This window comes from Enterococcus sp. AZ156, assembly GCF_051714165.1.
In the GTDB taxonomy this organism is placed as follows: domain Bacteria; phylum Bacillota; class Bacilli; order Lactobacillales; family Enterococcaceae; genus Enterococcus_B; species Enterococcus_B pernyi.
Genome location: NZ_JBIORI010000001.1, coordinates 400969 through 458639, shown reverse-complemented (window position 1 = coordinate 458639; position 57671 = coordinate 400969). Strand labels below are relative to the sequence as shown.

Annotated in this window: 48 protein-coding genes and 1 pseudogene (1 of these 49 running past the window's edge); 15 read left to right on the top strand and 34 right to left on the bottom strand. The window is 39.7% G+C overall.

All coding sequences use genetic code 11. The features are described 5' to 3' along the window. The first annotated feature begins 26 nt into the window (after positions 1-26). A complete protein-coding gene (locus IGJ95_RS02285) occupies positions 27-347 on the top strand; it encodes a heavy metal-binding domain-containing protein (RefSeq protein ID WP_010736398.1) in 321 nt (106 codons plus the stop codon). A gap of 76 nt (positions 348-423) precedes the next feature. Here the strand turns inward: IGJ95_RS02285 and nagE are convergent, their stop codons facing one another. From nagE to IGJ95_RS02265, 4 genes are all read right to left on the bottom strand, one after another. Continuing rightward, entirely contained in the window at positions 424-2418 is a 1995-nt protein-coding gene (gene nagE, locus IGJ95_RS02280) for an N-acetylglucosamine-specific PTS transporter subunit IIBC (RefSeq protein WP_438761396.1), read from the bottom strand. 271 nt (positions 2419-2689) lie between these two features. Beyond that, positions 2690-3472 carry a hypothetical protein gene (locus IGJ95_RS02275; protein ID WP_153829911.1) on the bottom strand — a complete coding sequence of 261 codons (783 nt, stop codon included), beginning with the start codon at positions 3470-3472 and terminating at the stop codon, positions 2690-2692. Positions 3473-3710: 238 nt separating this feature from the next. Continuing rightward, a complete protein-coding gene (locus tag IGJ95_RS02270) occupies positions 3711-5366 on the bottom strand; it encodes an FAD-dependent oxidoreductase (protein ID WP_194179676.1) in 1656 nt (551 codons plus the stop codon). Positions 5367-5369: 3 nt separating this feature from the next. Further along, complete coding sequence (locus IGJ95_RS02265; protein ID WP_010736402.1) at positions 5370-5681, bottom strand: rhodanese-like domain-containing protein; 312 nt, start codon at positions 5679-5681, stop codon at positions 5370-5372. 171 nt (positions 5682-5852) lie between these two features. On the opposite strand from IGJ95_RS02265, the gene IGJ95_RS02260 reads away from it, so the two are divergent. Beyond that, the gene (locus IGJ95_RS02260) at positions 5853-6113 is read left to right on the top strand and encodes a metal-sensitive transcriptional regulator (RefSeq protein WP_010736403.1); all 261 of its coding nucleotides are present in this window, start codon (positions 5853-5855) and stop codon (positions 6111-6113) included. 166 nt (positions 6114-6279) lie between these two features. Here the strand turns inward: IGJ95_RS02260 and IGJ95_RS02255 are convergent, their stop codons facing one another. Further along, positions 6280-7095: a Cof-type HAD-IIB family hydrolase gene (locus tag IGJ95_RS02255; protein WP_023519054.1), complete on the bottom strand. Its 816-nt coding sequence runs from the start codon at positions 7093-7095 to the stop codon at positions 6280-6282. A gap of 73 nt (positions 7096-7168) precedes the next feature. On the opposite strand from IGJ95_RS02255, the gene IGJ95_RS02250 reads away from it, so the two are divergent. After that, complete coding sequence (locus IGJ95_RS02250; RefSeq protein WP_438762189.1) at positions 7169-8116, top strand: LacI family DNA-binding transcriptional regulator; 948 nt, start codon at positions 7169-7171, stop codon at positions 8114-8116. Between the two features lie 266 nt (positions 8117-8382). Here the strand turns inward: IGJ95_RS02250 and IGJ95_RS02245 are convergent, their stop codons facing one another. From IGJ95_RS02245 to IGJ95_RS02235, 3 genes are all read right to left on the bottom strand, one after another. Continuing rightward, entirely contained in the window at positions 8383-8754 is a 372-nt protein-coding gene (locus IGJ95_RS02245) for a DUF7006 family protein (protein WP_019723867.1), read from the bottom strand. 373 nt (positions 8755-9127) lie between these two features. Continuing rightward, positions 9128-9679, bottom strand: coding sequence for a CDP-alcohol phosphatidyltransferase family protein (locus IGJ95_RS02240; protein WP_010736407.1), 552 nt, complete (start codon positions 9677-9679; stop codon positions 9128-9130). 123 nt (positions 9680-9802) lie between these two features. Next, a complete protein-coding gene (locus tag IGJ95_RS02235; protein WP_438762187.1) occupies positions 9803-11770 on the bottom strand; it encodes an endonuclease MutS2 in 1968 nt (655 codons plus the stop codon). A 371-nt stretch (positions 11771-12141) separates the two neighbouring features. Between IGJ95_RS02235 and IGJ95_RS02230 the strand changes: the two genes are divergently transcribed. Further along, positions 12142-12519: a DUF1093 domain-containing protein gene (locus tag IGJ95_RS02230; protein WP_153829914.1), complete on the top strand. Its 378-nt coding sequence runs from the start codon at positions 12142-12144 to the stop codon at positions 12517-12519. A 213-nt stretch (positions 12520-12732) separates the two neighbouring features. On the opposite strand, the gene IGJ95_RS02225 is transcribed toward IGJ95_RS02230, so the two are convergent. Further along, positions 12733-13713: an AraC family transcriptional regulator gene (locus IGJ95_RS02225; protein ID WP_194179674.1), complete on the bottom strand. Its 981-nt coding sequence runs from the start codon at positions 13711-13713 to the stop codon at positions 12733-12735. 122 nt (positions 13714-13835) lie between these two features. On the opposite strand from IGJ95_RS02225, the gene IGJ95_RS02220 reads away from it, so the two are divergent. The 6 genes from IGJ95_RS02220 (at position 13836) to fucO (ending at position 20908) form a co-directional block, all read left to right on the top strand. Further along, positions 13836-15014, top strand: a complete 1179-nt coding sequence (locus IGJ95_RS02220; protein WP_023519049.1) for an MFS transporter — start codon at positions 13836-13838, stop codon at positions 15012-15014. Positions 15015-15054: 40 nt separating this feature from the next. Next, on the top strand, positions 15055-16503 hold the full coding sequence (gene rhaB, locus IGJ95_RS02215; protein ID WP_438761393.1) for a rhamnulokinase: 1449 nt from the start codon (positions 15055-15057) through the stop codon (positions 16501-16503). Positions 16504-16518: 15 nt separating this feature from the next. Then, positions 16519-17775 (top strand): L-rhamnose isomerase, encoded by a 1257-nt coding sequence (gene rhaA, locus IGJ95_RS02210; protein ID WP_438761391.1) that lies wholly within the window; start codon positions 16519-16521, stop codon positions 17773-17775. Positions 17776-18267: 492 nt separating this feature from the next. After that, the gene (gene rhaD / locus IGJ95_RS02205; RefSeq protein WP_244062883.1) at positions 18268-19092 is read left to right on the top strand and encodes a rhamnulose-1-phosphate aldolase; all 825 of its coding nucleotides are present in this window, start codon (positions 18268-18270) and stop codon (positions 19090-19092) included. A gap of 17 nt (positions 19093-19109) precedes the next feature. Further along, positions 19110-19751, top strand: coding sequence for a sugar O-acetyltransferase (locus IGJ95_RS02200; protein ID WP_010736416.1), 642 nt, complete (start codon positions 19110-19112; stop codon positions 19749-19751). A 5-nt stretch (positions 19752-19756) separates the two neighbouring features. Then, positions 19757-20908 (top strand): lactaldehyde reductase, encoded by a 1152-nt coding sequence (gene fucO / locus IGJ95_RS02195; RefSeq protein ID WP_096081349.1) that lies wholly within the window; start codon positions 19757-19759, stop codon positions 20906-20908. Positions 20909-21020: 112 nt separating this feature from the next. Here the strand turns inward: fucO and IGJ95_RS02190 are convergent, their stop codons facing one another. The 7 genes from IGJ95_RS02190 to IGJ95_RS02160 form a co-directional block, all read right to left on the bottom strand. Further along, positions 21021-21737, bottom strand: coding sequence for an MIP/aquaporin family protein (locus IGJ95_RS02190; protein WP_010736418.1), 717 nt, complete (start codon positions 21735-21737; stop codon positions 21021-21023). Between the two features lies 1 nt (position 21738). Then, positions 21739-23562, bottom strand: coding sequence for a type 1 glycerol-3-phosphate oxidase (gene glpO, locus IGJ95_RS02185; RefSeq protein WP_010736419.1), 1824 nt, complete (start codon positions 23560-23562; stop codon positions 21739-21741). Positions 23563-23578: 16 nt separating this feature from the next. Beyond that, on the bottom strand, positions 23579-25075 hold the full coding sequence (gene glpK / locus IGJ95_RS02180; RefSeq protein ID WP_023519042.1) for a glycerol kinase GlpK: 1497 nt from the start codon (positions 25073-25075) through the stop codon (positions 23579-23581). A 112-nt stretch (positions 25076-25187) separates the two neighbouring features. Continuing rightward, positions 25188-26648 (bottom strand): helix-turn-helix domain-containing protein, encoded by a 1461-nt coding sequence (locus IGJ95_RS02175; protein WP_438761388.1) that lies wholly within the window; start codon positions 26646-26648, stop codon positions 25188-25190. Next, entirely contained in the window at positions 26638-27936 is a 1299-nt protein-coding gene (locus IGJ95_RS02170; RefSeq protein ID WP_153829917.1) for an NAD(P)/FAD-dependent oxidoreductase, read from the bottom strand. The genes IGJ95_RS02175 and IGJ95_RS02170 overlap by 11 nt, the downstream gene beginning before the upstream one ends. 275 nt (positions 27937-28211) lie before the next feature. Then, complete coding sequence (locus tag IGJ95_RS02165; protein WP_010736423.1) at positions 28212-28889, bottom strand: response regulator transcription factor; 678 nt, start codon at positions 28887-28889, stop codon at positions 28212-28214. Positions 28890-28912: 23 nt separating this feature from the next. Beyond that, a complete protein-coding gene (locus IGJ95_RS02160; protein ID WP_153829918.1) occupies positions 28913-30052 on the bottom strand; it encodes a sensor histidine kinase in 1140 nt (379 codons plus the stop codon). 176 nt (positions 30053-30228) lie between these two features. On the opposite strand from IGJ95_RS02160, the gene IGJ95_RS02155 reads away from it, so the two are divergent. From IGJ95_RS02155 to IGJ95_RS02140, 4 genes are read left to right on the top strand one after another with little or no spacing between them, the layout of a single operon-like run. Beyond that, positions 30229-31479, top strand: coding sequence for an efflux RND transporter periplasmic adaptor subunit (locus IGJ95_RS02155; protein ID WP_232508831.1), 1251 nt, complete (start codon positions 30229-30231; stop codon positions 31477-31479). After that, entirely contained in the window at positions 31463-32137 is a 675-nt protein-coding gene (locus IGJ95_RS02150) for an ABC transporter ATP-binding protein (protein ID WP_153829919.1), read from the top strand. Before IGJ95_RS02155 ends, IGJ95_RS02150 begins: the two co-directional genes overlap by 17 nt. Beyond that, the gene (locus IGJ95_RS02145; RefSeq protein ID WP_153829920.1) at positions 32134-33339 is read left to right on the top strand and encodes an ABC transporter permease; all 1206 of its coding nucleotides are present in this window, start codon (positions 32134-32136) and stop codon (positions 33337-33339) included. Before IGJ95_RS02150 ends, IGJ95_RS02145 begins: the two co-directional genes overlap by 4 nt. A gap of 16 nt (positions 33340-33355) precedes the next feature. Then, a complete protein-coding gene (locus tag IGJ95_RS02140; protein WP_010736428.1) occupies positions 33356-33880 on the top strand; it encodes a hypothetical protein in 525 nt (174 codons plus the stop codon). A 267-nt stretch (positions 33881-34147) separates the two neighbouring features. Here IGJ95_RS02140 and IGJ95_RS02135 read toward each other — a convergent pair whose 3' ends face one another. The 5 genes from IGJ95_RS02135 to IGJ95_RS02115 all read right to left on the bottom strand — a co-directional run bounded on the left by IGJ95_RS02135 (position 34148) and on the right by IGJ95_RS02115 (position 40035). After that, positions 34148-35008: an aldo/keto reductase gene (locus IGJ95_RS02135; protein WP_034691665.1), complete on the bottom strand. Its 861-nt coding sequence runs from the start codon at positions 35006-35008 to the stop codon at positions 34148-34150. Between the two features lie 26 nt (positions 35009-35034). Then, positions 35035-35712: a type 1 glutamine amidotransferase domain-containing protein gene (locus tag IGJ95_RS02130; RefSeq protein ID WP_010736430.1), complete on the bottom strand. Its 678-nt coding sequence runs from the start codon at positions 35710-35712 to the stop codon at positions 35035-35037. Positions 35713-35728: 16 nt separating this feature from the next. Further along, entirely contained in the window at positions 35729-36835 is a 1107-nt protein-coding gene (locus IGJ95_RS02125) for an NADH-dependent flavin oxidoreductase (protein WP_153829921.1), read from the bottom strand. Positions 36836-36931: 96 nt separating this feature from the next. Further along, the gene (locus IGJ95_RS02120) at positions 36932-37366 is read right to left on the bottom strand and encodes a MarR family winged helix-turn-helix transcriptional regulator (RefSeq protein WP_010736432.1); all 435 of its coding nucleotides are present in this window, start codon (positions 37364-37366) and stop codon (positions 36932-36934) included. A 1049-nt stretch (positions 37367-38415) separates the two neighbouring features. Next, positions 38416-40035: a glycoside hydrolase family 13 protein gene (locus IGJ95_RS02115; protein ID WP_010736433.1), complete on the bottom strand. Its 1620-nt coding sequence runs from the start codon at positions 40033-40035 to the stop codon at positions 38416-38418. 310 nt (positions 40036-40345) lie between these two features. Between IGJ95_RS02115 and IGJ95_RS02110 the strand changes: the two genes are divergently transcribed. Beyond that, positions 40346-40981: a recombinase family protein gene (locus tag IGJ95_RS02110; protein ID WP_375148073.1), complete on the top strand. Its 636-nt coding sequence runs from the start codon at positions 40346-40348 to the stop codon at positions 40979-40981. Positions 40982-41089: 108 nt separating this feature from the next. On the opposite strand, the gene IGJ95_RS02105 is transcribed toward IGJ95_RS02110, so the two are convergent. The 13 genes and pseudogenes from IGJ95_RS02105 to IGJ95_RS02045 form a co-directional block, all read right to left on the bottom strand. Continuing rightward, the gene (locus tag IGJ95_RS02105) at positions 41090-41305 is read right to left on the bottom strand and encodes a DUF2187 family protein (protein ID WP_137071959.1); all 216 of its coding nucleotides are present in this window, start codon (positions 41303-41305) and stop codon (positions 41090-41092) included. A 66-nt stretch (positions 41306-41371) separates the two neighbouring features. After that, positions 41372-41572: a cold-shock protein gene (locus tag IGJ95_RS02100; RefSeq protein WP_071868074.1), complete on the bottom strand. Its 201-nt coding sequence runs from the start codon at positions 41570-41572 to the stop codon at positions 41372-41374. Between the two features lie 252 nt (positions 41573-41824). Further along, positions 41825-42562 (bottom strand): trypsin-like serine peptidase, encoded by a 738-nt coding sequence (locus IGJ95_RS02095; RefSeq protein WP_137071957.1) that lies wholly within the window; start codon positions 42560-42562, stop codon positions 41825-41827. Positions 42563-42961: 399 nt separating this feature from the next. Further along, the gene (locus IGJ95_RS02090) at positions 42962-43312 is read right to left on the bottom strand and encodes a DUF7006 family protein (protein WP_438761383.1); all 351 of its coding nucleotides are present in this window, start codon (positions 43310-43312) and stop codon (positions 42962-42964) included. 19 nt (positions 43313-43331) lie between these two features. Next, on the bottom strand, positions 43332-44810 hold the full coding sequence (locus IGJ95_RS02085; RefSeq protein WP_438761381.1) for a helix-turn-helix domain-containing protein: 1479 nt from the start codon (positions 44808-44810) through the stop codon (positions 43332-43334). A gap of 49 nt (positions 44811-44859) precedes the next feature. Continuing rightward, positions 44860-45156, bottom strand: coding sequence for a hypothetical protein (locus IGJ95_RS02080; protein WP_438761379.1), 297 nt, complete (start codon positions 45154-45156; stop codon positions 44860-44862). Between the two features lie 122 nt (positions 45157-45278). After that, positions 45279-46130 (bottom strand): helix-turn-helix domain-containing protein, encoded by an 852-nt coding sequence (locus IGJ95_RS02075; RefSeq protein WP_232092477.1) that lies wholly within the window; start codon positions 46128-46130, stop codon positions 45279-45281. Positions 46131-46191: 61 nt separating this feature from the next. Next, positions 46192-51027 (bottom strand): WxL domain-containing protein, encoded by a 4836-nt coding sequence (locus IGJ95_RS02070; protein ID WP_438761377.1) that lies wholly within the window; start codon positions 51025-51027, stop codon positions 46192-46194. Between the two features lie 13 nt (positions 51028-51040). Continuing rightward, positions 51041-52081, bottom strand: a complete 1041-nt coding sequence (locus tag IGJ95_RS02065) for a DUF916 and DUF3324 domain-containing protein (RefSeq protein WP_244062890.1) — start codon at positions 52079-52081, stop codon at positions 51041-51043. 91 nt (positions 52082-52172) lie between these two features. Beyond that, positions 52173-52979 carry a WxL domain-containing protein gene (locus IGJ95_RS02060; protein WP_438761375.1) on the bottom strand — a complete coding sequence of 269 codons (807 nt, stop codon included), beginning with the start codon at positions 52977-52979 and terminating at the stop codon, positions 52173-52175. Positions 52980-53003: 24 nt separating this feature from the next. After that, complete coding sequence (locus IGJ95_RS02055; protein WP_224434468.1) at positions 53004-53312, bottom strand: LPXTG cell wall anchor domain-containing protein; 309 nt, start codon at positions 53310-53312, stop codon at positions 53004-53006. Positions 53313-54150: 838 nt separating this feature from the next. Further along, a complete protein-coding gene (locus IGJ95_RS02050) occupies positions 54151-54498 on the bottom strand; it encodes a DUF7006 family protein (RefSeq protein WP_126133772.1) in 348 nt (115 codons plus the stop codon). A gap of 73 nt (positions 54499-54571) precedes the next feature. After that, positions 54572-57671 (bottom strand): annotated as a pseudogene (locus IGJ95_RS02045) (WxL domain-containing protein); it runs 1184 nt beyond the window's last position.

Sequence of the window (57671 nt, the reverse complement as noted above, 5' to 3'; positions counted from 1 at the left end):
TTTCCTTAAAGAAAGGAGTGATCAAAATGATCATTACAACAACAAATAGCGTAGAACATCAAGTCATTGAGTCTTATGAGGGAATTGTTTTTGGTGAAGTCATTACGGGAATCAACGTCTTAAAAGATTTAGGTGCAGGGATTCGTAACGTTTTTGGCGGACGCTCAAAAAGTTATGAAGGGGAATTATTGACAGCAAGAGAAGAAGCATTAGCTGAAATGGCGCAACGCGCAGAAGCACTTGGCGCAAATGCGATCATCGGGATGAAGATGGATTATGAAGTCTTAGGTTCAGATAATGGGATGTTGATGGTCACTTGTAGCGGGACGGCTGTTCGATTGGTTTAATAAAATCAAAACAAATAAACGAGTGAAGACCCGCCAAATTTCTAGGGCCTCCACTCGTTTTTTACTCACACACGCTTCACAATGACTGGACTTGTCCAATCACCTCATTCGCCTCAACCAGCGGTCTTTTTTCAATGGTTAGACTTTCAACTTTCTCACTATTTGTAAATACAACGATCATATCTGTTTGTTTGCCTGCTTTTTCTAGCATCGCTAAGTCAACAACTGCCAATAATTGACCTCGTTCCACTCGTTGTGCTTGTTTGACATAAAGAGTGAAGGGTTCTCCTTGTAAATCAACCGTGTTGATTCCCATATGCACCAACACTTCAAGCCCATTATCTGTTTCGATCCCCAGTGCATGTTTCGTTGGAAATATACTAGTGATCGTTCCACTGATTGGTGCAAATATTTCTTTTGCTTCCGGCAGGACTGCATAGCCATCACCCATCATTTTTTCTGCAAAAACAGGATCGCCGACTTCAGTGATCGGAATGATTTTACCGAGCGCCGGTGCATAGAGTTCAAATGTTTCCTTACTTGTCTTTGAAGCAGAAACCGGCACATCTTGGTGAGAAATTGATTGAGCGGTCTCTTGCGCTACCTTACTACCTTGTTGGAGTTTCGTCATTTCGTCTGCTACAAATTGGACCTGTGTGCCTACAATGACTTGAATATTTGTTTGATCAATTACTTTTACCCCTGGGACACCAGTTTGTTTAATCGCTTTTTGATTTACTTTTGCTGTGTCTTTTACCTGTAGACGCAAGCGTGTCGTACAATTATCGATTGCTTTTACATTTTCTTTTCCACCTAGTGCATCATAGATCACCGCAGCTAGTTGGCTAAATTCATTAGTTCCCGTAGCAATATCAGGTGTCTCTTCGCCAATTTCTGTTTCTCTTCCTGGTGTCATCAAATTGAACTTGTTGATGGCAAAGCGGAAGCCAAAATAATAGATAGCTGCAAAAAATACTCCTTGAACGAGCAACATCAATGGTTGATTGGCGACTGGATTCTGCAACGACAAAAAGTAATCCACAAAACCAGCGCTAAAAGCAAAACCAGCTGTCCAATGGAAAAAGGCACTGATTGCTAATGAAATTCCTGTAAAAATGGCATGGATAACATACAACGGCCACGCCACAAACATAAATGAAAATTCTAATGGTTCAGTCACACCTGTAAAGAACGCAGCAAAACCGGCTGCTAGCATCAAAGAAGCGACTTGTTTTTTCTTTTCTGGACGTGCACTTTGATAAATAGCAAAGGCCCCAGCAGGTAAACCGAACATCATGACTGGGAAAAACCCAGCTTGATACATACCGGTTTGCCCAATTATTGCTTTTCCACTATCTAACGCTTGTTGTCCAGCTAAAAAGTTTCCAATATCATTGATACCTGCCACATCGAACCAAAAAACAGAATTCAGTGCATGATGTAAGCCTGTTGGAATCAATAAACGATTGAAGAAACCGTATAGTCCTGCACCGACAAACCCTAATTGAGAAATCCCCTTCCCAAAGGAAACCAGTACATCATAAACAGTTGGCCAAATAAATAATAATATCGCAGAAATAACCAACATGCTCAAGGCAGACATGATCGGAACTAAGCGTTTCCCACTAAAAAATGATAAGGCCTTAGGTAATTTCACTTGGCTAAACCGATTATACATCGCAGCAGCGACTAATCCTGCCACGATTCCAACAAATACATTGTTATCCATTGTATTGAAAGCCGGATTGACTTCAGTGAGATCTCCCAGATGCAATAATCCTTGTACTGAATCCGCAGATAAAACGGTTTGAGGGATCAAGTAAGCGACCAATCCTGCCAAAGCAGCTGATCCATCTTTGTTTTTTGACATTCCCAATGCCAAACCCACCGCAAACAATAAGGCAAGATGGTTAAGAATCGCTAGCCCCGCATTCATTAAGAAGGTCGTTCCCGCATTACTGATGCCTACTCCTACGAACCAATTCGCAAGACCAACCAGTAAAGAAGCCGCTGGTAAGACTGCTACTGGCAACATCAATGAGCGACCCATTCGTTGCATATATGCTTTCATTCTTTCCACTCCTATTTTCTCTCCGCTCGTGAAAGAGCGTTTATCGTTATTTTTGTAAATTTTCTAGAAAATATCTAAAAACAATAAAACGAGTATACCATTTATCCAAAAAAATAGGAAGCATTGATTGAATACATTTAAAAAACCAGCAAAATCAACGAAAACGAACGGAAAAATCTATTATCCGACCATTTATTTTTTGAAATAAATATAGACCAATAATCAATCCGTTATTTTCAAACAACAAAAAAAAGAGTTTGAGATGTCACTCTCAAACTCTTTTTTGATACACAGCACCGACAAAAACAACCAGCAAGCACAAGCTACCGATCACTGACAAATAAATTGACCGGCGATCGTCCGTTTTTGGTAATGTCTTCGCGGGTTGTTCTTCCACTACTTTTGTTTCTGTTTTAGTAACTGTCCCCGCTTCTACCGACCGTTTTCCGGCGGAATTTAAGGTCGCCTTGATTCTTTCGATACTGGCAGACAAATCCGCTTTTCTTGCTTCGAAATCGGCCATTGCCGCTTGAGCTTCTGCTGCTTTTTCATGGATTTCCGTACGAGCTGCTTGAATATCCGCTTGTGTCTGATCCACTGACGCAACCGTAGACGTTGCTAAATCTTGCAATTCCGTTTGTACTTCGGTTGTCCGTTGGGTCGCAGATGCTATTTTTTGTTTTGCTAATTCGGCTTTTTCTCGCTCTTCAGCTATTTTCTCAGCTAACTCATCGCGATCACTCACTGCTTGATTTGCTAAATCGTTCACTGTTTGATCGATTTCCTTTTGTTTTTCGATAAGTTGTTGTTTCGCTTGTTCCAACGTATCTTCCAATTCTTTACGTTGTTGCTCCAACTTCTCCCAGCGAGTCGAATCTGATGGATCAGCTTCGTTAGGAGGTGTATGTGACGAGTCTAGTGGCTCCTGACTCTCCTGGATCTGTGACTCACTGGTTTCTGATGGTGGCTGACTTGAATCTGCCCTGACTGTCTGACAAAGAAAGAAACTGCTGGCGATCAGTGCAGCAAAAAGTACTTTTTTCATTTTGTGCATCTCTGCCATCCCCTTTCATTTTCACTAGTTGTTCATTATAGAAAAAAACTGAGGAATCGCCTATAAACAATTGACGTATTCTGTCTAGTTGTATCGATGAAAGGTTGGAGTTTTGTCATTCGTCAGCTCCTATCCTTCAAAAAAATAGCCTAAAAAAGCGCCAAGTTCTAAAAATAGAAAAACGATCATCCAAGCTTACTACTTCCCTTACAAAGCTCGTCGGTCACACCCTCAAGTTCTACCCTTGAGGATAGCATAATTCATCTGGTCTGACGGCTTGGTACAGAGAAAAAGCGCCATCTAAATTTTTCACAGTGAATCCCGCTTGTTTCAAGATTCTTTCTGCTAAGTAGCTACGTAATCCACTATGACAACTGACGATATATTCTTGCTCTTTATCCAATTCGTCCAATCGTTGACGTAATTCAGATAAAGGAATATGAATGGCCTCTGGGAAATAACCATTCTGCCACTCTTCTTTATTCCGAACATCAAGCAATTGTTTCCCATGTGCTAATTCTTCTGGCAATTCATGCCACTGTATCATCTCACTCAATCCTTCGATGACATTCATCGCAATATAGCCTAGCATATTTACTGGATCTTTCGCTGAACCAAAAGGCGGTGCATAAGTCAGTTCTAACTCTGGCAGGTCGAAGACTGTCAAATGCCCTTTAATGGCTGTCGCAAGAATATCGATTCGTTTATCTATCCCTTTTTGACCGATTCCTTGAGCTCCATAGATTTCCCCAGTTTCCGGATGGAAGATCAATTTCAACAACAAGTCCGTTGCACCAGGGTAATAGCCAGCATGATCTTTACCTGAAGCATGGAGGACTTGAAAAGATAAACCTGCTTTTTTTGCTTGTCGTTCAGTGATACCTGTGGAGGCAGCTGTCTGACCAAATGCTCGAACAATAGCCGTTCCAAGGCTGCCTTGATTCAGGCGTGGCCGCCCAGCCATGTTATCAGCAGCTTGTCGTCCTTGTCGATTCGCAGGCGAAGCTAAAGAAATCAATGCAGGTTCCTTCGTGATTTGATGTTTCACGACAATCGCATCTCCTACTGCAAAGATTGCCGAATCACTCGTTTGATAATGCTCATCCACAACGATACCGCCACGTAATCCCAACGTTAAACCTGCCATCTCAGCTAAGCGACTATCTGGTTGGACTCCCACCGAAAGAATCGTCAAATCTGACTCTAACATTTCGCCATTTTCTAGACGAAGCATGTTTCCTTGTTCTTCAAAACTAGTAACAGCACAATTTGTTAAAACTTGAACATCATTATTTTCTAATTCTTTTTGTACAAAAGAAGCCATCTCTTCATCCAACGTCGGTACGACTTGCGGAGTCCGTTCGACGATCGTTACATCCAATCCACGCTTTTTTAGATTTTCTGCTACTTCGATCCCAATAAAACCGGCGCCAATAACTACCGCTTTACGAGGTTGTTCCTCTAATTTTTCCATGATAGCATCAACATCTGGAACATTTCTCACAGTAAATACATTTTTTGCCTCAGACAAGCCTGTGATTTCAGGTATAAAGGGTTTAGCTCCTGGAGAAAGCAAAAGGGCATCATACGTTTCTTTGCGGGATTCCTCTCCATGAGAAACTTCCACTTCTTTTGTTTCTGGAAAAATCGCTGTGACTTCATGCTTCACTCGAACGTCCAGACGAAAGCGTGCAGCTAAACTTTCAGGTGTTTGGATCAAGAGCTTTTCTCTTTCATCGATTTCACCAGAAAGATAGTAAGGAAGGCCACAATTAGCAAAAGAAACATTGGGCCCTTTTTCAAAAACAACGATTTCTGCATCTTCTTGCAGTCGTCTTAAACGAGTGGCCGCAGACATCCCTCCAGCAACACCGCCAATTATCACAAATTTCATTTTTTATCTTCCTCCAATCTTTTCCCCAAACCATTGATTCATCCCGCCACGAATATTGATTGCCTGATAACCAAGATTTTTTAATTCTTTCGTCGCTTGCTTACTACGCATTCCTGACTGACAAATAACGTATACTGGTGCTTGTTTATCCCCATTATACGTACTAATACGGTGTAAAGGAATATTTTCCGCTTGCTTAATATGCCCACCTCGGTATTCAGACGGTGTTCTAACATCGATCAATTGGATGTTTTCTTTTAATTTATCTTGCAAATCCTTTACTGTTATTGATTGACTAAGTTGAAATAATCCCATTTTCATTCTCTCCTCTTTTTTTAGAAAAATATACCTACTGGGGTATATTCAACACGATAAATGTTATTATGTCAACCATTAAAACTTTTAATTTCAAAAAGTTGCAGTTTTCATTTGCAAATAATACCTATATAGGGTATTATTTGCAAAAAAAGAGTGGGAGGTTCTATGATGACTATTGACAACAAAACAATTCTAAATCGCTTGAGACGTACAGAAGGACAAATTCGTGGTATCCAAAAAATGATTGACGAGGAAAAAGAGTGCATGGATATCATTACACAATTAAGCGCTGTTCGTTCGAGTATTGATCGTGTCATGGGGATGATCGTTGCCGAAAATTTAAAAAACTGCTTGGAGCATCCAGAAAACAGTGTGGAGGAACAAGCAAAAAAAATGGAACAAGCCATCAATATGATCATCAAAAAATAAACGCAGCAAGTTTCTATCTCACACTACTTAAAACCGAATAAACGGCGGAAACAAATGGAACCTCTTTGAAAAATAAGGCATCATCCACAAAAATTTGAAAAACAATTTTCGTGGATGATGCCTTATTTCTTATAGCTCAATGTTTCGGTAATTTGCCACCACTAAGTTACGTATATTTCCCTTCTACAATTGCTTGGATCGTATCGAGTACAGCCTCTGTATTATTTGATCCGATAATCGTCGTAGCTGCTTCTTTGATCTTGGGCTGTCCATTTTCCATAGCAAAACTGTGCTTGATCTGTTGGATCATTTCAAAGTCATTCCCGCTATCGCCAAACGTAGCAATCTCATCCTCGTTGATTCCCCATTTTTTGCCTAACAAGCGTAACCCGTTTAGTTTGTGGACACCAGGGATGATCAAATCGATATCTCCATGACCACTAGAGACCGGTATCAATCCCTCTCCTAAAGAATGCTTTAAGGCAGTTAGTTTTTCTGCCACTTCTTGCTCATTGAAGGATAAAGCAAACTTGAAAATCGTTTCTTCTCCCTTAGCTAACGTATACAGGTCTTCTACCTTTTCAAGCTTCGGGTAGTAAAAACTTGCACGTTCAAACAATTCCTTAGAAACCGTATTAGAGAGATAGGCACTCTGTTTCCCACATAAGATCAAGTTCATGGGCGCTAACTCTTCCAATACATCTAATGTCTGAACGATTTTTTCAGGACGTAATTCTGCATTGTACACATGGTCTTCACCAATTAAAATATTTGCCCCATTTTCTGCTACGAATGCTATACTTTTATAAAGATCAGGGAAGAATGAACGCAACTGGAAATATTGATTTCCACTTGCTACAACAAACTTTATTTCTTTTTCCTGTAGTAAGTCAAAAAGTTTCTTAAAGCGTTCTTCATTGTATTTCTTTTGATCATTCAAAAATGTACCATCCATATCTACAGCGATCATTTTGATTGTCATTCCATTACCACCTTTCAGAAAAAGTATACCTACTGGGACGCGTCCCAAGTCAAGAGAAAAGGAGGAAAATCCCATCGTTACGATTCGAGAGATCGCAAAAATGTCAGGAGTATCCAAATCTACCGTTTCCAGAGTGATAAATAATGACCGTTACGTATCCGATGATTTACGAAAAAAAGTCCAATCCGTTATTGAAGAGACGAACTATGTGGTGAACGGCAATGCTGTAAAATTGAGTAAAGGAGAAACCTATACTTTAGGTGTTACCTTGCCTAACAACAGTTCTTGTTATAATCAGTTGGTGGACAGTATCTTGTATCAGGCAAAAAGTAAAGGGTATCAAGTATTATTACTTCCTACTTATTATGAAAAGGAGACGGAGAGTCACTATTACACATTACTAGAGCAAAAAATGATCGACGGTCTTATTCTGACGTCACGAACAAAAACTGATGAACTACTTGAACCTCTTCGCTTCAAAGGAAAAATCGTCTCAACTGAAAAGATGGACAATGACGACCTTGCCATGATTTATCCAGATCGAAAAAAAGTGTATGATCAATTGTTTCTTACCCTGCATACCCGTGGTATTTCCAGGGTCATCTTTACTACTAAACGCAGTGCCTCACAAAGCCAGACCACAAAAAACAAATTGACTGCTTATGAAATGTATTTTGGAAAAGCGATTGAAGGAAAAAACTATTTCACTGGTATCGAAACCTATGCAGATGGCTATGCGTTCGCAATAGAGATCACAACTCACGCCTCTATTCCAGAGGTAATCTATGTCAATGGCGATGATACAGCAGCCGGTGTAATTTCAGGAATGAAACAGGCAGGATTCATTCATAAAAAAGATTTCACTGTCATAGGTGAAGGAAATCTACCATATAGTGAGATATTAGCCTTTTCAACTATTGATTTCTCCCCTAAAAAAATCGGCGCCTCCGCAGTAGATTTTCTCTTATCCCAGAGTGACAGGATCGTGGAAGCAGAAGATCCAGTAATTATTTGGCGATAATGTGAAGTAGCTCCTTCAGAAATAAGCGTGAGACCTCAAAAATTCCAAGAGGAATTTTCTGGGTTTCACGCTTATTTCTCAGGGCTGAACACTTAGGTCACAGCTTTTCTGTATATTAAAATCCAATCCATACTAGAATACATGATAATTATCACAAGAATAGGACAAAAGAGATGTTCTACTAAACAAACAGTCGCTGATTATGTGTATTAAAAACTATGTCGAATCTTTTCCCTTGATAGAGAAATAGCTGTAAGATTGACTGGCTATTTTTCACTCAGATAGATCAATCCGCGCGGAATAGGATCTTTCTTCGTTAACCCTATCCGTTCTCTATAAAAAGAAAAGCTATCTCTCTTGATCATTTCAATGATTTTCTCTTCATTCATTTCTAATTTCAACGATTCGATACATTCCGCCATTTCGTAAAGTATCTGTAGCTGTGCATCGATCCCCAACAGCTCTTGTAATTGTTCAAACACAGGTCCGTCCTTTTGAGAGACGACCTCTAAAAAACGATGATGAAGTTCTTTGTAAAAAGAAGCTAAAAGTGGATAGTTGATGGAAAAACAGTTTTCCATAAATTCTCTATAATGTTTTAAGTATTCTTCACTAGATTGAATATTCGATAAATTCATAAATTACCTCTCCTTCTGATGATTGATAGTAAAACCTAAAATATGTACATATGACTGATTGAATCGATCTTATTTTTTGTGAACTACCTGTTTCTCGAATAGATTATAATAAAATCATATAGTCTTCTCTGTGTAATTTCAACTTCACATATTGCCTAACTCCTTGAAATATTTACTCTTGAATCATTGCTACGTCTATGCTTCGGCATATTACCAGCTATTTTTTTGCATTCAGTTGATTTTTTTTATCTTAAACTAAAAAAAATCAATCTCAGCCAGTTTTGACTTCGATTGATTTTCGATAAATTCTTCACTTAAATTGCAACGGTACTCTTCTCATTCGCTGTTACAACAATAAGATACACCAAACTACCTAGCGCTTCAGTAGTTTACGATACTCCAAAGCATATAAAACAAAGGACTGAGCCAAACTGTAGGTAATGATTGCAAATATCACCATGACCCATCCTTCAGGAATCGTTGGGAAAAGCAATAACAGGATCATCCCTACATAAATCACAGCTGTCGCCCATTTACCATACCACTTTGCTCCATCTAATTTGACCTGTTTACGCAAAGCAACGATCCCAGCAATCAGCATAAATGCTTCTTTCACAATAAATAAAGCTAAAACGAGCCAGATATACGGACGTTCCCATGCCATGGAGATGATTAAGACCAATTGGGTCAACTTATCACCGATTGGATCAAGAACTTTTCCAAGTTCTGTGATCTGATTGAATCTTCGGGCGATATATCCATCTAAAAAGTCTGTGACTCCTGAAAAGAGGATGATCGATCCAGCCAGATAGAAAGCTTGCTTACTCATAAAATACAAATAAAAAGGCAATAAAAGAATTCTTATAATCGATAGTAGATTCGGAATCGTGCGAATTTCTTTTCGCCAATCAGATGCTCCATTCATTACTTAACAACTCCCAAAATGTCATTTCATCTATTTTACCGTACTTTCCACGTGGAACCAATTAATTGTCGGTTTTTTATTGCGAGCTCTTCCAATCCTTCGTATGCCATTGTGAATCTGTTATTATGTTTTTTCGGAGTTTCCATTTCGTGCAGCCTGACGCTGACGGGTTTCTTTTAATAATTTTTTGTGGGCTTTTTTTGAACCTCGTTCGATATCTCGTTCCCATTTTCTCGTTTTAAAATCTGTAAATAGCTGATCGATCTCATAGCCTACAGGATAAAGTTCTTCTGCTCTCATTTTTAAAAGGACACGCTGTCGAAGGACCGTTTCTTTTTGGTTATCGACAAAAATCACGATCGTCTCTTCGCCAGTGTCTTCAAAGACTAATGCTTCTTTTTTGTATTGGGTGGCATATACCCGATCCCCTTTTGAAAATAAAACCTTTTCTTCGTTCTTGACTTCTTGCGTCTTCACTTGTTGTTTGAATAAGCGTTTTTCACTTGAATAGTCTTTCGTAGAAAGATACTGCTGAGCTTGTTGGATCAAGTCCTCTGACATTTGCATTTTTTTAGCGATCCACAATGCTTGGCTTTCCCCTGTTTTTCCTACCTGTAATTGATACTTTGGTTGTAAGGCTTCTCGGTCAAAAGCCATTGCTGCCGGCACAAAATCTTCATGTCGTTCCGCAAACTCTTTGATTTCGCCGTAATGGGTCGTTGCAACCATCAGCGCACCTTTCTCATACATTGCAGACATGATGGCGATTGCTAAAGCTGCCCCTTCCGTTGGTTCTGTTCCACTACCGATCTCATCAAGTAAAACTAGGGTATTTCTACCCACTTTATTCAAAATCTGTGCGATATTTTGCATATGCCCAGAAAAAGTACTCAATGCATTCGCTAAATCTTGTTGATCGCCGACATCGACAAAAACTTCGTCGAATACGGCAAGCTCTGTCCCATCTTTTGCTGGTACTTGCAGACCAAACATTGCCATCAACGTCAGCAATCCGACTGTTTTCAAAACAACTGTTTTCCCACCAGCATTTGCACCTGTGATCACTAATCCACGATATTCTGCACCCAAATCAAAATCTAAGGGCACAGCTTTTTCTGATAACAGTGGATGTCTCGCTTGTTTCAGATGGATGCGTTCTGATTTATTGATGATAGGTGTGATGCCATTGATCTCTCTACTGTATTTCCCACGTGCGAAAATAATATCGAAAACGGTGACCGTTTCGATGATTTGATCGATTGCCTGTTCATTTTCAGCTAATGCCCCAGTCAAACTTGCTAGAATCTGATATTCTTCAGCAATTTCCTCTGCTTTCAATAATTGATGTTGTGCGCTTGCTTTAGCGACTGCTGTTGGTTCGATGAATACCGTCGTACCTTTATTCGACTGTTCAATGATCGTTCCGGCTACTTTATTTTTATAACTCGCTTTGATAGGGATCGTTGCGTGTTCCCCTTTTTGAACGATCATCGCTTCTTGGATCATTTCTTTATTCCCAGGATGACGCAAGAATTTTAGCAAACGATCTTTGATTTCTTTTTCTACCGTTTGGATTTGTTTTCGTACTTTACGTAGATTTTTTGATGCTTCATCTGCGACTTGTTGGTTCTTGATTTGTTCATAAACTAAGTCCTCCACCGCTTGAAGATCCGGTAGATTTTTACTGTACGCATACAGTAATGGCGTTTGATATTGGTTTTTTTCAAAGAAGCGAGTGATCATTCGACTGCTTCTCAAAAAATCAGCGTATTCAATCAATTCAGCGGGGGTTAAGATCAAGCCTTTTTTCACTTGGTCAGTTAATGCCACAATTCGTGTTAGCCCCATAAAGGGCACGTGCTGGCTACTTTCTAAAATCGTACGGGCTTCTTTCGTTTCTGTTTGTCTTGTTTCTACGGTCTGAAGATTTGTCGGGATTGACATTTCTGCCAGACGTTCTTTCGTGTGATCTCCGATTGCTCGGGCAATCACTTCTTTTCTGATTTGTTCAAATTGTAATTGTTTGATTGTTTGATTGTATGATTCATATTCTCTCCTTTTCTTGAAGAGATACCTGTCCCCAAAATAAATAAAGACCTAAAATAGAATAAAAGGGCAGGACACAGCTAAAATAAGACATGTCCTCCCCTTGATTTGATTACAAGAAATGTTTCAGACAGGTACCATCTATAAGCACACCAAATAAGCCTACTGCTTTATTGGTTATTCAACTTACTCGATTAGATACCTACTACACTCATCAAAATACCTCGTTCATCTAGGTTTTATTTATTTTTCTTTTTTACTATAGCAAGCGGTTGCCAGAATGTCAAACAGATACTGAACGAGTCTGAATGGTATTATTTTAATAATATTTCAAAATTGTCACGTTTTTCGATTTTCAAACACTGTATCAATCGGCGATAATTGGATATATCAAGAAACATAAAAGGATGGATATGATGAAAAAATTGATTGGAGCAATTGCTCTCTTATTGTTATTGTTTGGTGGCTACAAAGGTTATCAATATTATGATCAGACCTACAATAGCCAAGTTGCCTACGCAAAAGTACCGGAAAAGGTTCCACCTTTGACAGATGCACGAAATGATAGCGGAGAAAAAATGTGGGATTGGAAAGCGTATGACTATGAATTATCCTTTGTTACTAAGGATGGCAAAACGATCAAATTACCTTATACGATCGCCTCAGAAAATCCAACACCGTTAGAACCTAATAGTTATGTCAAAGCAGAGGTCAGCCAAAAACGAGTAACCTCTGGACCAACGACGATCAATGAAAATCAAGTACCAAATAATGTTCTAACTGCTTTGAATTAACAAAAAACAACTGCGATCTGAGGTCGGGACAGAAGTGTTCAGCCTCGAGAAATAAGGCGCCATCCACGAAAATTGTTTTTCAAATTTTTGTGGATGGCGCCTTATTTTTCGAAGAGGTTACTTCTGTTCCCGCCGTTTATTCGGTTATAGGTGGGGGGAGAACTAATGTCTCACTCCCTTCGCAGTTGTTTTTTTTATGTATCGCCCACGTCCTCAACGTTGTTTGCGAATGGCGATTGGCGTATCCCCAAAATATTCTCGATATTTTTTGTAAAAATGTGTCTTATTGGAAAAACCTACATTGGCCGCAATCTCCTCAATCGAGAAGCGGGTAGCTAAAATTAGATCCTGTGCTTCATGTAAGCGTTGGTTCGTAATCAATTGTTTGAAGGATTTCCCAGTCTGTTGTTTGATCAAATTAGACAGATAATTTGGATTATACCCTAACTCATCTGCCAATGTTTTTAGGTTCAATGTTCGATAGTCACTTTCGATCCGTTGCAGAATTTTGATCATTAAGTTGCTTTGTCCATCTTTTTTGTATATTTTTGCTAATTGGGAGTGATAGACTCTAGAAAGCTGTAAAAATAACACTTGTGAAAAAGCATTCATGATTTCATTTCCTAGATGTTTTTTTGAAAAATATTCGAGGATCATTTGATCCAAGGTGACTTGGATCTCTGGTTGTTTTGATAAGTGTAACAAAAGATGGGTCTCATTATAGCCAGGTTCTAAAATGGCGTTCATTAAAAAATTATAGGTCAATCCCCCACTGCGATGATCGATTTTTTTCAGAAGATTGATATTGATATCATTCGTTTTGAATAAGAAATTCAGCAAAATATCATGTTCACCCAAAGGCATCAGTTCATGGCGACTATTTGTATCTAAAAGTAATAATTGTCCTTCTTTCAAAGTGATTGGCAGACCGTTGACGATCTGTTCTGAAGTACCGCAATACATATAATTGAATTCTAAAAAATGATGGGAATGTAGTGGATAATGAGCGAAGCGTCGATGTTGGCGAATCAAAATATTATTTTCTTGAAAAAGATGGTGATCGTCTAATTTGAATTGCTGGTCTTGTTCGTCTAAGTTTTCTCCTTCAAATTCCTTGATCCATTGCCCCGTCTTTCGCTGTTCTAACTCTTCGGGTGTATACGGCAGAAAGATCTTTTGTACAAACGGATTCATCGTTTTACTCCCCCTTGATATGTAAATTTGACACCAATATAGTAACATACTGACATTGTTGTGAAAAGGGTTACAAGATATGATGAGTGCAACAAATACATCTTCATCTGGAGGAACAAGCTATGAGAAAGACTTGGTTGATGAAACTGTCGCTGTTATCCATTTCCTTAGTTTTAACGTCAAATACTGCTATCGCATCCGCTTTACCGATGATGTTAGGCTACTTCAATGATCAATCGGCTTCATCCGTCGAACTACTGATGACCATTCCTCAACTAACTGTTGTGATTTTTATTGCTTTGAGTAGTTTGATTGCCAAAGCTATCGGACAGAAACAAACTGTCTTACTTGGGTTGTTGCTTGCTGGAGTTGCTGGCGTGTTACCTGTCTTCACTGCCAACTTCTATTTATTGATGATCTCCCGCGCAGCATTAGGTGCGGGCTTTGGTCTCTTCAACTCGTTGGCAGTCAGTATGATCAGCGAATTTTTTGAAGGCGAAGAAGCTGCCACCTTGATTGGCTTCCAATCCGCCTTTCAAGGTTTAGGAGCTGCAGTCATGACCTTCACTGCCGGACGTCTCCTCACTTTTGGCTGGCAAAAAGCATTCTTAGTTTACTTGATCACCATTCCGATCATTTTCTTATTTATGGCTTTCGTCCCTGAACCGCCAAAGAAAAAACAAAACTCCACCTTTAAAAAAGAAACAGCACAAAAAGGAACACTCCGTCCGACTACTCTCATGTATGGCATTTTGATCTTCTTTCTCTGTATTTTCTACATGATCGTTGTCGTTAAGCTTTCGACCTTCATCGTGACTGAAAATCTAGGAACAGAATCAGATGCCGGAACGCTTCTTTCTTTTATGCAGATTGCTAACATGGTTGCTGGTTTCTTATTCGGGTTGATTTACAAAGGATTGAAACGATGGACGTTGCCTATTTCTTTTTTCATCATGGCAGCAAGCTTATTCCTCATCTTGACAGCCAATCATTTATTTATGATCGGTGTTGGGGCTGCACTGAACGGTATCGCCTTTGCTCTGTTCGTTCCCTACATCTTCAATGATGCTACTCGTTCAGTTCCGCAAGTAGCAAAAGCAAGCACCACTTCCTTTATTCTCGTTCTAGCAAATATCGGTAACTTTGTTTCACCCTATGGACATCGACTTTTAGAAAGATTCGGTATCGGTTCTGATGCTTTACAAAATATTTTTATCAATGGCTGCATTTTGATGACCGTTTTAGGTATTCTTTTTCTTCTCCTTACTTTTAAAAAGAAGCCACTCCCAAATGAAGTCTAGTTTTCATTGATTCAAGTAAAAACAAATTGGAGGAATTTTGATGAATTATCTTGCTATCGATATTGGCGCTTCAAGTGGTCGTTTGATCCATGCCAATCTTAATGAATTAGGCCGTTTTGACTTACAGGAAGTCCATCGCTTCAAAAATGGATTTGAAAAAATCGATGGTGTCGCAAAGTGGCCGCTCACACATCTAGTCACTGAAATCTTAAAAGGTTTGGAAAAAGCCAAGCAACAAGGTATCGCAGAATGTTATGTCGGCATCGATACTTGGGGTGTCGATTATGGCTTGCTTGATGTTGATGGTCATTTGATCGACGCCCCGACGAGCTATCGTGATGAGCGAACGAAAGAAGCCATCCCACAATTTGAACAAAACATGCTACTAGATGAACTTTACCAAAAAACAGGTATCCAAATGCAACCATTCAACACGGTGTTTCAATTACTTGTTGAAGAAAAAGAAATGTTAATAAATGCCCATCGTTTGTTATTGATGCCTGATCTACTCGGTTACCTCTTCACTGGAGAAGCAGTCACCGAAAAGACTAATGCGTCTACTATGCAGCTTCTGAACTTAGAAACTCGGAAATGGGACTCAGATATTTTAGCTGTTCTAGGCATCGACGCTTCGCTTTTCCCACGAATCACCGAGCCTGGACAGATTCTAGGCGAATTACAAACTGCCCAATTTCCGACCTATGATCTGCCAAAAGCGACCTTTATCACGATTGCTTCTCACGACACTGCTTCAGCAGTTGTCGGCACACCCGCGACTGGCAAAGATTGGGCATACATCAGTTCAGGCACTTGGTCGTTGATGGGTGTAGAGATTCCTGAAGGCATTTCAACAAAAGAAGCATTTGAAGCTAACTTTACAAATGAATGGGGTGTGCAAGGAACCATTCGCTTCTTAAAAAATATCATGGGTATGTGGTTGATCCAAGAAGTTGCTCGTTTGCAAGATGGTGCCTATAGTTTTGCTGAATTGGCAGAACTGGCAGAACAGGAAGCGCCTTTCCAACAATTGATCAATGTCAACGACCCACGTTTCTTGAATCCCCAAAATATGATTCAAGAATTACAAGATTATTGTAAAGAAACAAACCAATCTATCCCTCAAACCCCTGGTCAGCTGGCTCGCTGTATCTATGACAATTTAGCTCTATGCTACGCTGTCGAACTAGAGAACTTAGCACGGATCACCGGAATAGAATTTCATCATTTACACATCGTCGGTGGGGGTTCAAATAATACCTTCCTTAATCAGCTGACAGCCGATATTTGCAATATCGAAGTCGAAGCAGGACCAGATGAAGCGACCGCTATTGGCAATCTAATGGTCCAAATGATTGCAACGAACGGCTACGGTACGTTGCAACTGGCGCGTGAAGCGATCAGAGATTCTGTTTCATTAGCCACTTTTCACCCTCGACATACCGAGGAAATGACACAAGCACTTGCTAGATATAAAGAATTTTTAATATAAAAGGAGAGATTCAATATGATGAATGTCAAAGAACGTTATGAAGAAGCCAAAGCAAAATATGCGAGTATCGGTGTCGATACTGAGGAGGTCTTGCAGAAACTCGCAGAAGTGAAGATTTCGATGCACTGTTGGCAAGGCGATGATGTCAAAGGTTTCTTGACACCAGATGGAGAATTAACAGGTGGCATCATGGCTACAGGAAACTATCCTGGAGCCGCACATACGCCGGACCAATTACGCCAAGATTTAGAAAAAGCTTTCTCATTGATTCCTGGGAATCATAAATTGAATTTACATGCCATGTATCTAGATACAGACGAACCGGTCGATTTAAATGAGATCGAACCAAAACATTTCGAGAAATGGGTCGCATGGGCAAAAGAACAAGGCATCGGTCTTGATTTCAATCCAACCTTCTTCTCTCACCCAATGATGAAAGATGGCTTGACACTTGCTCATCCAGACAAAGAAGTACGGGATTACTGGATCGAACATGGGAAACGCGCTCGTAAAATCGCCGAGTATATGGGAAAAGAAATTGGACAAACATGTATCGATAATTTTTGGATGCCTGATGGAATGAAAGACAATCCAATCGACCGCCTATCTCCACGCCAACGGTTGATGGAATCTTTAGATGAGATTTTCTCAGAAGAACTCAACGAAGAATATACACAAGATGCCGTAGAATCCAAACTATTTGGACTTGGTGCCGAAGCTTACACAGTAGGTTCACACGAATTTTATATGGGCTATGGATTGACACGTAACAAATTGATCTGCCTAGACGCAGGACACTTCCATCCAACTGAAGTCATCTCCAATAAACTTTCGTCTTTAGCCTTATTCTCAAAAGGGATCATGCTCCACATCTCTCGTCCTGTGCGTTGGGATTCAGACCATGTTGTGATCATGGATGATGAATTACAAGAAATCGGCAAAGAATTAGTCCGCAATCATTTACTTGAAAAAACAGCGATCGGACTCGATTTCTTTGACGCAACCATCAACCGGATCGCCGCATGGGCAATCGGCACAAGAAATACGCAAAAGGCATTGTTAAAAGCCATGCTTGAACCAATCGAAGAATTAAAAGAAGCCGAACTAAACTTCGACTTCACCAAACGCTTAGCCTTCACTGAAGAATTAAAAGACTTCCCATACGCCGACGTTTGGAATTACTTCTGTGAAATCAACAACGTCCCAGTAGGCATGGACTGGTACCAAGAAGTCCTACAATACGAAAAAGACGTACAAAGTAAGAGGTTGTGAAAGAAGCGTTCTGGCCTGAGCAGTAAGATAGAAAATCAAAAAATAGCTCCTCATATTTTATGATTTTTTAGCTTAATGTTGAAGGTCAGCTTCTTGAACACCGTTTATCATAGGTCGTGAGAAAGCCGTTTAGCTCCGAGTATTAAGACGGAAATCGAGAAAATAGTTCCTCATATTTTTTCGATTTTTGACTTAATATTGAAGGAGCTGGCTTTCGAACACCGTTTATCACAGGTTGTGAAAGAAGCGCTCTGACCTGAGCAGTAAGATAGAAAATCGAAAATGGCTGGTTCATTTTTGATTTTTCTGGCTTATGACCGAAGTGTTGCTTCATGAACACTATCTATCAAGTTGTAAAAAAGCCCCTCGCCTATCAACAGAAGCCTTCGAGAATCCGTCTAACTGATTTTGAGGTTCTTTCTGTTGATTTACAAAATAACCACATACTACATGTTCTTTCTATTCATCAGAAAAAGAAAAGAGGTCTCACTCGTGAAAAAATCAGCGATGCTCACTGCTCCATTTGTACAAGAGATGATTCAAGCAACAACCAATATGTACCGCCTAGGATGGGATGAACGTAATGGTGGGAATATCACCTACTTATTAGAAGAAGCACAAGTCTTACCTTTTATCGACCCTACGAAAGTTTTACGAACACTACCGTTGCCATTTGATGCCCAACAATTAGCCGGAAGGTATTTCTTAGTGACAGGGTCTGGAAAATATTTTAAAAATGTACAGGCAGAGCCAGAAGAAAATCTTGGATTGATCCGTGTGACCGGAGATGGTCATGCGATCGACATTTTATGGGGATTAAGCCCTGATTCTGTTCCGACTTCTGAGTTACCAAGTCATTTCATGAGCCATATCGCTCGATTAAGTGTCGATCCAGATAACCGCATCGTCATGCATTGTCACGCAACACACTTGTTAGCCATGACTTTTAGCCATCCACTTTCTGAACGCGAATTGACTCGTACATTATGGCAAATGTGTACAGAGTGCTTAGTTGTCTTCCCAGAAGGCATCTCGGTCATTCCATGGTTAGTTCCCGGTTCGAATGAAATCGGCGAAGCAACTGCTGCAAAAATGAAAGAAACCCGTTTAGTCGTTTGGCCACAACATGGAATCTATGGTTCTGGAAAAGATATGGATGAAACATTTGGTTTGATCGAAACAGCTGAAAAAGCTGCCCAAGTCTATACGATCGTCATGGCCCAAGGTGGCATCAAACAAACGTTAGAAGATGACAATTTGAAATTACTGGCTGATGCGTTTAGGGTTGTCCCACGTGCTGGCTATTTGAACGATTAACAGTCGTGAGGTGCAAAATGAAATCCAATGTCGAAAAAATGATTGCTGGTGAGGTCTATCGTCAAGATGAAGAATTATTGCAGCTTCGTTTGGTCACGAGAGATCTCCTTTATGAATTCAATCATATCCATCCTCGAAAATTATCTGAGCGTCAGCAATTGATCAAAAAAATGTTCAAGCAAACTGGGGACAAACTCTTTGTTGAACAACCCTTTCATTGCGACTATGGAATCAACATCACCGTTGGAGAAAACTTTTTAGCCAATAATAATTGCACGTTACTTGATGTTGCTCCGATCACGATTGGTAAGGATGTCTTACTTGCTCCAAATGTGGGGATATACACAGCCGGCCATGCCTTAGATCCTGTTTTACGACAAGAGTACCAAGCAGAATTTGGGGCACCTGTTAGGATCGGCGACAACGTCTGGATCGGTGCAAATACATCCATACTGCCCGGGGTGACAATCGGTGATCATGTAGTGATTGGGGCAGGAAGTGTCGTCACGAAGGATATTCCAGCTAATTCTTTAGCAGTAGGAAATCCTTGCCGTGTGGTGCGGACATTCAATAAAAAAGATCGCACCTATTATTTCAAAAAACTGCGTTATCCACCAGAATATATAATTTCTGAAACCGACCTACCTAAAGGAGAGTAAACCAAATGGCAAATCGAATGATTTTAAATGAAACATCCTATCATGGAAAAGGGGCTATTACAGCTATCCCAACGGAATTTCATGCCAGAAATTTCAAAAAAGCAGTGGTGATCACCGATAAAGAGCTGCATAAAATCGGTGTCGTAGCAAAAGTCACCACCTTATTAGATGAGGCAGAGATTGCTTATGAAATCTACGACGGTATCGTACCTAATCCAACGATCGAGAATGTCAAAGAGGGCGTGACTTTCGTTCAAGAAGCAAAAGCGGATGTGATCCTGGCAATTGGCGGAGGTTCGCCGATCGACACAGCCAAAGCCATTGGAATCATCGTAACGAATCCAGAGTTTTCTGATGTCCGTAGTCTAGAAGGTGTGGCAGATACAAAACATCCAAGCTTGCCGATCTTAGCTGTTCCGACGACTTCTGGTACGGCCGCTGAAGTCACGATCAACTATGTGATCACTGACAAAGAGCGTTCTCGTAAATTTGTATGTGTTGATCCTCATGATATTCCAATCGTTGCCTTTGTTGACAGTGATTTGATGATGGGCATGCCGAAAGCCTTGTGTGCGGCAACTGGGATGGATGCGATGACTCATGCTATCGAGGGATTGATCACGAAAGGTTCATGGGAAATGAGTGATATGTTCCATCTCAAAGCCATTGAGATCATCGGTCGTAGTTTAGCCGATTCCGTGAATGGTGATCCAAAAGGTCGAGAAGATATGGCTTTAGGACAGTACCTTGCAGGAATGGGTTTTTCAAATGTTGGTTTAGGTCTTGTGCATGGAATGGCTCATCCATTATCCGCATGGTATGACATCCCCCACGGTGTCGCTTGCGCTGCCTTATTACCAACGGTCATGAAATACAATAAAGAGTTTACAGACAATAAATATCGAGAAATCGCGAAGGCACTGAACATCAAAGACGCAGAATCTCGTTCCATCCAAGATATTCGTGATGCCGCTTGTGAAGCGATTGACGCTTTATCGAAGAAAGTTGGCATCCCTGCGACGATCTCCGAACTAGGTGTCAAAGAAGCGGATATTGCAAAAATTGCTGAAGATGCGTTCAATGATGTCTGTACCCCAGGAAATCCAAGAGAAACGAACGTGTCAGAGATCATTGACATCTATCAAAGCTTGATGTAAGTTTATCGACTCTCTTGTTGTTACGACTTGACTGATCAATTAAAAATGGTTCTCTTGGTTTGTGAATAACGACCAAGAGAACCATTTATTTTAATATAGAAAATTTATTTCATTAAACCATCAACGTGTACATACCTACTGCGACGATTGCACCAACCATTGGTCCTGCAATCGGTACCCATGAATAACCCCAGTCAGAACCACCTTTATTAGCGATTGGTAAAATCGCATGAGCGATACGTGGACCTAGATCACGAGCTGGATTGATCGCATATCCTGTTGAACCACCTAGTGATAACCCGATAGCTAAAATCAATCCTCCAACAGCAAAGACATTTGTTCCACCCGCAAATTCTGTTTGGCCAAATGCCAATAGTCCTAAGACTAAAACGAACGTACCGATCAACTCTGTAATAAAGTTAGCAGGATAGTTGCGGATGGCTGGTCCAGTCGCAAAGGTTCCTAAGATTGCCCCTTGATCCTTTGTTGCTGACCAATGTGGCAAATAAGATAACCAAACAAGTACCGCACCGACGATTGCACCTAGTAATTGCGCGATGATGAATGGGAAAACCAAATTCCAACCGATTGCCCCTGTCATTGCCATCCCAAGTGTCACCGCAGGATTTAAATGAGCGGGTCCCATGAATCCTGAAATAAATACTGCCATCGTAACAGCCATTGCCCAACCAAATGCAATGACGATCCAACCGGAGGCTTGCGCTTTACTTTTGTTTAAATTCACTGCTGCACATACGCCGTCCCCTAAAAGGATCAAAATCATCGTTCCAATAAATTCCCCCATGATTTGGGTCATGTCTGCATTCATTTTATTTTTCTCCTTTCAGGTCACGTAAGTCTGACTCAGCGATCAGTTGCTCTAAATGTTGTGTTTCACGTTCTTTTTCTTCGTCTGTCCATTCAAAGTATGCAGCAATCGCATCAATGATCGGTTGTTTGATGGCATCTAACTGATCTCTTTCAAAAAGTAGATGGTTGGTACGGCGAATCAAATAGTCACCTGGAACTAAGACCATTTCGTTTTCTAATCCGTAACGCAGACGCGCAGATTCTGCCAAAGTCAATCCTGGATAAGGATTCATTTCTTTTGCTAATTCAAAGATGTGTTTCGCATTTGTTCCATAGAAATCTGCGATATATGCAGCATCTTTTTCATCAAGACCTGCTTCCACACCGATTTTTGTATATTCTTCGACCATTTCTTCTTGTTTCGTCGGATCAAAATCGCCGCCTGAGATCGAATAAGTCTTGGAATCAATCTCTTTTACAGTTACACCATACTCTTCTTGTAACAGTTGACGGATCAATTTCATCGCGCCTTCTGCCATTTTGCGATAATCGGTGATTTTACCACCAGATAAAGTAACTAGTCCATCTGGTTCACGTTCTAATGAACTACCGCGAGAAACAGTGGATGGTGCTTTTTCATCACGACTACTTTCTAAATGATTCAACACATCTTCGACTTCTACTCGTGATACCTTGCTTTCTTTGTAATCCGTCACCGTATCAACGACTTTACGGAAACTTTTATCAGAGATCGAACCGTTATCACCACCGTTGTAGTCAGAACCAGCATTGCCGATCAATAACGGACGTAATCCTGCCCAACTTGATTCGATATCAGCCAAAGTGATATTTGCTTCTGGATAACGATGATTGATCACGTCTAGTAAGTAATCCACATCTTCCTGTGTTACTTGAGGGTCTGTAAAATCGCCTTGGTAATCGGTATCTGTTGTCCCAAAATACGTTTTGTTTTCACGAGGAATCGCAAAGACCATCCGACCATCTTGTTTTCCTGTATCGAAATAAGTAGGCTGTGGCACAGGCAGTTTCTTCGCGTCTACTACTAAATGGACGCCTTTTGTCGGACGCATTTTTGGTGAGATCGCACGCTTGAAGTTCAGGTTACGGATCTTGTCCACCCATGGTCCACTTGTGTTGATCACTACTTTTGCTCGGATCTCAATGACTTCATCACTTAACAAATCACGCGCTTTGACTCCGATGATCTGGTCACCTTCATAGATAAAACCGGTAGCTTTCATTTTGCTGACCAGATATGCTCCGTCTTCTGCCGCTTTTTTGATATTATCGATCACTAAACGGGAATCATTATTCCGGAAATCCAAGTAAACACCGGCACCTGTTAAGCCATCTTTTTTAAGAAACGGCTCACGTTCAAGAACTTCTTCAGGTGTCAACGTATAGTTTTCATACTTCGTTCCAGTTACTTTTGCTAATTTATCATAAAGATCCATCGCTACTTTTACAGAAAACATATTGAATGTCGTTGCGCCTTCTCCTTCATAAATCGGCAACAACATCGGATCTGGTTTAGGGATATGCGGTGCCACTTGTTGTACCACTGCACGTTCGCCTACTGTATCTGCGACCACTTCAACGTCAAACGTTTTTAGGTAACGAATCCCCCCATGAACTAACTTGGTTGAGCGTGAAGAAGTTCCTTCTGCAAAATCCTGCATTTCGATCAAACCGGTTTTAATACCTGAAGCAGCTGCTTGGATTGCTACACCTGCACCAGTGATTCCGCCCCCAATAATCAAAAGATCTAATTCTTCTTGTTTCATGTGGTCAATGTTATCTTGTCTTGTTTTTTTTGAAAACATCTTGTGTTCCCTCCCTTTACTCAAATGCTTGAGTTGCTTTCACTGCTTTTTTCCAACCAGTGTAAAGTTTTTCTCTACGCTCTTCTGGCATTTCCGCCTCGAAGATTTTACCAGCTTCATAAAACTCACGAATTTCATCCGTATCTTTCCAGTAACCAACGGCTAATCCTGCAAGAAAGGCAGCACCTAATGCAGTGGTCTCCAAGTTACCGGCACGTTGGATCGGTACATTCAAGATATCTGTTTGGAACTGCATCAAGTATTCATTATTGGCTGCACCTCCATCAACTTTTAACACAGGAATCTGGATGCCGGTATCATCTTGCATCGTATCGATGATATCTCGAACTTGGTAGGCAATGGATTGTAATGTCGCCTTGATGATATCCTCTTTCGTTGTTCCTCGAGTAAGACCAAACATAGAACCACGTGCTGCTTGATCCCAGTAAGGAGCGCCAAGTCCAACAAAAGCAGGTACAACGTAAACTTCGTCATCACTAGTTGAACGCTTCGCTGCATCTTCTGAATCACTCGCTTTTTGTAGCATTTGCAGACCGTCACGCAACCATTGGATGGAAGAACCGGCAACGAAGATACTCCCTTCTAGCGCATAGTAAACCTTTCCATTTATTCCGTAACCAATCGTCGTCAACAGATTGTTTTTAGATAATTGTGGTTTTTCACCTGTGTTCATCACAATAAATGAACCTGTACCATACGTATTTTTGACCATTCCTGGCTCAAAAGCCATTTGACCGAATAAGGCCGCTTGTTGGTCTCCTGCCATCCCAGAAATCGGTGCTTCACTACCATAGAAGTGGTACCCTTGTGTATAACCGTAAATCTCTGAATTTGAGGTTACTTTCGGTAACATCACTCGTGGAATATTCAGTAGATCTAAGATTTCTTGATCCCAATCCAATTCATGGATATTGAACAACATTGTACGACTCGCATTCGAGTAATCGGTTACATGTGCTTGCCCATCTGTCAATTTCCAAACAAGCCAAGAATCGATCGTTCCAAACATCAACTCGCCTTTTTCTGCTCGCTCTTGTGCACCTTCTACATGGTCTAAGATCCAGCGAATCTTAGTAGCAGAGAAATACGCATCAATGACTAAACCAGTTTTTTCATGGAAAAACTCTTGGTGTCCGTCTTCTTTTAATTTGTTAGCAATACCAGCTGATTGACGCGATTGCCAAACTACAGCATGATAAATCGGACGTCCTGTATCTTTTTCCCAAATCACTGTTGTTTCACGTTGATTCGTGATACCAATACCGGCGATTTGTGTTGGCTTGATACCAGATTCAATAAACGCACCTGCGATAACTGATTGTACGGAGTTCCAGATTTCATTCGCATCATGTTCTACCCAGCTTTCCCGGGGAAAATATTGTGTGAATTCCTTTTGCGAACTACCGATGTGTCTTCCTTTTTTATCAAAGATAATCGCTCGTGAGCTTGTTGTCCCTTGGTCAATCGCCATGATATACGTTGATTCTGTCATTATGATCTCCTCCATTTTTGCAAACGCTTTCTTTAACTACTTTTATGGTACACCTATTTAAGGAGTAGAAACTGCCAAAAAAATAGCAATTCACTTTTTTTTTGACAGTTTTTTAATTTTTGGCTTTTTTTTCTTGCTCGATTTTTTGCTTTAACCTTAAAATATCATAACTTGAAGCAAACTCCGATAGATAATAGTACTCTTGACCTTTTTTATCCTGATTGAAGGTGATCACAAAATCATAACTTTTTTCTGGTTGGACTTCTTCGATCACGATCCCGCTGATCCCCTTTAACTCTCGAATCAAGAACTGTTGGAAAGCAACCCGATAGATCGGTAATGATTGTAGATCAATGCCAATAACCACAGATTTTTCAATATAGAAATCGATCATCATCAAAATATTCGCGTATTGACTCATCAGATTATCCAAAACTTGATTGGTCAATTTTTTCATAGGAAGCTGTTCGACTGTCGTTTTTTTCAATCGTTCAAGTAATTGAGTCAACGAATCACCCAACATCCGTTGTTGTTGGATGAGTAAGTGTGGCGGATCATAGATGGTTAAATAGCCATAAAAAAAGTATAACTCATTATTGATTTGTGCCAAGTGATACCCAATTGTTTTCTCTTCCTTGATTTTTAGACGCCTTGGTCGATAATGCCACAGCATGGTTTCTCGAATATACATATCCAACACCGCTGTAGGTAACTTTTTGCTACGAGTCAACTCGTATTGATAAAATGTCTCTTCCTCCAGTACCGAGAAAGTAACGAGAAAACTATAAAACATCATCGACTCATACGCCGTAACATCAGCTGCTGTTCGACTAAGATATAAGGAAATCACCGGATGGATGGTCTGGTACAGTTGATCCTCTTGGTATATTTCTTTTTTCTCTTTTGTACTAGAAAACTTCATCTTATCTGACAGTAACCTTTTCCGTGTAATACCGATCCATGTCGCAATTTTTGTCGATGATTGTGGGGAAAAAGTTGTATTCAACACATGCGCCAATCCTACTATCAACGGACGCTTATCTGGAGTATCTTGTAAATACTGTGGTCTTTGTGACTCTGGGAAAAATTGAAATAAGGAATAATAAAAATAACGGATCTGGAGCTCTTCTCCTTGGATTTGTCCATTCTTTATCTGTAGAGAGAACTCTTTCAATAGCTGATTCAATTCTTTGGTTTTCCTAAAGACAGAGGATTCACTGATCGTAAAAGCTGTTGCCAAACGAACACTTGAAGCTTGTTGGTGTTCAAGAAGATACGTCAAGATCTGATATTTCACGCTTTGTTGTACCAAAAAAAGCATGATTTTTTCTAAACTCGTATGCTCATCTAATTCAAGGACGACTTGAAATTCATTTTTTCGGACAGAAATCTTTGTTTTCATCATACGACCGATCAATTCAAGGTCTTCGATATATTGGTCGAAGGCAGATTTTGATAATTTCACAGAGGAGCGCAACTCATTGATTGAAGCGGAACCACCTTCTAATACAAGCATTCGTAAAATCTCAATTTGGATTTGCTCTTTTTTTTCTAAAAATTCTTCAATCTTCATCGAAAGAATCAACCACCTTTACAAGAGCTGTTGGCGCTCGATACTCTGGTTGAAAGAAGAATTCGCGCGCTTCCAGGTCTGCGAGTGTCCATCCTTCCTCAACTGCTAAAGTCAGTCGGTCTAAAAGATAGAAAATAACTGCTTGGCTATGACATTGCGCGCCAATCAGTTTTCCTTCTTCCGTCAATAGCACTTTTATTTGGATCAACTCCTGATTCGCAGCAGAAGCTCTAGTGGTTAAATATTGTGTGTTGATTTCCCCAGCATAAAAGATACTTTCGCTTTCTGTTAAACCGACACTCCCAAAATAATGTCCGAACCAGTGATTACCGATTGGACGATACGTACCTAAATCCTTCTTTTGTTGCCCACTGATATTTTTACTGGCGATCTTCGCCGTTCGAATCGCATTGTTGACTAAAGACACGTACATCTTTTCTTGCGTTGGTCGATAGGTTACTTGGATGGCATCGCCAATAGCATAAATATTTTCCTGGGATGTTTGCAGGTAGTCATTTACCCAGATCGTCCCATCATCATTCAATCGCAAGGATTCTTCCCATAATTGATTATCTGGTCGGGTGTAATTTGCTAACAAGACTAAATCATACGTCTCACTTCTTTTTTCCGTGAAGATCTTTGTTTGTTCTGCTTCAATGATTTCTTGTACTTGTTCATTTAAGAAATATCGAATACCTCCATTGTTCAGCTCGCGATACAACGGCTTGATCATCTCTGGATCAAAATATCGGAATAAAACTGTCGATTGGCTTTCGTACAGATGAAGTTCTTTTCCCAGGTTCACTAATCCTTCGATGAGTTCCAAGCCAACTTGCCCTGCACCGACCACTGCGATTTTTTTTGCATTTCCAATACGTTGTTGGAATTGTTGCGAAGTTTTAGGATCTTTGATTGTCCAAATCGTGTCGTTTTCTTGTGTACTAAAACGGAAGCGTTGTTGTGAGCCTGTCGCAATCACAAGAAAATCGAAAGACAATATTTCCCCATCATTTAATTGGATTTGGTTTTTATCGCTGTTTAGCGCAGTCACTTCTGTTTCTACCCGTACTGCTATCTGATGTTCTTGAGTCAATTGCTCTTTAGTGATCCAATAATGATGGGCTTCTTCATGAAATTCCCCTTTTAAAATCAAATTGACACTATTCGGGATAAAACCTATCCGCGCTTGCTTCTCAATAATGATTATCTCACTTTCTGGACAGTCGTTGCGCAAAGAAATAGCTGTCTGAATGCCCGCAAATGAGCCACCGACGATTACGATCCTCATATGTTATTCTCCTCTTTTTCATCTGTTATCCTTAGAGTATCATTTCTTAGAAAACGTTTCAATCAGTAAAGGGTATCGTGGTGGACGCTCGCTGGAAATAAGCAGATAATCCCTTTCACTAAGCCACGCTATTGAACTAGAAGAACGAAAAAAATTAGTTGAAACATCGAAGATAAAAACACAAGGAGCACTCGAAATTTGTTGGTTTTCGAATGTCCCTTGTGTTTTTGTGCGTATACACTGCCTGACTTATGCCACGCTTTCTGATCTTAGCTTTAAATTTTATAGCCAATGCCCCAAACCGTTTTAATATAGGAAGACTGCTTGTGCGTGTCATGCATTTTTTCTCTTAAATTTCGAATGTGGACCATGATGGTATTATTGGAGGAAGTATAATATTTTTCGCCCCAAATTTCATGAAACATTTCTTCAGAGCTGATGACTTGTCCCTGGCGTTCCATCAATAATTTTAAGATGGAAAATTCGATTGGTGTCAGAAAAAGCTCCTCTTCCTGTAAAAAACATTTTCGTTTATCAACATCTAATACCAAATCTTTAACGATCAATTTGTGTTTATCAAATCCATTGTACTGAGTGGATCGCCGAATCTGGGCCTTCACTCGGGCAATTACTTCTAAAGGGCGAAAGGGCTTCGTAATATAATCGTCTGCGCCAATCGTCAATCCTGTGATCTTATCGATTTCCTCGGTTTTTGCGGTCAACATGATGATCGGATATTTATGATTTTTTCGGATTTCTTTACAAAGTTCGAACCCAGAGATGTCCGGTAGCATCACGTCAAGAATTGCCAGTGAAAATGTATTTTGTTCAATTTGTGTTTGAGCAGATTTCCCATCAGAGCAAGTCGTTACTAAAAAATTCTCGTTCTGCAAATAAAAGAGAATTAGGTCTGAAATTTCTTTTTCATCTTCAACTAAAAGTATTTTTTCCAATCGTATCGACCGTCCTTTTCAACTTAGTTGCTTTCTGATACCTTCATTTTTGTATTACCCAAAGGCAAAGTAACAAACATCTGGATTTCATTATTTTTGCTGGCAGCTTGAATGGTTCCTTGATGAGCCAGAATGATTTCTTTGGCGATCGCTAGACCTAGTCCCGCACCGCCGGTTTTTGTTGAACGGGCTTGATCAAGGCGATAAAACTTTTCAAATAATGCTTCCAGCTGCTCTTGTTCGATGAGCTCACTTTGATTGGCAAGAATAAAGGTTGCTTGATGCTCAGAAACCGATAGTTCCATTGTGATCATTGTATGTTCAGGTGCGTAGGCGATCGCATTTTTCAATAGATTATTCAATACTCTGGCTAACTGTTCACTATCAGCTTCAATTTTCAAGCTTTCCGGTCCGATATAACGAACCTCTTGTCCTTTTTCTTTCAACAACGGGTAAAATTCTTCCTGGATTTGTTTTAATAAGAACACAAAATCAAGTTCTCGTTTAAACAATTGGATATCTTGAAGATTGAATCGAGTAATATCGAAAAATTCATTCATCAGTGTTTCCAACCGTTCAGACTTTTCAAGAGCGATAGTCAGAGACTGAGCCATTTGTTCGTTCGTTAAGTTCTTTGTATCCAATAATAAGTTGAGGTAGCCGATCACGGAGGCTAAAGGTGTCTTCAAGTCGTGAGCCAAATAAGTGATCAAGTCCTTTGTTCGTTGGGTTTCTTCCTTTAGGAGGGTTTCATTTCGGTTCATCGTATTTTTTATTTTTAACAATTCATTATCGATTGGCATACTTCTAGTCGAAGCTTCCGTAGACCCAGAGAAAAAAGGCTGAATGCCTTCAGCGATTTGTGTAATCTTTTTTCTTGAGTAGTAGCGATAGATAAAATAGTTGATTAAGGAAACGATAAAAATAAGAAAGAGAGAGAATGCTAATAGGAGTTGCTTGATCATCGTCCAATCAACAAAATTTCCAATAATCGTCCCCCCTTCCCCGTCACTCGTTCCAACAACTTCTTGCATGACAAATTTTGAAAAAAAATCGTCGATGACCATGTGAATGATTCTTGTCTCCTTTATTAGCCAAACGATTCCTAATAATAAGCAGATGCCTAAAAAGGAAAAAACAAAGCGAGGATGTTTAATATGCATGAAAAGTTCCTTTCAAATAAATAGTCTTCATTCATTCTTGATTATAACAAAGCGAGGATACAACGAATAGAGAATATCTCTTAAGAAATCTTCAGAATATATTAAGAGAATCATTCAAAACGTTTGTAGGTGAAGTGCTTAAATAAAGGTAGTCATCCAATTAACCAATGAGGAAGGTGAGAGGTTTGAGAAAACATAAAAAAAATTTTAAAAAAGCCATCATGGTCACTGGTGCTCTACTGGTTATCGGCAGTACAGCTGGGGCAAGTGCTTTAAGGCTTGATCGCCGAGAAGCCCCAGCTATCACGCGTGTATCTTTACAAGATCTGCAACCTAGAAATGACTTTCACTTGGTGGGGGTCATTGAACCGGCGAGAACCATTGAAGTGAAGGTAGATAGCGGGCGAGGCTCAGTCGTCGAAAAAAAGGTTGCGACGGGAGATCAAGTGAAAGCCGGACAAGCGCTGTTTGTCTATTCTAACCCTGAAGGATCTTTAGCTATTAAGGAAGCAGAGCAAACCACTGCAAACCGTAGGAGTGCAGTAGAACAAGCCCAGCGACAAACAAACCAGAAATGGGAACAATACAACAAGGTAACTACTCAATTGGAAGAGACCAAACAAAAAATAACTACCGCAAAGGATGAAGATAAAGAAGCGCTAGAAGACCGCAAAAATGAATTAGAAATGCAACAAAGTCAACTATTGATGGAAGCTCAAAATTCAGAGAATAGTATAGGCGATGCAACCTTAGAACTAGAACGAGCAGAATTGGAGTTGAACTCCGTCAAAGAACAACATGGTTCAGATGTCGTGGAGGCTGGTATTGACGGAATCGTCAAAGATATTGATGAACGACAAATGAATATGAATGCGAGTGAAGCAGCCCCAGAGTCCCCTTTCATGACTATCGTCGACACAAGCCGGCTGTTTTTAAAAGGGACCGTAGATGAATTCCGTCGCAGTCAGCTGGAACCGGGACAAAAAGTTCAACTAAAGGATCGTAATGGCGGTAGTCAGCAATGGACTGGACAGATCACACGAGTTGGTGATATGAAAGAACCTTCAGTAGTTGTGGAAGAACAAGGTGCAAACCCAAATTTATCTCAATTCAGCTTTGAAGTTGCTTTGGATAAAAGTGAAACCCCACCAAGCATTGGTACTCATTGTTTCGTGGAACTGATCGAAGAAAACCAAACAGAAATCAAGCTGCCAAAATCATTCGTTTTCTATGAAGAAGACAAGCCTTTCATTTATGTTGTTGAAAATCATAAAATCAGCAAAAAACAAGTAGAGTTGTTCGAAGATGAAATGGATGAAGCAATGTATTTGCTAGAAAGTGAGCTAGACTTGGACAGCGAGCTTGTCTTTCCCACAAATGATGTCAAAGTAGGAATGGATGTGAGAACAAATGATCCAACTAATTGATGTCTGTAAAACGTTCCAACAAGGGCTTGGTGAAATCCATGTCTTGAATAAAATCAATCTAACAATTGACAATGGGGAGTTTGTTTCTATCATGGGACGATCAGGTTCGGGCAAATCAACCTTGATGAATATTATCGGCTGCTTAGATACACCGACAAAAGGAAGCTATCTAATTGATGACAAGATAACCAGTCAAATGGACGAAGACGATCTTTCTGAGATTCGCAATCAAAAAATTGGTTTTGTTTTTCAAAATTTTGAACTATTGCCAAAATTGTCCGTTTTACAAAATGTTGCTTTACCACTTTTGTATGCCGGTGTCATGCAAGAGGAACGAACACGTCGTGCTATTCATGCCTTAGAAAGTGTCGGTTTGGCTGACCGAATCGATTTTAGGATCAATCAATTATCTGGTGGTCAAAAACAGCGGGTAGCCATTGCTCGGGCACTGGTTGGAGAGGCAAATGTGATTTTAGCTGATGAACCGACCGGCTCCTTAGACACAGCCAATAGTCATGAAATCATGTCCCTATTCGCAAATCTAAATGATATGGGAAAGACAGTTGTGTTGATTACACATGAACAAGAGGTTGCTGACTATGCCAAACGTCAAATTCTTTTAAAAGATGGTTTGATTGTTGAGGAGGTCAAAGAATGAAAGAAAATATTCGGTTAGCGATTCAATCGATTTACCAGCATCGCTTACGCTCCCTGTTGACGATGTTAGGAATCATTGTTGGGATTGCTTCAATCATTTCCATTGTGAGTATTATCAATGGAAATACTGAAAATATGAAAAAGCAGATGATTGGCGGTTCTACTAATTCGATGCGTATCGAATATGACGCCAGAAGTGCCTTTCTTGCCGGAGAAAATGGTAGAAATGATCGGCTACCTGACTATTCTCCTCAGATATCAGATGGTGAACTCCAAAAATTACTGACTATCGATCATGCCAAGAATGTCAGCTTATTCTATGAAGCTAATTTGCCGGTCTTTCAAAGAGAGAGACAGACCGATGCCGTAGTATTAGGAATGGATGGAAGTTTCTTTGAAATCATGCCTCATAAGATTCTTAAAGGTAGAGCAATGACTGAAACCGAATTACAATCACAAAAACAAGTCGCTCTGATCACAGCTGACTTGGCAGAGATTTTTTTTCAGTATCGCAACCCTTTAAATCAACTGATTGAGATTAATGGAACACCTTTTCGAATCATCGGTATCGCAGAGTCTGAAACGGATCAACTTTCAGGGAAATATGTTTTCATTCCTAGAAATAGCCAACGTCTAGTTGAAGGGAAACTTGATCAAAAGCCAACGGTATTGTTTCAGGCTACGAATGCAGAAGTGTTAGAATCAGCTGTCGTTCAGGCTAGCCATGAACTGACAAAAAGCATCCCACCATCAGATTTTGTTTTTTCCATTCGAAATTATGATGAGGTAAAGAAGATGACTGATGATATCAATCGTTCAAATATGATTTTATTGGGCGGAATTGCCAGTATTTCCTTGTTAGTCGGTGGGATTGGAGTCATGAATACGATGCTGGTCAGCGTGACAGAGCGAACTAGAGAGATTGGCTTAAAGAAGGCATTAGGCGCCAAACGAAAAGTGATTTTGCAACAATTCCTGACAGAAGCAATCGTCTTATCAGTAATTGGTGGATTGATTGGTATTATTTTAGGCACGATCATCAGTCTGGTCGCCCTGAATCTGCTAGAGTATCCACTGACGATATCTCTGCTTTCTATTTTGATCAGTGTTACTTTTTCGATGCTGATCGGTACTATTTTTGGTTATTTACCCGCCTATAAAGCGTCGAAATTAAAACCAATCGAAGCATTACGATATGAATAAACAGGAAGGTGTTTTTATGAAAAAAAGAATGTTATCCATTCTCTTCTTAGCGATAGTATTGACTGGCTGTGGTTCTACCACCAACCAGTCACAGGTGAACAATGACAACGTCCCCACCAATGCACAAATCACTCCCCCGCAAAAACAAACCGAAACGAGTCAAAGTGGCGATGATGAGCAAAACAACAACGAGCAAACAGATTTTGATCGTGCTAATGATTTACTTGATCAAGCAGATGAGTCTGGGATTCTTGTGTCTATGAATGGTGATCAATTTGAACTAGAGATCACAAAATTTTATCAAAAAAATGAAGATGATGAGATCTATGATATGGCAGTCTCCTCTGACGAAAAATTAAGCTTTACTATTACCAGTGAGACTGAGATTACAGCCGTTATTTATAATGCACAAACTCAAAACTCTCGAATCGTTGAAGGCTCAAGAGCAGACTTACAGCTTGAAAGATCCGTCAATCTTTATGGTCAACAAGTTGGCGATACCTTTATTGCCACCAAAGTCATCGTCATGCAAGTCAATTAGATAGCTAGAAAAGCTGGTTGATTAGAAAAGAAAAAACTAAATGTACCACCCTTATACTTTAAAATCACACACCAATCTATCTTGATTGATACTTCGTTCCTATCCAATTGTTTAGAGAATGATATGATCCCAGTTTTCTAAGTTTTTCAACAAAAAAATGCGGGTAGAAAACAAGACTGTTTTCTACCCGCACTAAGTATTAAAGAACTACTTTTTAGAAACACTACAAGCTTCTATGCTCTCTTTTTTTACACATCAGCATATCATTTACTGTTTTGCTTGATCAATGGAGATATTATGCAGATTTTCAACTAAGGTGCGATGTTCACGAGGTCCGGTCGACTCTGGTGCTTGATCGAGCTGTTCAATCAAATTTAATTCTTCTTCTGTTAATCGGAAATCAAAAATGGCGATATTTTGCTTCATACGATCCACATGGACAGACTTAGGGATCGTGATGATCCCTAGTTGTGTTTGCCAACGTAGGATGATTTGTGGGACAGTTTTATGGTATTTTTCAGCTAATTCCTTTAAAACTAGTTCATCAAAGATCCCATCTTTTCCTTGGTTGAAGGGACTCCACGCTTCAGTCACGACATCAAAATGAGTGGCTGTTTCTCTTTGTTGTTTTTGTTGACGGTATGGATGTTGTTCGATTTGGTTGATCACTGGCTTGATCCGATGATTCAAAATCAAATCAGTCAAACGACCGGTTGAAAAATTAGAGACTCCGATTGCCTTTACTTTTCCTGCATCATAGAGTTCTTCCATGACACGCCATGCGCCATAATAATCATTGTAAGGCTGATGGATCAAGAAAATATCAATATAGTCTACCCCTAATTTTTGTAAAGAACGTTCGTACGCTTTGTATGCGCCCTCGTAAGAAGCATCAGTGACCCATAACTTGGTTGTAATAGTGATCTCTTCTCTTGGAATCCCACTTTTTTTGATTGCCCGACCAACGGCTTCTTCATTGTAATAAACAGCCGCAGTATCAATCAGGCGATAGCCAGCATTCAGCGCTTCTAAAACGACTTGCTCACATTCTTCTTGATCCCAGATTTGAAAGACACCAAATCCAAGTACAGGAATGGTCAATCCGTTGTTCAAGGTCCGTGTTTCCATCATTGATTTCCTCTCCAAACTCCACGTTATTTCGTCAATTCAGCAACGACTTTTTCTCCTAATAAATGTGCAGACTGTGGGTTTTGTCCTGTTAATAAACGCCCATCTGCATGAACAACTTCAGTAAAAGCTTTCCCTGCCTGATAATCGGCCCCTTTTTCCTTCAATGAATCTTCGGTTAGGAATGGTACGTTATTCGTTGTTCCATTTAATTCCTCTTCTTCATTACTAAAGCCAGTCACTTTACGTCCAGCTAAAATGGACTGTCCGTTTTCATCAACGACAGGTAATAAGCCTACGACACCATGACAAACCGCTGATACGATCCCATTATTTTTGTAGATCGCAGAACCAATCTCTGCTAATCTTTCTGATCCGGGGAAATCCCACATCGTTCCATGTCCACCGGCATAATAAATCGCTGTATACTCTGTTGGGTCCACTTCATCCGGACGTAACGTTTGCCCTAACGCACGATTACGAAAGTCTTCATCTTGGTAATAGGTCCAATCCACTTGGTTCATATCTAATATACTTTTTGGTTCCAATGGTACGTATCCGCCATTCGGGCTAACAAAATCAGCTTCGATCTTGTTTTTGACTAATACATCATAAAAATGAGTCAATTCACTTAACCATAAACCTGTTGGACGCTCGATATTGTCGTATTTTTCTACATTTGTCAAAACAATCAAAACTTTCATTTTTTCAGCTTCTTTCTTAGATATTGATGGTTGATCCATAGCGTTGATCAAGAAAATTATACAACGGACTTGGTAAATACAAGTCTTTGTATGCTTCAGAAAAAGGTTTCGTCACAAATTCAGCATCTCGACCTTCTAATAATTTGACTGCCCATTCAGGATCTACCAACATTTGTTGACCTACTGCTACGAGTTCCGCATGAGCTAACACAGACTCGACATCTTTGCGGTTACGGACATTCCCGACACCTACTAACGGGATTTTCCCTTGAATCGCTTCGTGGACATATTCAAGAATTGATTTTTCGTTGTAGGTCTCAGAACGAGCCACACGATCATATGTGTTCAATGAAACATGCAGATAGTCTAATTTCGTTTCACGTAATTGTTCCATCAACCAAATCGTTTCTTCAAAACGGATACCTGGTGTTTCAAATTCTTCTGGTGAAAAACGATAGCCAACAATAAATGGTTTGGTTGCGTGTGTTTCAACTGCTTGGAAGACAGATTTCAATAATTCTTCAATAAAATGATAACGTTTCTCTAAAGAACCACCCCATTGGTCTTCTCTACGGTTCGAATGAGGAGAAAAGAATTGTTGGATCAAGTAAGTATTCGCACCATGTAATTCTACTCCGTCAAATCCTGCTTCAATGGCTCTGCGTGTTGCTTCTCCAAATGCTTGGATCGTTTCACTAACTTCTTCATCACTTAATGCCCGAGGTGTTTCGGCATCTGGACGTTCTGCCGGAATCGCACTAGCAGATACTGTTTGTTCTCCTGATAATGTCGCACGGCTTGTCATACGACCGCCATGGAAGATCTGCACGATTGCCTTGGCGCCTTCGCCTTGAATGGCTTGTGCTAACTCGCTTAAACGAGGAAGCATTTCATCATGGGCGATACTCAATTCCCCTGGCCAACCTTTACCGATGTCTTGCACATTTGCTGCACCAGTGATCACTGCTCCTAATCCTGTTGAGCGTTGTGCATAGTATTCGATCTCGTCTTTTGTGATTACCCCATTAAAAAAGCTAAGTTCTGTAGTCATTGGTGATAGCATCAACCGATTTTTCAGCTCACTACCTGATGGAAATGTGATTGATTCATTGAATTTTGCCATTCTTCTTCCTCCAATATGACGAATGTCACTTATTTTTTCTCGTATTTATTTAACCATACGATTAGTTGCACATGCAACTGTTATATTTAAAAAATTTTATTTTTTTTGTAATTTATTGGTCGCTTCATTCAGCTCTTGAGAAAGCCGCTCGCTCTCGGCAGCACCTAAAACAACTTTATATGCGTGGTGCAACTCATCCCAACTACTGTCGATCTCTTTGACAAATTCACGACCTTCATCAGTTAAAAATACCAAAGATAACCGTCCTTCTGTAACCGTTTTGACATAGCCTTTATATTCTAACTTTTCTACAAAACGTGCAATCGTTGAAGGCGCTGAATACAACATCTGCGCGATATCTTTTTGAGGAATACCGTTTTTTTCTTTCAAAATCAGTAAGATAAATCCATAAGTAGGTGCAAGTCCCGTTTTCTTGAAAGCTTCATCAGCTAATTTATTCAATACTCGATCGAGCTTCTTCACACTAAAAAAAAGACATTCTTCTAACGAACGTTCAATTGATTTCCCCATTTTTACACCTCCTGTTAGCGTACATATCATAGTATGATTTAGTTGATTTGTCAAAGAGGAGAATAGCATTCATATGTAGTTCAAATGATCATCTATAAAAATACAATGATATGTAGAAGCATCTATTCGTTTTTAGAAGGTGTAAAACAACTAAGGACAAATCCCCATTGTCGTATCTAAACATTCATATAGCATGCAATGAGCAATTCAGTTCACGCATTTAAAAACAACCCACGCTCATAATGAGATCAGACGGAAAGGATGGTTACTATTTCCCTCAAAATATCCACACTATAAACTAGTCTATGCTTAATGTTGATTCTTATTGAGTAATACGAATTCCTACTAGTTTTTTCATACGGTGCCAGTGACTGAAAAGGATTCTTTCGAATGACCTTGAGTCATTCATCAAACTGCTTATGTAACCCAGCTCCCTTAAGTTTAGTAAGATCTTTTTCGTAATTTTTTTAATTTCTATAATGTATCCCAATCAATCTCATCTAACTCTTCCGTTTCTTCCTCTTCGTATTGCTTAATCTGATTGAGCACCCCTGTATTTTGTAAATAGAGCGTTTCCTGAATTGCATTCCAATCTGATTTACTTATGATTACTACACTTTCCTCTTCACATTTAGAATGGATGATTTCAACCGGTTAATTGTCTGCCACAGCATGCCTAATCAAGCTATATAAATGATTACGAGCCTTCGTTTCCATCTCTATTCACGCCCTTCTTTATTGCTAAGTATAACGTACATACAAGCGTGCACCAATAATCATAAACCTGATAAATTTCATCTTATATCTCTTGTTAACATAGGCTTTATCATTTGATTTCATTGACTGATCATAAAGAAGAGAACATAGCTTTTTATTCAATATCTCCAAGCCTAAAAAAAATACAACACTAGGCTCGAGACATTAGGTAGCTTGCACACCTAAAACCAAATGAACGGTGTTCCAGAAATAAGTGTGAAATATAAAAAATGAAAAGAAAAATTTCCGATACTTCACACTTATTTCTCGGAGCTGAGCAATTCTATCACTCATCACCCAATTTTCACTACAAATGCTTCATAAGGACGTAATTCGATTTCTCCTACAGGTACTTCTCGATCATAGTTGGCAATGATTAGTTCCGTTGCTTCTTGCGGAATAGTCCATTCATGTGTTTGCTCGGATAAGTTACAGACGATCAACCAACGTTCTTCATTTAGTGTACGATAATAAGCAAAGACCTCAACTGGCGTTTCTGTCAACAATTCATATTCTCCCCAAACGATGATCTCATTGTGTTTGCGTAACTCGATCAAGCGTTTGTACGTATAGAAAATCGAAGAGGAATCTGCGACTGCTTGTTCCGCGTTGATGGTTTTGTAGTTTGGATTGACGGATAGCCAGGGCATTCCTGTCGTAAATCCACCATGTGCTGTTTCATCCCACTGCATTGGTGTACGTGCATTGTCACGTCCTTTGGCATTGATAGACTGCAAGATATCTTCTTTATGATAGCCAGCTGCAAGTCGTTCGTGATACATATTGATCGTTTCGATATCTTTTGCTTCTGAGATGTCCCGGATTGGCGCATTTGTCATGCCTAGTTCTTCCCCTTGATAAATATAAGGAGTCCCTTTCATCATGTGTAGTAAAATAGCAAACATTTTTGCACTTTCTACACGATATTCCTGATCATTCCCCCAACGTGAAACAATTCTCGGTAAATCATGATTATTCCAAAACAAACTGTTCCAACCTTCATCACCTAACGCTGTCTGCCATTTTGACAAAACTTTTTTCAGTTCAGAAACATCTAAAGCTTTTAGATCCCATTTATCCTTACCTTCTTGTTGGTCCAAACTCATATGTTCAAATTGGAAGATCATGGATAGTTCATTTCTTTTAGGGTCTGAATAAAGCTTCGCGATTTCTGTCGTTGCGCCCCAAGTTTCACCTACCGTCATCAAATCTTTGTCGCCAAAGGTTGCTTGATTCATTTCTTGTAGGTATTCGTGAAGCCGAGGTCCATTATTGGTGATTTCTTGATCGGGTAGTTTGCCGATCGTATCGATGACATCCATGCGGAACCCGCCAATTCCTTTATCGATCCAAAAATTCATCATGTCATAGACTTCTTGTCTGACTAGCTCATTCTCCCAATTCAAATCGGGTTGTTTCTTGCTGTATAGATGCAAATAATATTGACCAGTCGCATCATCAAATTCCCAAGCAGGTCCACTAAAAATCGAACGTAATGTATTAGGCACATCACCATTTACTGGATCACGCCAGATATAATAATCTCGATATGGATTGTCTTTGCTTTTTCGTGATTCGATAAACCATGGATGTTCATCAGAAGTGTGATTGACGACTAAATCCAAAATGATTTTGATGCCTGATTTCTTCGCTTCCTCAATCAGTTCGCCCATTTCAGCCATCGTCCCAAACTCAGCCATGATTGCTTCATAATCGCTGATGTCATAACCATTATCATCATTTGGGGATTCATAGACTGGGGAAAGCCAGATCGTATCGATTCCTAGATAGGTTAAATAATCTAATCTTGAAATAATCCCTCTTAAATCACCGATTCCATCTCCATTCGTATCTTGAAAACTACGTGGATACACTTGATATACCACTGATTGATGCCACCATTTTTTCTCCATATGATCCTCCATTTGTTTTGTCCTATTCTTAAAGAATTGTAACGCTTACAAAAGAAAGAGTAAACAGGCAGAAACATGTTACCGATAACATTAAAATCCAGGATTTAGAAATAAAACAGCGCGTGGGGAAAGTTTCAATTCATGGAGTATGCCTGGAAACAGAAACCATCGATTGAAATAAGTAGAATTTGCTATCCACATGTCCGTTTAGAGTGTACCCTAAATAGACATTAGCCAATCATTGAAAAATCTCGATTTCTAATGTATGATTAGGGTGTATTTTAAATGATTCGAGAAAGTAGGTAAAAAATTGAAAGTTGCATATATTAGAGTCTCTTCTCTTGATCAAAATGAACAACGCCAAATTGAAGAAATGAAACAATTTGGAACAGAAAAAATTTTTATTGAAAAACAATCTGGAGCCACAATTTCAGAACGGCCAATTTTTCAAAAGGCTTTAGATTTTGTACGTGAACAAGATACTTTTATTGTAGAAGCAATTGATCGATTAGGGAGAGATTATGATGAAATTATTGCTTCAGTTAATTACCTAAAAAATAATAACATCCGACTGATCATTACTAGTCTACCTATCATGGCGCAAGCAATTGGAGATCCACTCCTGGATAAATTCATTAAAGACTTAATCATTCAAATATTGGCCATGATTGCCGAACAGGAACGTAAAGAATCCAAACGACGCCAGGCACAAGGAATTAAGATTGCAAAAGCGAATGGTGTTTACAAAGGACGTCCTAAGTTATATAGCGCAGATACAAAAGATCCCCAACGTCGCCTTGTTTATAAAAGCATCGTTGAGGATCTTGAGAATGGCGTTGCTATTTCTAAGATTGCAAAAGACTACAATATTACTAGACAAACAGTTTATAGAATTAAAAATGAAATCAACAATAAGAATGCCTATATAAAGATAAATAATCATTGACCAATTAAAAAACTCTTACCAAAGTAAGAGCCTACGCATTTAAGTTATTCAAATCAGGAAGTGCTGTGGTGAATTTAATAGTACCTTTTTTAACGGGTAGCACTTAATTCAGATAGCTACTAAATTTTTGTAATTGATCACCGTTTTTTCTGAAGTAGCGGTTACTTTGTCCATGCTTAAAGTGACAACTGCCGAATTATTTAGCAGAGTTACGATGGTTCCGATGACTTGTTTCTTGTTATGTTTAAATGACACCTGTTGATTTTCTTTAAAAGCCAAGCCTTCGATAGATGATTCTATTGGTTTCCACTTTCCAAAACTCATAATAATCTCCCCTTTTTAAGTATTAAAAAAACCGTCTCAAGCAATTGAGACGGTTGAACAAATCATTTATGCTGTGCAAATGTTAACGGCTTGCATGCCACGTTGACCTTCTTCAGTATCAAAGGTGACTGCTTGACCTTCATCAAGAGACTTGTAGCCATCTGCTTGAATCGCAGAAAAATGAGCAAAGACATCTTGGCCATTCTCTCCGGTGATAAAACCAAAACCTTTATCTGCATTAAACCATTTTACTGTACCATTATTCATACTATTTCCTCCTTGTGCATCACTACGTATGCGTTTTGTTGCAATAAATATTTGATAAGCAAAAGGAGAGTATAAATGGAAGCATAGCACTCTTAATACGTTTCAAAGTATATCACTATATTCAGTATACCATACAACTGGGTGGTATACTAATTTTATAAAAATTTGGTCATTTTCTGTACGCTCTGGAAATAAAAAATGAATAGGCTCTTAAAAAAATATCTTGTAAATAAATATTTTTATCACATTTTTTTAAGGTTCAACATTTTCTCTAATGAATTCATAAATACTTGGTTTAAAGCGAACGGCCATATTTTCACCACTAACAGCACCAAAATGAATTCCGATTACTTCATTTTGATTATTGAACACTGGTGATCCTGAATTCCCGCCAAAAGTACTAGCATTGTAATAAATTCGATTCGTTGTTTCAGTCGTAGATACGCCTTTGCTCTCCCACATGGTAGCCCATGGTTTATCTCCTGGATAACCAATAACTCTGATAGGTGTTCCAACTGTAGTAGTGGGATTATTTATATATTTAGCTGGAGTTACAACGTCACCGATATTCTGTCCCTCTGTATTAGGTTTTAAATAAACGATAGCTAAATCTTGTCCATCTGGACTATATTTGATTTCTTCTCCATAGAATGTTCCTTTATACTCAGTATTAGAAACTCGAGCTGCATTTACTTTTATATTAGCGGGATCTCCATTATTTGCAGCATTTGCAACGTGTCTGTTAGTCAGGATAGCATTTTTCCCTACTACCACACCAGATCCTTGAGTAGCATTATTCACATAAATAAAACATACTGACTGATAAGGTTCCACTGAAGCATCTATTATTTGAGTTCTATCATTATTAGGCAGTATCGCTTTTATATGCAAATTGGTTTCGTCTGCTCTTACAATAGGACTTAAACTGATAAAGTTTATAAAAAATAGGATTAACAAAAGGTTCCACATTCTAAACTTTCTATTCTGCATAACTACTTTCTCCTTTAAAAATATTTTATAATTACTATCTTTTCCGATCAAATATACTAAGCAACTGTTTTAGTTTTTATCTCCCTTAAATAATATAGGCTTCAACTTTTAACTAATAATATCCTCCTATATTTTATATATAACACATTGTGAAATAAAGCACATAAAATAGAGTAATATTTCGTCTATTTTTTTGTGTAAGGATTTCGTATAGTTTTCGATAATCAATATAGCCATTGAGAATGCTTTATATTTTTCAACAAAAGGAAAATATTAGGTACTGATATTACAAAATTAAAAAAATTTGAAAAACGAGTCTTGAAGAAACAACCATTCACTTCACCCTCATCTAAGTCAGCTTTTCCAGTTCTTGAATATAATCCACAAGCAATCGATCCATCATACTACATTGAAAATCATGGAATGTTTCGGGTCCATACTGCGATTGTACCCACATAGTTCTTTAAAGTAGGTGGAGTATTCACTTTCAACGATTCGAAGGATTTCCACATCTGAACAGTGATCAAAGTCGATCAGATCTACTACTAGACTCATCTTGGCATCGATTCCTAAGATCTCCGGCAATAGTTTCCAAAAATTCTCCTGACAGATCTGACTTACTAAGGTTTCCAATCGTTGGATCTGGGTGTTTAAATAGACCTTTAGGTCTTCACTTGCTCGTTTTTCTACCTCTTCAAAGGTACTTTGAAAGCCCTCCAGATACGCTTCTTTTGTAAAAAATGTAGGCATTGTTTTTTCCTTCCTTCTTTTAAAATGTTTCATGATCGATCAGTGGATTCAACTGATGCTTGACTCTTGCCCAATCTTGCGCCGTAGGGATACTGCCCATAAGAACGCAATCCGTGTCAAGAGCGTAATCCAAAAGGTACGGTCGATAGTTCGTTACAATCAAATCAACGTGTGCATCATTTAAATGTTCCGGCGTCAATTCCTGAAGCGGCATAAACAACAGCTTATGATATTCCCCTAATAGTACACGTGCCTGCATTCGGATGGATTGAACCACTAAGTAGTCACCTTCTAATAAAAATAAAACTTTTTTGACCGGTTGGTAATAGTGGAACAATAAGTTCATATATGCCGTAAAACTCACCACGATATCTTCAAAATATTGACCAGAAAAACTGAGTACTCGGGCATGTTTTAAGAGAAATTGTTTATGGGCTTCATAAATCTGTTTATCGCTTTTCTTTACCATCCAATGGATTTCTTCTAGCTCTTTGTTCAACACTGGACTCACTGCTTCATTCATCAAGCGCGAAATGAAAAAAGAGGTCATAAACGGTTCTAAAGTATCCGTATCCCATTGTTCAAAGAAAGGATCAGAAAGATAATCTGACACGATGAACTGAAGATCCTTCCAGCGGTTGAATCGTTGGTTAAAAGTTTGTTCTTGGTCCACACGATGGATCGTCCGTTTGGAAATAATCGATAAATGGATCCAAGCGAATTCTTCCTTTGATAGATAGATCTCGTATTCATCTTTGATTCTTTCTTGTAAAGAATAAAGCAACTGAAAATCTTTTTCCTGATAAATGCTTACTTTTACCCATTCAGGTAAGGACATAAAATGTTTTTGATGAACTCGGACCATTGCGATATAAAGCTGGTAATAAAAGGCTGAAATCGTGATTCCCGTACCCAATTCATACTTTCCCAATTTGCCAGACAGTTCGTTCAAGACCAACGTATGTAAGTCTTCTGGCGGACGGATTGTATACGGAGTTTGTTCACTGCTATAATAAAAATCAAAAAAGAACTTTCGGATATTGGCTTCTTCCCCTAAAAAATTGACTGGGTTAAAAGCCAACGTTAACTCATACTCAGCTAATACCGGACGGATTCTTAATAAAAACCTTCGTAAAGTACTCTCTGCATAACTGTGCTGGTGAGCCAAGTCAGCCACTGTAAAATCTTTTCCCCAAAAAACATTTCCCACGATTTCAAATAACACTTCGTTTTCCAACAGTTGTTCTTTTTTCTCTTGGTAGTCCCTACGATTTCGTTCTTCAAAATAATACCCACTATAATTCGAACGTAATTCGATGCTTGTGCCAAAATGGTTTTTGAATGCTTGAATATCTTTTATCAAGGTACGTTGTGAAATAGCCAGTCGTTCACTCAGCTCTCCAATCGTAAAACGCCGTTCTTGTTCCATCACACTTAACACCTGCATCCATCGCTTGACCTCTGCGCTTGTAATAAACGCCATCTGAAACTCACGCAATTTTTTTCCCCCTCACTTTTTCAAATATTTCCCTCTCATGCTCGTTCACTCATCTTGACTCAGAAAATGCAGAGAGCACTTCATCGATTTTCTCCTTGCTAGGTACATAGGGAAGTTCAATCGTTTCACGAGCGTTTCTAGCTTGTGGTTGATTCACGATTTGTACATGACGTACTAGTCCCAGTGGATTCATTTGGGCAGCTCCCACCACCTGTAGGCCAGATTTTTTTAAAATCGTTTCAACTTCCTGTTTGATCCATCGTGTCAAAGCACGTGGTCCTACTATCTGATAGGAAACATAAATCGTCTGGCTATATTTTTTCTTCTCAGCTAAAAAACGTTTCATGAGTACTTCTAAAGGAGACGGTTTCTCACTGTTTGCATACGGCACTTGTTCTGGTGCTTCAAGTGTAGGTAGCTGGAAAAAGGCCTCCATTAAAAAAAGGAGTGTTTCGAAAAAACCATAAGTCAGACCTTCGGTAACTCATACTCACTCGCAGGTGAAAATGTGCGGGTAAATGCCTGTTGTGTCAAAGGGTTCAAAAATTGACTCTCATCTAACGAGAGAAGAAACAACGCAGCTTTTTCTGGTCCTGGCAGAAACACACTCACCTGTTGATCCAAAGCCTGGATTAGAGTTGTTTGGGCTTGTTTATGTGCCACTTGTTCTTGTAAGCAATGTCCTTGGTCGACTCGTTGCTTAGCTAGTTTCAGCCATTGATTAAACAAGGTTTGATCTAGGTGCCAAGGTCCGTCTTGAATCGCCACTTTCTCCTGATGTAGGTCCTGAATATGTTCTGAAAGAAACCTAGGATACAATGGTAAGGTGAAATAAAAATCATAAAGGAATTGGCGAATCCCCGCTTCTTCGCCCCATAATTGATTGGTTTTAGATTCAATTTTTATCCCATAGTAGGTCGTTAATAACGTTTGAAGCTGCCGTTTCATCCGTTGGAAGCTTGCACTCGACACATCAAGATACGCCATCCACTGTTGATTGTCTAAACACTTTCCCGCAGCCAATTGATCCACAAAAAGAAAAAGTTTCTCTTCATTTAGTAACGCTTGTTTCTCCTCATAATACCCTTTAGGGTTCAGAAAGGAAAAGTGATAGCCCTTCTCATCGCCGATCAAATGGATCCGCTCACCAAAATAGTCCTTGATCACCTTTATATCCTCAATAATCGTCCGTCGCCCAAACCCAGTCTGTTTAGCTAAGGTTTGTGCGGTAACATGTTCCTCTTCTTCTAACGTCGCCAATAAGAGCAGCCAACGTTTAGTCTTATCTGCCATGACTAAATGATCAAATAAAATGTGCATATTTTTTCTGTCCTTTCTATAAAGAAAAAGAAAAGAGCCGCAGCCCTTTTCTTTCTTGTGACTAATTGTCGGGAACTACACTTAGTTCCCAGGTGAGTGTTGTTTCATAGGTGCTTGCTCTTGGATTCGCGGTTGGAGGGACTTCAAGTGCCACGCTTTCGCTTGCACTTTCACCGTCACCAAACCGATAGATCCAGGTACCTGCTCCTTGGCCATCGAGCGCGGTCAGAAGTTTAGTCTTTTCTCCTGGAATTAAGGTAACACCGTCTTGATTATACAACATCGGTTCATCACTTCCGCGAATAGACTCCAATTGTTGATTAGTTAAAGACAAACGTGCCCCTCTTAGTTCATTTTCCTGTAGATCCGTAAATTGAATGTTTTGCGTAACTGCTAATTGCCAGCCGTGACGTTCCTCTTCTGGCCGTCGATCACTGATCTGGATATAGTTTGGTCGCTCTTCAGCCTCATTGACGGTTCCATCCGGATTTAACAAGCGTTGCGGTTGCGCATAATACCGCTTCGTTCGCGTAGAGATTGCTTGTTGGCCAAATGTGAATCGAGAAGCAAAATCTATGCTTAACAAGCCTTGGTCTTCTTCGAGCTCAGGTTTATTCTCTGGATCGACTTCTATTTCTGGATTCATCGGATCTACCGGAGAGACTGGACCAAGATCCCCAACTGTTAAAATCGTCGCAGATTCAAATGTGACGTCATGATAAGGCAGTGCTGTTGTTGGATTAATATTTCCCCGATCATTATTTGTTTTTGGTGGATCAACGACCCCTGCGGTTTTTGCGGATCCTGCATTATCCCGTAAAAAGATTTGAATTTCATCGTCTTCTTGTAATGAGAGTTCACTTAAATCAAGTGTAAATCTGCCCTCATCGTTGATAGTGGCATCTGATGTATCAAAGGGTTGCCCATTATGCGTTGCGGTTACTTCAGCTTCTTTATTTTCTGAAATCCCTTGGATGGTTTTACTATTTTCACCAATGATAGAAGATGAGAATTTCGCAGGTGCCGGAGGGACGATTGGAAAGACTTCCACAGTATCTGTTAAGATCTGGTGGTCAAACCCTTCGGTCAGTTCGCCACTGGTTAATTCTACGTGACTGATTCGAACTTTTGATCCTGCTTCAAGGGGTTCAGGTAAGGTGATTTCAAAAAGTCCGCCACGTGGGTCTTCTCCGTAGATACTGATACCTGGTGATTCGTCTGAATGACCGACGGTCTTAGTCGTATAGTCTTGCGTGTGTCCTGATGGAGATTCTACTTCGACTGTCACGATCGCTTCATCGTCCCATGCTGGGCGACTATCATCTAATCCTACAGGAAGACTCACGCGCCCATAGATTTTCTTATCAGCATTGGTTGGTACTCTCAGCTCATCTACGATAGCCCAGCGCCCATTATTACTACTTAAACGACTATACGCAGTTAAACCTGTGTTGCCAAATACTTCCGTATTTAGTTGTGTGGGGTCACTTGTCTCTCTTAACGTATTAAAATTTGTTCCAGTAAACGAATAATCAATACTTCGGAAGTCTAAATTTGGGTCGCCATTCAAATCAGCGCCTTTTCGCCAAACAGATAAATCACTATTTATTGCGTTTAATGTCGATCCACTACTAGCATTAAATATATTCCCACCACCGACGCGAGTATTTCGAAAGTCCATAAATAACGGATTATCAAAATCAACAGTTAAATTTCCAGCATTGAAAATTCCTGCCGCATCTGTTGCTGTTCGTCCTTGGGCAATGAAAGTCGCACCATTTCGTGCTTCAATTTCTCCCGTCTGACTTTCCATATCGATCGCTGCACCGTTGTCCGCAATAATTTGAACTTTAGAACCCAAACCATTAACTACAAAAGAATTACCCCCGTCCCTAGGATAATGTACCCCTTGGTTGGCCAAACCAGAGGACGTATCTTGATCTATAGGTGTACCATTCCCAGGATTATAGATGAAAAATTGCCCTCCGTTCCTAACTAAAATATGATTATTGCCACCATACATACGAATACCTGGTGTTCTTCCTCCAGATTTACTTATGTTCATTTTTGCATTGTCTATTGTAAACTGATAGCCTCCTGCACGTATAAAACGTAAGACAGCGACAGCTCCATTCTGCGATTCATTGGTACTTCCTGCAGTTAAATTTAATTCGGACTGCTTTAACAGGTTAAATTGGCCATTTAAGCTAAGCAAACCTAACGCAGAGGCACGATTTGCATGGACGTTCATTTTTGCGCCTTCCGTCAATCTAACTTCAGCATTAGGATTTGCAGCTCCTGAAGTAGTAGTAGCGCTAGCAGCACCTAGATAAACCGCTGCATTGATTTCACCGGCGCTGACATTACTAATTACTTCCATCTTTGATTCAGACCCACTCATTTGTAATAATGCACGTGCGCCATGTATGGTTATACTGTTCGCATTATCTGATGTTGCGTTTACTCGGGCACCATTTTCTATAGCAAGAACTGAATCTGCTCCTGCTAACCAAATATTCCTACCAGAGCTGGCTGCTTCAAAAACAGCATCAGAGTGATCAAGTAAGACTGTGCTATTGGCCCCAACCATATGAATATTGTGTCCAGAGCTTCCGTTCGCCTCCCACTGGCTCTTTGAGATGGCTAATTTATTAGTAGTTCCTGTTGCAGCATAACCTACACCACTCCCCCCCAGCTTCAAACTTATATCACTAGAATCAACGAGTGTAGTAGAATTATTCCCGGTCAGCGCTATGCCACGCCGATTACCAGAAGTAATATCAATGGCAATACTCGCTCCGTCTGTTATATTTAGTTCTGGTTCATTTCCTCTGAGATGAACGGCATTATTGGCTGTGGCAGACCCTGCACCAGGTCCACTGGTAGCGGTTATTGCTAATTTTGAGCCATCTTCTAAGTCTATCTTAGGTCTTGCATTATCATTCCCAACTTGAATATTTTCTAGTGTTCCTGTTCCACCTCCAGAAATGTTGAAAATACTATTCTTTTTTAAAGAAAGTAACGCATCCGTTCCTTCCAAAATCATACCTTGAGAAGCACCTGTATCTGTCATTTCAATACTACTATCATTTAGTAATACTTGTGGCGTTGTTCCTTCTAAATAGACTCCACGGCCGGTTGTAGCTGACATTGACAGTTGGGTCTGTTCCAATAATAATTGAGGGTTGGCGCCGTTCAAATGCAATCGTTGTCCGGTGGTACTTATTAAACTCCCTATAGACCCCACATAGTTGACTTTAGGCGATACACCTGTCAAGGCAAGTGTGGTCCCTATTTCAGAACGAATATCAGTATGACTATTCATTACAGAAAATGTTGGCTCATCACCTGATAGATTTATGGCTGACTGTGTGGCTGAGGTCACAGATAATTTCGAATCATTCACAATTACCTGGGGGTTATTTCCGGATAGATGTAACCCACTTTTGGCTGCAGTACTTGTCGTAGTCAAGTTACTTTTATCAAGAACGGTGATTTTCGGTCCTGTTCCAGTCATAGCAATCGTATTATTTCTTATATTAGTAGGAGTAGCAGTCGTTCCTACTGTATTGATCGTTAAATCCCCACCAGATTGGAGTGCAATCTCCGCATTTTCTCCTCTAAAATCAATCGTATTTGCCACACCTGAAGTCGTAGTAATTGCTAAATTTGCACCGTTTTCGATTGTTAGTTTAGGTTCGGAAATCGTCGCTGCTGCTAGAAAGATCGTGGCATTTCCACGACTGATCGTTACTTTTGCTTGATTGATTGCTTTGACTTCTTTTGCTTCAATGAAAGTTTGCGTAGAGCTTGTGCGTGTAAAGTTATTCGTGCCACCTGTAAATTGAACCGTACCTTTTGGAATTGATGCTAGTCGCATCGTATTGGCATTGACTTCTGCTACATCTTCTATTTCTAGTGTCCAATTGTGGCTAACCTCTGTTGTTGCATTGACTAAAGGTGTAGCGCCGGTTTTTGTAACTGTTACGTCCTCTATCCGAAAGCTCGTTGGTTCACTCACTTCTGCTAATTGAAAATAAAAACTATTGTTACCAAAAGTCAGCGTATGTCCGTTTCCTTGTATCTTGATTGGTCGGTCGATCGTCATGATATTTGCTGTAGTTTCAGTTAAATTTGCTTGAACAGAGATAATGCTGACTTCAGGATTTGCGATAGCCTCTCTGAATGCAGCCATTGTTGAGACTTCTTCTGTATTTCCATCAAAGACCGCCTGTTTGAATGTTTCGTTCTCAGAAGGAGTAGCTTCCTCTTTCGATTCTTCGGTTGCTACAGGCGCTTCTTTTTCTTCTGATTGTTCAGTCGTATTTGGATATTGCTCATGTTCTTCATTTGATTCATTAGATGAATCCTGATTCATTTCTGGTTGATCTTCAGTCTCCGTTTCTTCCTTTTCCGATATTTCAAGTGTCGCAGTTACGTCTTCGACGGACACATCATAATTACCTTCAGATTTAAATACCACTGGAAGCACAAACGTTTGTTGTACACGCTCCGCTTGAATCACCCATTCATCTGATTCTTCTTGGTTTACGGTAACTCCAGCTTGTAACTGATCTTTTACCAGCTGCGCTTCCTTTGGAAGGGTAATTCTTGCCTCTGACACCTCTTGATCTGAAACAAATGTCACCTTCAATGGCTCTTCAACCGTTCCTTGAAGGTGAGAGCGAGGAAAGGAAAAGCGAGGATTGCCTTCTTCTTCCACTTCTAGATAGTTTTTTATGGATGGAAGTTCCAATTGTTCTTCTTCCTGTACTTGCCCCCCTACCTTTCTATCCGTGGTTTCCGCATAGACGATGCCTACTGGCAGGAGGAATGCATGCAGAACAAGAATCATCGTCCCTAAAATGAGCATTCCTTTTTTCATTAGCTTTCTCATGGAATCCTCCTCTCTACACTTCTTTTTCGCTTTCACGTGCTCTTTTCTTTTGCCACATCAGGTAAAGCACAAGTCCAAGCATTAAAATAAGCAAAATAATCGAACCGATCATCCACCAATTGACACCAGAATCAATCATTACGTCTTCTCGATTTAACTTGCGGGCTTCTTCGGCTTCAATCGTAAATTCACGCGTCCATGACCATTCATTCTCTCCCGATGTAGCTGTTAATTCTAGGACATAGTTCCCACTTCGAAAACGGTCGCCTTCTAAAGAAATCGGGAAGTTGAAATTAGAATTTGGGGCCATCTGCATCATTTCTTTCTCAGCCTTATAGAGCACCTCGTTCTCCCCTACTCGTTTTACGGTCGCTTCCACCGCCAATTGATTGACAAAAGTGGGGGTAAAGTTTTGTAACGTGGCGCTGATCACATTGCGGTAGTTCAATTGATCCGCAAACACATCTAATAGTTCCAACTCCGGTTGCACCGAGTCTCGAGTATTACTAACGACCACACCAACCACATGGGCAAACTCATTCTTGATAGCTATGCCTTCTCCTCCTGGGGCATCGCTATCTTCCTCTTCTTTTACTTCGGTGATCCTTAAACCGCCGGCTAAATACCCTTCAAAGGCGTCTTTAGGCATTTGCAGAGGAATTTCTATAACCTTTGTTTCATTTCCAGCTAATGTAATGACCTCCGAAGGAGTCATCAGCTCATCCAAGGAGTGGATTAAGGATGGATCCGCTTCTTCAACATCTTTGCCATACTCGACATTACCCAAAGTATTAGTATAAGCCGTATGCGGTGTCACCTGAACGTTGATTGGTTCTGAACTGGAATTTCCGACTTCTAGTCGCAAAGTCTCTTTTTGTCCAGGAGGGAGTAATAACTCATAGTATCCTTTACTTTCATCCACTTGGCTCTCTGGAAAAAGAGGGGTAACGTACGTATTTAAACTCGCTTCTTCGGCCTGGACCGCCTGCGGCAAGAAAAAGAAGAGCGCTATAAGCAACCATAGACTTTTTTGTATCGTTTGTTTGTGTATCATTTGTCATAATCCTTTCTAAAAAAGCAGCGTCACAGAAATCTGTAACGCTGCCAGTGACTAATGGAACATGGAAATAGGAATGGTTTACTTCTTAAACCGCATCAGGTTCCTCATTATCTGGTGTTAGTTCTAATTCCCATGTCAATGTAGAGGTATACGTTACTGCATCTTTGGCAGTCGAGCCAGGAACAAACAATTGGATCGCCTTATTTTCAACGACATCTACCCCATCTTCTACTTGTTTTGCGAGCGCATCATGATCTCCCCAAACAACGGAAGAAGTTCCGCCACCCTTTTGGTTAGCAGCTGTCATGACCGGCACGGCCTCTTCACTTGGAATCAACTCTAAACCACTTGTGTGAATCGTCGGTTCCTGATTTGCATCATTCACACTGTAACGAAGGGAAGGATCGAATAACGTAATTTTGGCGCCTTTTAACACACTATTTAGGGTATCTGTTTTTGCTTGAAATTCACTTAAACTCACGCTCAGTTCCCATCCTTCATTCGTTCCGCGGGTGTCTTGAACTTGTGCCATACTGACATAAGGAATCATATTTTCCTCGCCTGTTGTTCCGGCTTTCTGTTGCATTTCCGCAATCATGTTGTAATGTTCATCAGCAGTTGAGATAACTTTCGTTCCAAAGGTCATTGTTGGAACTGTTGCAATCGTTAGTGGTCCCGTACCAGGAATTGGTGGGATCGTCACATCTGGACCTTCAGGATCAGGTTCTACTACTGTGTCTTCAATATTTGGAGTGAAGGTGACCTGACCGGTCGTTGTTGTTTTACGTACTTCTTTTGACTCTTGGTTTCCCTCTTCAGCGAAAGCCTGTACACCTCCTGCGAAAATCGTGGTTGATAATGCGGCTACAGTTGCTAAACGAATAAATTTCATACTTAAATTCCTGCTTTCTTTTAATTAATTTTCTTGTGTTTCTTTTCTTTTTTTATTCCCTACGACTAATAAAACACCTGCCACTAAGAAACTTCCAATCCATAGCCCAAGTGAGCTACCGGTCATATTGGTTTTTGGCAAAGTTCCTCCTGGCTTTTGTGTGCTGGTGCTGGGAGGTGGATCTGGTGGACCGATTGGTTCATAAGTTCCTGTAAACCCAATAGATCCTTCTGACTCGACGGATTGGACCTGTGTACCATACACCTGCAGGGGAAATTGTATCGCTATTATTAGGGACATTAGACCAATCATAAGACCAATAGTTTTTCGCATCTTCCCTCCTCCTTTAACATCTATCTCAAAAACGATCGTTTTTTAGAATAACGAATACTTATGTATGCTAAGTCATCGAAACGCCAATTTAACAACATTACTTTAGACATCTGACAAGTTCAGATGTCTATTTTGCTGTACACCCAAAAACGATGGTTTCTAATACGTTTTAGTGAATAAACAAGGCTTAACCTTCAGCCTTCCTTATACTCATTATCTTATAACAATTTATATAAGATTGAAAATCACAATTTTCACCTCGTTATGCATATCTAGAAAATAACCCAAAAAAACAAATGAAATCATTGATTCATCAGAATGAATGGGAGAAAATAATTAGTGCTCAAAAAAAATAAAAGATAAGGATCAAAAATATTTAAGTTTTTTGATCCTTATCTTTTATTTTTCTTGCTCAACTTCGATGTCATTTTCTAATTTAAGTGTTTAAAAGCGAAATAGAAAGTCCAACAGGGTATACTCTGTTGTCCCAAAAAGATAATAACTTTTTGACCTAATTAATTGAGCAACTAGAAGAGCTTTGAAATGAGGAATCAAAAAAGGATCAAAAACTTTTAAGTTTCTGACTCTTCAGAAGAATTATTTTGAAAAACAGCGAATATGTCGCTTAACTGAACAGTTTCTTTTTTGATGAGTTTCGAGAAAAAATAATTTTTTAATTATGTGCATTCAAAAAGATTATCCAGAAAACAATTTAATTAGAACAATGATTCATTGACACAAAACATAATGAAGTCGTCCAAACAAAACTTATAAAAAAAAGTGTCCAGAAAATAATTTTCTGAACACTTTTTTACAATGACCTAATGCTAGGCTCACTCTATACGACATGAAATACTAGTGAGTGATTGGTCTCCGCACTTAACTCATTACCACAAAGTTCTTTAAGGTACGTGCGATAATCTGTTTCAACGAGTCGCAGAATCTCTTGCGTCGAAAAATCGTCATACCGAATCAGTTCTGCAATGAGTGTTAGTTTTGCATCGATACCCAGGACTTCAGGAAGTGTCTCCCAAAAGTTGTCTGGCGAGACCTCACTCGTCAATTGATTCAGTCGTTCGAATTGTTGCACCAGATACTCCTCCAGTTCCCTGGTCTCTCTTTTAGCTTGTGTCACGGTGTCTTGAAACTGACGCATATATTCGTCCTTCATTAGAGGTGTTTCCATCCTACCCGCTCCTTTCTCGTCTTCATCCGTTCTAAGTGTAAAAGAGGAAAAATCTTACGCTCTGTTCCTATTTTTAATTGTCAGGAACGGCGCTAAGTTCCCACGTCAAGGTTGTTTCATAGCGAGTGGCTTCAGGGTTTGCGCCTTTTGGCACATCTAAAGCCACACTTTTATTAGCCGTTTCTTGATCGCCAAACCGATAGATCCAGGTACCAGTCCCTTCCGTTCCTTGGGCCATTAACAGAATCCGTCGGTTTCCTGGAACCAGTGCCAATGGATTGGTTTATTGGAATTCCGGTACACTGCCGCCTTGGGCGGTCGCCAGTTGCTGGTTTGTCAGGCGCAAACGCGCCCCGTTCAATTCTCGATTATTGGTTGAGGTAAATGGATTATTTTGTGTCACAGCAAGCTGCCAGCCATTGCGATCATTTTCTGGTCGCCGGTCGCTGATTTGAACATAGTTTGGCCGTTCTTCTGTCTCATTGACCGTCCCATCTTCATTCAATAATCGCTGCGGTTGCGCATAATAGGTTTGATCAGTTACTGAAATGCCTTGCGTACCAAATTGTAACTGTGAGACAAAATCAATACTTAACCTTCCCTGATCTTCAGGAAGCTGTGGTTTGTTTTCTGGATTGATTTCTGTTTCTGGATCTAATGGATCCACAGGTGAAACAGGTCGCAGGTCCTGGACCATTAAAACCGTTGCTTCATCAAACAATTTATCACGAAAAGAAAGCGGTGATTTTGGATTGATATTCCCTTGTTCATCATTCGTTATAGGCGGATTCATAACCCCTGCAGCTGCAGCAGATCCCTCACGGTCTTTTAAGAACACTTGAATTTTATCGTCTTCTTGTAATATTCGATCACTTAAGTCTAATGTGAAGGTGCCATCATTTTCAACAACTACATTTTCTGTATTTATCGGTTCGTCATTATGGGTAGCAGTAACCGTTACTTCTTTGTTTTCCGTGAAACCTTGAATCGTTGTACTATCATTTGAAACCACAGAAGAAGAAAACTTCGCTGGTGTTGGCGGAATGACGGGAAAGACTTCTACTGTATCTGTTAAGATAATATTTTCATATCCTTGTGTTAACTCTCCAGAAGTTAAGCGAACGTCTTTAATTTTGACCTTATCTCCTTTTTGTAGGTACTCTTCTAACTCTACTTCAAATAATCCAGCACGTGGTTCTTCGCCATAGATACTGATGCCTGGTTCTTCATTTGAGTGTCCCACAGTTTTAGCAGTATGTTCTGTTTTCGTTCCATTAGCACGTTCAACTTCTACAATGACTGTAGCTTCCCCCTCCCAAGCAGAACGGCTTTCTTCTAATCCAACTGGAATGCTGATATGTCCATGAATCTTTTTATCGGCATTTGTTGGGACCCTGAGTTCATCTGCAATTGCCCACCGGGCATTATTTGAACTTAATCTAGAATATGTCGTCAATCCTGTGGTACCAAAAGTCCCAGTATTCAATATGTCTGGTTGACTAGTGGCTCCTAAAGTATTGAAATTTGTCCCAGAGAAAGAAAAATCTAAAGTTGGAAAATTCAAATCTGGATCACCGTCTAAGTTTGACCCATTTCTCCAGACTGCTAGATCACTATTTGATGCCTTTAAACTAGATCCGCTTGCGACATTAAATAGATTTCCTCCTCCAGATCGATTATTTCTGAAGTCCATAAATAAAGGATTGTCAAATTCTACATCTAGCACACCTGCTCTAAATACTCCACCAGAAGCAGTCGCAGTTCTGCCCACTGCTTCAAAATAACCACCATTGTTATTCTTTACTTTCCCCATTCCAGATAGATCTATAGCTGGTCCATTTTCAGCTAAAATAGTAACTTGTGACCCCGGATCTGTTACGGAGAATGATGTATTATCTCCAGAAGTTAAATGAATACCCTGATTGCCGCCAGCGGTATTTCCATTACTAACTTGTCCGTCACCAGGATTATTTACATACAATTTCCCACCATTAGAAACCATGATATGATTATTATCACCCAACATGCGTATTCCAGGAGCATTTCCACTAGATTTCTCAATAAACACATTGCTATTATTGATATTAAATTCACTAAATCCTGAATTTAAAAATCTCAACGTGGCCCTTGCATTACCGTATGAGCCATCAACAGTTGTACTACCTGTCGTTCTGTTTGATTTTAATAGCAATTCACTTGTATCTGCTACCGTGTATTTATTTTCAGTTCCCTGTAATACTATAGCGCTCGACATATTCGCATCGGCTTGTAACAATGATTTTTCTGAAATAATAAAGTTTATTTCACTTTTATCATTAGTTCCTATAAACAAGCTTGCATTTTGATCTGCTTCAGTAGTCCAATTACTCTTAAGATAAACTTTAGCTTCTTTACTAATAGATATAGTATGTTTAGTTCCTGCTAAATGAACGGAATTTGCTGCATCCGTAGAAATATTAATCTCAGATCCATCTATGACTTGGAATAACCCATTACTTGCTTGGAAGAAGACCCCTCTCTTCGCCCCTGCCGTTACGTTAACATCTAAAATAGATTGATTGCTAACTGTTAGTTCTGATGATGCTCCTACAAATTGTATAGCATTATTAGCTGTATCAGTTGCAGCACTTGTCGGTCCACTTGTGTTCAAAATTAATTTGGATTGATTTTCAATAATCATCTTTGAACGTGCTCCATTAAATAATATATTTCGGGCTGTTCCACTTCCACTGGTTAACTTTACTTCACTGTTGTTTGATATTTTTAATAATGAGTCTGTACCGCTTAATAGGATACCGTTGTTAGAACTACTCATGGTTAAATTCAGTTGACTCTCATCAATAACGATTTCTCCATTGGCATTATCCGTAGATATAGGCAGTCCTGTTGTAGAGTTAGTGGAAAGGTTTGACCTTAGTATATTAATTTTTCCGTTTACTCTCATCGCTCTCCCAGTTGTTGTCGTTAAATTCATATTAGAGTTTACTATTGTTAAAATCCCGTTCTGCCCTTCTGACCGAATTGCTTCTGCGGTCGCAGAAGTTACAGAAAATTCCGAGTTATTTACCGTAAGTTGCGAATTGTTTCCAGCAAGATATATTCCTCTTTTTGATAATGTCGTTCGAAGAGAGAATGTACTTTCTTGATCCAAATTAAACTTAGGAGATACACCG

Bases quoted from the DNA above. Each gene is read 5' to 3' on its own strand.
- IGJ95_RS02285 (WP_010736398.1), top strand. From the start codon at position 27: ATGATCATTACAACAACAAATAGCGTAGAACATCAAGTCATTGAGTCT.
- nagE (WP_438761396.1), bottom strand. From the start codon at position 2,418: ATGAAAGCATATATGCAACGAATGGGTCGCTCATTGATGTTGCCAGTA.
- IGJ95_RS02275 (WP_153829911.1), bottom strand. From the start codon at position 3,472: ATGCACAAAATGAAAAAAGTACTTTTTGCTGCACTGATCGCCAGCAGT.
- IGJ95_RS02270 (WP_194179676.1), bottom strand. From the start codon at position 5,366: ATGAAATTTGTGATAATTGGCGGTGTTGCTGGAGGGATGTCTGCGGCC.
- IGJ95_RS02265 (WP_010736402.1), bottom strand. From the start codon at position 5,681: ATGGGATTATTTCAACTTAGTCAATCAATAACAGTAAAGGATTTGCAA.
- IGJ95_RS02260 (WP_010736403.1), top strand. From the start codon at position 5,853: ATGACTATTGACAACAAAACAATTCTAAATCGCTTGAGACGTACAGAA.
- IGJ95_RS02255 (WP_023519054.1), bottom strand. From the start codon at position 7,095: ATGACAATCAAAATGATCGCTGTAGATATGGATGGTACATTTTTGAAT.
- IGJ95_RS02245 (WP_019723867.1), bottom strand. From the start codon at position 8,754: ATGAATTTATCGAATATTCAATCTAGTGAAGAATACTTAAAACATTAT.
- IGJ95_RS02240 (WP_010736407.1), bottom strand. From the start codon at position 9,679: ATGAATGGAGCATCTGATTGGCGAAAAGAAATTCGCACGATTCCGAAT.
- IGJ95_RS02230 (WP_153829914.1), top strand. From the start codon at position 12,142: ATGAAAAAATTGATTGGAGCAATTGCTCTCTTATTGTTATTGTTTGGT.
- IGJ95_RS02225 (WP_194179674.1), bottom strand. From the start codon at position 13,713: ATGAATCCGTTTGTACAAAAGATCTTTCTGCCGTATACACCCGAAGAG.
- IGJ95_RS02220 (WP_023519049.1), top strand. From the start codon at position 13,836: ATGAGAAAGACTTGGTTGATGAAACTGTCGCTGTTATCCATTTCCTTA.
- rhaB (WP_438761393.1), top strand. From the start codon at position 15,055: ATGAATTATCTTGCTATCGATATTGGCGCTTCAAGTGGTCGTTTGATC.
- rhaA (WP_438761391.1), top strand. From the start codon at position 16,519: ATGATGAATGTCAAAGAACGTTATGAAGAAGCCAAAGCAAAATATGCG.
- IGJ95_RS02200 (WP_010736416.1), top strand. From the start codon at position 19,110: ATGAAATCCAATGTCGAAAAAATGATTGCTGGTGAGGTCTATCGTCAA.
- fucO (WP_096081349.1), top strand. From the start codon at position 19,757: ATGGCAAATCGAATGATTTTAAATGAAACATCCTATCATGGAAAAGGG.
- IGJ95_RS02190 (WP_010736418.1), bottom strand. From the start codon at position 21,737: ATGAATGCAGACATGACCCAAATCATGGGGGAATTTATTGGAACGATG.
- glpO (WP_010736419.1), bottom strand. From the start codon at position 23,562: ATGTTTTCAAAAAAAACAAGACAAGATAACATTGACCACATGAAACAA.
- glpK (WP_023519042.1), bottom strand. From the start codon at position 25,075: ATGACAGAATCAACGTATATCATGGCGATTGACCAAGGGACAACAAGC.
- IGJ95_RS02175 (WP_438761388.1), bottom strand. From the start codon at position 26,648: ATGAAGATTGAAGAATTTTTAGAAAAAAAAGAGCAAATCCAAATTGAG.
- IGJ95_RS02170 (WP_153829917.1), bottom strand. From the start codon at position 27,936: ATGAGGATCGTAATCGTCGGTGGCTCATTTGCGGGCATTCAGACAGCT.
- IGJ95_RS02160 (WP_153829918.1), bottom strand. From the start codon at position 30,052: ATGCATATTAAACATCCTCGCTTTGTTTTTTCCTTTTTAGGCATCTGC.
- IGJ95_RS02150 (WP_153829919.1), top strand. From the start codon at position 31,463: ATGATCCAACTAATTGATGTCTGTAAAACGTTCCAACAAGGGCTTGGT.
- IGJ95_RS02145 (WP_153829920.1), top strand. From the start codon at position 32,134: ATGAAAGAAAATATTCGGTTAGCGATTCAATCGATTTACCAGCATCGC.
- IGJ95_RS02140 (WP_010736428.1), top strand. From the start codon at position 33,356: ATGAAAAAAAGAATGTTATCCATTCTCTTCTTAGCGATAGTATTGACT.
- IGJ95_RS02135 (WP_034691665.1), bottom strand. From the start codon at position 35,008: ATGGAAACACGGACCTTGAACAACGGATTGACCATTCCTGTACTTGGA.
- IGJ95_RS02130 (WP_010736430.1), bottom strand. From the start codon at position 35,712: ATGAAAGTTTTGATTGTTTTGACAAATGTAGAAAAATACGACAATATC.
- IGJ95_RS02125 (WP_153829921.1), bottom strand. From the start codon at position 36,835: ATGGCAAAATTCAATGAATCAATCACATTTCCATCAGGTAGTGAGCTG.
- IGJ95_RS02120 (WP_010736432.1), bottom strand. From the start codon at position 37,366: ATGGGGAAATCAATTGAACGTTCGTTAGAAGAATGTCTTTTTTTTAGT.
- IGJ95_RS02115 (WP_010736433.1), bottom strand. From the start codon at position 40,035: ATGGAGAAAAAATGGTGGCATCAATCAGTGGTATATCAAGTGTATCCA.
- IGJ95_RS02105 (WP_137071959.1), bottom strand. From the start codon at position 41,305: ATGAGTTTTGGAAAGTGGAAACCAATAGAATCATCTATCGAAGGCTTG.
- IGJ95_RS02100 (WP_071868074.1), bottom strand. From the start codon at position 41,572: ATGAATAATGGTACAGTAAAATGGTTTAATGCAGATAAAGGTTTTGGT.
- IGJ95_RS02095 (WP_137071957.1), bottom strand. From the start codon at position 42,562: ATGCAGAATAGAAAGTTTAGAATGTGGAACCTTTTGTTAATCCTATTT.
- IGJ95_RS02090 (WP_438761383.1), bottom strand. From the start codon at position 43,312: ATGCCTACATTTTTTACAAAAGAAGCGTATCTGGAGGGCTTTCAAAGT.
- IGJ95_RS02080 (WP_438761379.1), bottom strand. From the start codon at position 45,156: ATGAAACGTTTTTTAGCTGAGAAGAAAAAATATAGCCAGACGATTTAT.
- IGJ95_RS02075 (WP_232092477.1), bottom strand. From the start codon at position 46,130: ATGCACATTTTATTTGATCATTTAGTCATGGCAGATAAGACTAAACGT.
- IGJ95_RS02070 (WP_438761377.1), bottom strand. From the start codon at position 51,027: ATGAGAAAGCTAATGAAAAAAGGAATGCTCATTTTAGGGACGATGATT.
- IGJ95_RS02065 (WP_244062890.1), bottom strand. From the start codon at position 52,081: ATGATACACAAACAAACGATACAAAAAAGTCTATGGTTGCTTATAGCG.
- IGJ95_RS02060 (WP_438761375.1), bottom strand. From the start codon at position 52,979: ATGAAATTTATTCGTTTAGCAACTGTAGCCGCATTATCAACCACGATT.
- IGJ95_RS02055 (WP_224434468.1), bottom strand. From the start codon at position 53,312: ATGCGAAAAACTATTGGTCTTATGATTGGTCTAATGTCCCTAATAATA.
- IGJ95_RS02050 (WP_126133772.1), bottom strand. From the start codon at position 54,498: ATGGAAACACCTCTAATGAAGGACGAATATATGCGTCAGTTTCAAGAC.